Origin of the sequence: Lentzea sp. NPDC006480 (genome assembly GCF_040611995.1) — a bacterium.
Classification (GTDB): Bacteria; Actinomycetota; Actinomycetes; order Mycobacteriales; family Pseudonocardiaceae; genus Lentzea.
In genome coordinates this window covers 1-56,239 of sequence record NZ_JBEXPJ010000023.1, presented here as the reverse complement: position 1 = coordinate 56,239, position 56,239 = coordinate 1, and the positions used below count along the sequence as shown (strand labels likewise).

Genomic DNA, 56,239 nt, shown 5'->3' with positions numbered 1-56,239 from the left:
CAGAGTCCCGCCCAGGCAACGGGCCGTGCTCGTGCTGAGGTTCCTGGAGGGCCTCGACGTAACGGCCACGGCCGAAGTGCTGAAGTGCTCGGAAGGAACTGTGAAGAGTCAGACCGCACGCGGGCTGACCGCGCTGCGGGAAGCTCTTGGCGACGCCATCGACGATTTGCGACCGGCGTCGTGAACGTCGTGACCAGCGAGAGGAGGACGTAGATGGACGAGCAGAAGCTCGCGGACCTGTTCCGCGACGCCGCGCACGACGCACCACCGGCGTCCTTCGACGCGGGCGACGTCCGAACGGCTTCGCGACGCGCCACCCTCCGCAGGCGCAACTCCATCGCCGTCGGCACTACGCTGGTCGTGGTGCTCGGCTTCGGCGGTGTGATGGCGGGTGCCGGCTGGTTCGGCACGACCAACACCTCCGACAACGCGGGTTCGGGTCAGCAGGACGCACCACCGCAGACCGAGCTGAAGGCCCCGCAGCAGCAACAGGCTCAACCGAACTTCCCTGGCGACGTGTCCACGCAGGGGGACATGTCCACGCCGGGAAGCACCGGCCCCTCGGCCGGTGAACGCGCAGTGCAGGGCTGCGTGGAGGTGGACCGAGAGCTCGCCGACGCCCTCGCCGGAGAGCTTTCGGTCTCACCGGACTTCGCGATGCCCCCCACCGTGACCTGCTCGCCCGACTCCCGCTCGGCCTCGTTCAAGATCGACGGACTGACGGTCACCGCGATCGTCACGCCGCAGGCGTTCGAACCTCCGGACGGTGCGCTGACGGAGAAGAAGAGGACCGCGAGCGGGCACGACCTCTACGTGTTCACCCAGGGCGACGGCCAGTTCAAGGGCAAGGCCAAGCCCATCGCGGACGCACTGGCCCCCAGGTTCTGATCGGCGGCCAAGTACTCTGGCGCGACTATGACGGCAGCAACCCCCAAGGGTGAGCGCAGGCGGCAGGCGCTGGTCGAGGCCGCGTCCGAACTGCTCGTGGAGGGCGGGTTCGACGCGGTCAGGCACCGAGCGGTCGCCGAACGCGCAGGTCTGCCGCTCGCCTCGACCACGTACTACTTCGACTCGCTCGACGAGCTGATCACCGCCGCGGTGGAGTTCCACGGCCGCACGGAGCTGGCGAGGTGCCGGGAGCGGCTCACCGCGCTCTCCGCCGAGCTGTCCGACGACGCCGTGCTGATCGAGCTCATCCTCGACCTGCTGGTCGGCGAGGCCGTCACCGACACCGAGACGATGCTGCTGCGCTACGAACGCCTGGTCGCGACCGGCCGCCGCCCGTACCTGCGGCCGTTGATGCGCGTGCTGTCCACCGAGCTGCACGCGCTGATCGCCGACATCTTCGCCCGCTCCGGCCGGGACATCGCGCCGGACCGGGTCGAGGAGCTGATCGCGCTGGTCGACGGATCGGTGGTCAACTCGTTCATCGAGCTCAAGTCGGATCCTCGCGGTGTGGCGGCCAGGATGCTCCGAACGGCCCTTTCGCGTCACGAGTGATGCAACCTCGCGTTCCTCTGACGCGTTCCCCTGTTTGAGGACGCGAGAGGGGATCGCATGCGCAAGGCCGATGAGCAGGGCTTTCGCGAGTTCGCGGCGGCCAATGCCGCGTCTTTGCGACGCACTGCCTATCTGTTCTGCGGTGACTGGCACACGGCAGAAGACCTGATGCAGTCCAGCCTGATGAAGATGTACACGGCCTGGAAGCGCATCAAGGATCTCGACAACCTGATCGCTTACGCCCGCAAGGTGCTGCTGCGCACCTGGCTGGACGAGAAGCGCAGGCCGTGGCGCAGAGCCGAGCAGCGGGACGGGGAGCTGCCGGACGCCGCCGACGCCACCTCCGATCCCGACACGACCAGCGCGAAGCTGTGGGCGCGTGAGCTGGTGCACACCGCGTTGCTGCAGGTGCCGCCAAGACAACGGGCGGTGCTGGTGCTGCGTTATTTCGAAGACCTGTCGGTCGCCGAGGTGGCGGTGGCCATGGGTTGCACCGAGGGAACGGTCAAAAGCCAGACGGCGCGCGGCCTCGCGACGTTGCGCGCCATCGTGGAGAAGCTCGACAGCAGTTCGGGGAGGGTCGCGTCGTGAGTGAGCAGGAGATCCGCGAGGGAATGCTGCTGGCCGTCTGGGACGAGCCGCCGCTCGACTTCGACCCGGACACGCTGATCAGGCGGGTCGAGCAGAAAAAAAGTCGCCGCCGAGCGCTGGTGGGTGTGGGAGTGGCTACGGCGATGATCGCCGTGGCGTCGCTGGCGCTGCCGGGACTGCTGCCGCGCGACCGGGACAGCCAGCTCGGCGCCGACGGCCAGACGAGCTCGTCGGCACCCCCGACCGAGGCGTACGACAAGAAGCTCCAGCGGATCGGCGACACGCTGGTGGAGAAGCTCGCGCTGACCATGCCGAACGTCAAGGAGACCTACTCGGACTTCCGCACCGGTGGGTTCAACTACCCCATGCCGGGCATGACATCAGTGCCTATGTCGAGTCAGGTGAGGAAGCCGAGCGATCCCCAGTTCACCGGCTACGTGTTCCTGACCGACGAGATCGGCCCGACCTCGTTGCGCGTGGAAGGCGCCAAGGTCGAGTTCTCCACGAAGAACTTCTGCGTGGGTTCGGTCTCGTGCCACGAGATCCAGCAGAAGGACGGGTCGGTCGTCACCGAGGCCGAGTTCACCGACGGGACTCCGGAGATCACGCGTGCCGAGGCGGTGCGCAGCTTCCCGAGCGGGTTCCGCGTGCGGATCGCGAGCTACAGCTACAACCCGGCGTCCGGTCTGGGATCGCGGCAGACCGTGCCGGCGCGCGTGGGAGTGCTCACAACGCTGGTCACGGACCCGCAGGTGGACTGGGAGTGAGTGCGGCTTGCACTAATCTGGCGAGGTGACCAAGCCGCGCATCGCCAACGTCCTCGCAGGTCGCTACGCCTCCACGTCGCTCGCGACGCTCTGGTCGGCCGAGCACAAGATCGTGCTGGAGCGCCAGCTGTGGCTCGCCGTGTTGCGTGCCCAGGCGGCCGCTGGCATCGACGTGCCGACGGGTGCGATCGCCGACTACGAGCGCGTGCTGGAGCAGGTTGACCTGGAGTCGATCGCGGCGCGTGAGCGGGTCACCCGGCACGACGTGAAGGCGCGCATCGAGGAGTTCAACGCGCTGGCGGGCCACGAGCAGGTCCACAAGGGCATGACCTCGCGCGACCTGACCGAGAACGTCGAACAGCTGCAGGTGCTGCGGTCGTTGGAGCTGATCCGGTCCAAGGTCGCGGCGGTGCTCGGACGCCTCGCGCGGCTCGCTGCTGAGCACTCCGACCTGGTGATGGCCGGTCGTTCGCACAACGTGGCGGCGCAGGCCACGACGCTGGGCAAGCGGTTCGCGACCGGGGCGGATGAGCTGCTGGTCGCGTTCTCGCGGCTGGACGAGCTGATCTCGCGGTACCCGTTGCGCGGCATCAAGGGCCCGGTCGGCACCGCCCAGGACATGCTCGACCTGCTCGGCACGCCGGAGAAGCTGGACGAGCTGGAGCGCACGGTCGCCGGCCACCTGGGTTTCGAGCGCGTGCTGACGTCGGTCGGCCAGGTTTACCCGCGCTCGCTCGACTTCGACGTGGTGTCCACGCTGGTGCAGCTCGCGGCGGCGCCGTCGTCGGTGGCGAAGACCATTCGTTTGATGGCCGGCCACGAGCTGGTGACCGAGGGCTTCAGGCCCGGTCAGGTCGGCTCGTCCGCCATGCCGCACAAGATGAACACGCGGTCGTGCGAGCGCGTGAACGGCTTCGCGGTGATCTTGCGCGGCTACCTTTCGATGGTCGGCGAGCTCGCCGGCGACCAGTGGAACGAGGGCGACGTGTCGTGCTCGGTGGTCCGCCGGGTCGCGCTGCCGGACGCGTTCTTCGCGTTCGACGGGCTGCTGGAGACCTTCCTGACGGTGCTGGACGAGTTCGGTGCGTATCCGGCCGTGGTCGCGCGGGAGCTGGACCGGTACCTGCCGTTCCTCGGCACGACGAAGGTGCTGATGGCGGCCGTGCGCGCGGGGGTCGGCCGCGAGACCGCGCACCAGGCCATCAAGGAGAACGCGGTGGCCGTCGCGCTGGCGATGCGCGAGCAGGGTCTGGCGGAGAACGACCTGCTCGACCGCCTGGCCGCGGATGAGCGCCTGCCGCTCGACCGGGCCGCGCTGGACGCGCTGCTGGCCGACCGCCTGTCGTTCACGGGCGTGGCGTCGGCGCAGGTCGCGTCGGTCGTGGAGCAGGTCGCCGCGGTGGTCGACAAGTACCCGGCCTACGAGCCGGAGCCGATTCTGTGATCGTTTCCGATCTGGTCGTCTACCCGATCAAGGGCTGCGGCGGGTACTCCGTCGCGGCTTCTCCGGTCGAACTCACGGGGTTGCGCGGCGACCGGATGATGATGCTGGTCGACGACGACGGAGTGTTCCTGTCGCAGCGCAAGGTGCCCGCGATGGCCGCGCTGCGTCCGCACCTTTCGGGCTCCGCGTTGTTCCACGGCGGTCAGTCGTTCCCGGTTGTCGTTGACGGGCCTCGGGTTCCGGTCGTCGTGCACAAGTGGCAGGGCACCGGAATCGACCAGGGGGACGCGGCCGCCGAGTCGTTCTCGGACGCGCTCGGCATGTCCGTGCGGCTCGTGCGAACGCCGCCTGACCTGCGCCGGGAGTCGGGCGGGCAGAACGCGGGCCTGGTCGGGTACGCGGACGCGCACGCATTGCTGATGATCTCGCTGTCCTCTTTGGACGGCCTGAACGAGCGGATCCTGGAACGCGGCGCCGAACCGGTGCCGATGAACCGCTTCCGCCCCAACGTCGTCGTGTCCGGCTGGCCGGAGCCGCACACCGAGGACCGGGTGCGGCGAGCGGTGATCGGTGACGTGGAACTGGCCTACGCCAAGGACTGCGTGCGGTGTGCCGTGCCGATGGTCGACCAGGAGACCGGTCTGAAGGACGGCCCGGAGCCGACCCGAACGCTGGCCACCTACCGGCGTGACCCGGACGGCGGCGTGATCTTCGGGATGAAGGCGGCCGTGGTCGCCACCGGTACCTTGGCGGTCGGCGACAAGATCGACGTGCTGGAGTGGGCTCCGGTCTAGGCCTTCTGCCAGCGCAGGCGGTCGCCGCGCTGACTGTCCTTCTTGCACACCAGCGGTTCACCGAGCAGCCCGATGCCGCTCGCGCCCTCGGGATCGCACCGCGCACCCTCGTTGACCAGCAAACCCTGCTGCGGGGGCGTGCTCGGCGTCGTGGTCTGCGGGGGCGGCGGCGGTGCCTGCACGGGTGGCGGCTTCGGCTGCGCGGTCGTCGTGGTGGTCGTCGTCGGGGTCGTGGTGTTGACCGTGATGTCGACGACGTCCGGTGTCGGCACGATGCTGACCGACTGGGTCGGAGTGGTCGGCTGCGGGCTCGACGCCGGGGAGGAGAGCGGGCTGGAGTCGATGCTCCACCCGGCCACGCCCAGCACGATGAGCAGTCCCAGGCTCGCCAAAGCCGGAATCCACAGCGCCTTACGGGTGAGCACGGGTGCACCTTAAGCGTCAGAGAGCTTGATCTGTAGGGGTGCAGGGGTGTACGTCGGTTTCCGGAACACGGGCACGTAGGCTGACCAGCGTGCCTACGCTCGCTGACTACCAGCACGTCGCCCGCGGCAAGGTTCGCGAACTCTACGACGTCGACGACGAGCTGCTGTTGTTCGTCGCGTCGGACCGGATCTCCGCTTACGACCACGTCCTGAGCACCGAGATCCCGGACAAGGGCCGCGTGCTGACGGCGATGAGCGTGTTCTGGTTCGAGCGGCTTGCCCCGAATCACCTGGTCGCCTGCGACGACCCGCGCATTCCGGCCGAGGTCCGCGGCCGCGCGCTGCTGGTGCGCAAGCTGCGGATGGTCGACGTCGAGTGCGTGGCGCGCGGCTACCTGACCGGCTCGGGCATGGCCGACTACACGGCGACCGGTGCGGTGTGCGGGATCGAGCTGCCGGCCGGCCTGGTCGAGGCGTCCGAGCTGACGCCGCCGATCTTCACGCCCGCGTCGAAGGCCGAGATCGGGGCGCACGACGAGAACGTGTCGTTCGAGGTCATCGCGGAGAAGCACGGCGTCGAGCTGGCGTCGAAGCTGCGCGACCGGACGATCGAGCTGTACAGCGAGGCGCGCGCGTACGCGTTGACGCGCGGCCTGATCCTCGCGGACACGAAGTTCGAGTTCGGGCTGGACGCGTCCGGCGAGCTGATCCTGGCCGACGAGGTGTTCACGCCGGACTCGTCGCGGTACTGGCCGGCCGAGGGCTACGAGCCGGGTCGTGTGCAGCCGTCGTTCGACAAGCAGTACGTCCGCGACTGGCTGACGTCCGACGCGTCCGGCTGGGACCGCAAGTCGGACGTACCGCCGCCTCCGCTGCCCGCGGACGTCGTGGAAGCCACCCGAAACAGGTACATCGAGGCGTACGAGCGGCTTACTGGCCGGTCTTTCGCTGACTGGCTCGCGTGAGTTAGCTCTGGTTTCACGCGGATGTCACCACGGCATGGCGCACTCAGAGCGTGCATTCACAGCTCGTGGTCTCACTGTCCGGCATCGGTCCGCAGACACTCGACCGATGCGCTGATCTCGCCGCGGCTCTCGACCCGCGGAAGGTGCCGTTGTCGCTGCTCGTGATCCCTCGCGAGCTCGGCAAGGCGCAGGAATGGGTGCGGCAGCGCGCCGCGCTCGGCGATGACGTCGTGCTGCACGGTCTCGGCCAGCGGCGGCTCCCTGCCTACGAGGCGGGGTTGTTGTTGACGGGTGCCCGCGTGCAGATGGAAGCCATCGGCCTGAACACCGCCACGTTCGCCCCACGGCGTTGCGTCGCCTCGCCCGGCATGTTGATCGCGCTGGCCAAGCACAAGTTCAACCGCTGCGCCGACGCCCACGCCGTGCGCGACGTCGGCACAGGCCTCGCCACGCTGGGCCGGCTGCACGCGCTGACCGAGCGCAGCAGCTTCGGCGAGCTGCGGTCGCTCGCGCTGGTCTACGCGGCGGCCCGGTCCGCGCGCCGCGGTGGCCTGACCAGGATCACCGTCGACGCCCGCGACCTGGACCGGCCGGGTGCGCGGCAGGCCGTGCTCGACGCCGTGGACATCGCACTCGCCCACGACGCCGCGCCGACGACCTACGTCAAACTGCCGTCTCCTCGCCAGGCGTCAGCGGCCTGACCTCCGTGCCCTCCGGCTTCAACATGTCGAAGATCGCGTAGGCGTTCTGCGGCATCGACAGCAGCTTCTCGTGGATGGGCACGGCGACGCGCGGCTTGACCGCGCGCATGAAGTCGACGGCCTCGCCGAGCCGCAGCCACGGCGCTCCGGCGGGCAGGCCGAGCACGTCGACGTCCTCGTCCGGCACGAACAGCGAGTCGCCGGGGTGGTAGAACGCGCCGTCGCCGACCACGTACGCGGTGTTCGGCACGATCGGGATGTCCTGGTGGATCATCGCGTGCTGGCCGCCGGCGACCTTCACGGTGGTGTCGCCGACCTTGATGACGTCGCCCGGCCGGGCGACCGTCGGATTCTCGACGCTCGGTGCCGATCCCTCGTCCACGATGAGCTGCGCCTGCGGGTTCTTGGCCAGCAGCGCGGGCAGCCTCTCGGCGTCCAGGTGGTCGTAGTGCTGGTGCGTGATGAGCACTGCGTCCAGGTCCTGCACGTCCTCGAACCCCGCGGAGAACGTGCCGGGGTCGATCAGGATGCGCGTCGACCCGGTGTCCAGAAGCACGCAGGCGTGGCCGAAATGGACAACTCGCACGGATTCCTCCATTACCGACTTTTGGCGGGCTGACACGGTCAGGTGACGTCGGAAGTATCAAAAGGCATGAGGAAAACCCTGCAACTCCTCACGGCACTGGCGCTCGCCCTGCCGATGACGTCCTTCGTCCCTGCTACCACCACCTCTACTCCTGCTCAGGCTGCCTCGCAGCAGTCGCAGGAGATCGGAACTGAGGAATCGATCTCAGTCCGCGTGGGTGGTGCCGATCGTTCTGCTGTGATCGACAGGCCGGGTTCCGGTTATGTGAAGATCCATTTCACCGACCTCCGGATCCTGCCCGGCGACGTGCTCACGGTGTCGAACCCTGACGGCACCGAGAAGTACACCTACAACCGGGATCTTCGATCTTCGTTGACGGCGACCCCGGATGCGACTGGTTTCTGGGCCATGTCGATCACCGGTTCATCAGCCGTGGTGTCGGTGAAGAACCCGCTGTCGCGCGTGCGGATCGACAAGATCACGCGCGGCTACACCGAGGCCGAGATGTCCTCGCAGCCGTCCGTGCAGAGCATCTGCGGCACGAACGACTACAAGGACGCGGTCTGCTACCAGTCGAGCAACCCGACCGAGTGGGGCAAGACCGCGTCCGTCGCGAAGCTGCTGAAGAACGGCAGCTCGCTGTGCACGGCGTGGCGGGTCGGCCCGAAGAACAACCTGCTCACCAACAACCACTGCTTCACCAGCACCAGCGGCATCGAGGTCTGGTTCAACTACCAGTGCCCGACCTGCGGCGGCACCGCTTCGGCCGCAGTCACCAAGGTGATGGCGGACCGCGTGCTGAAGACCGACTCCGGCCTCGACTACACCCTCTTCAACGTGAAGAACTTCGAGACCATCAGCTCGTTCGGCTATCTCGAGCTGGACGCGCGCGTTCCGGACGTAGGTGAGGAGATGTACGTCATCGGTCACCCGGCCGGGAAGCTCAAGAAGTTGTCGTTGCGCGACACCAACAACGGCTCCGGCTACTGCATCGTGCGAGCGGTGCGCGTGAACGGCAACGTCTCGCAGTCCGACATCAGCTACATGTGCGACACCGAAGGCGGTTCGTCCGGTTCGCCGGTGCTGTCGAGGCGCACGCACAAGGTGATCGGGCTCCACCACTTCGGCGGCTGCCCGAACCAGGGCGTGCGCATCGACCTCGTCGCCGCGCAGATCAACCCGCTGCTGTAAGGATTTCCTGCTCTTCCTCCGCGGTGAGCCCGGCCTTGCGGGGCCGGTCCAGCCCGAGGCCGCGCTCGTACTCCAGCGAGTCGAGCGCGGTCTCGGCGAGCGGCCTCGTCTTGAGCCCGTTGGCGAACGCGTTGCTGACATCGCGGCCGACCATCTTGGCCCACTCCTGCGGCAGCCACAGCGGCAACGACCGCGGCCCGGCCCACGGGTTGATCTCCAGCTGCTCCAGGACCTTCTCGGACACGCTGGCGATCTGCGTGCCCGGTGCCGCCGTGGCGCCCGCGATCTCCCCGATCGCCATCTGGAACGGCATGACCGGCCCGGTCGAGTCGTACGTGCCGGTGACCCTCTCTTCAGCCGCGAACACGATCCACTGCGCCAGATCTCGCACGTCGATGTGCTGGAACCCGAGATCAGGACTGTCCGGCACGACGACCCGACCACCCTTGCTGAAGCGCGCGGGCCAGTACCCGAACCTGTCGCTCGGGTCGTCCGGCCCGGTGATCAGCCCGGCCCGGACGATGAACTCGCGCCCGGCGACGGCTTCTCTCACCGCGATCTCGCTGGCGACCTTCACGCTGCCGTACCGCTCCGACGTGAACTCCTGAGTCGGGTCGTCCTCCAACGGCGGCAGCAGCTCGTCGCTGCCGGTGCCGTGGTCCGCGTAGACCGAGATGCTGGACACGAACGTCCAGTGCGGCGTCGTCGCGCCGAACGCCTCCAGCGCATCCCGCACCCAGTTCACCGAGTACTTGGACACGTCGATGACCGAGTCGAACTGCTCGCCCACCAACTGGTCGAACGCTCCGGGCTTGTTCCTGTCGATCGAGACGAGACGCGCGCCGTCGGGGACCTCACCCGAGGAACCACGAGCGCCGCACAGCACCTCGTGGCCCCGGCGCACCGCCTCCGCCGTGATGGCCTTGCTGAGGAACACGGTTCCGCCGAGCACCAGGATCTTCATGATCTCCAGCATCCGTCCGATCCGGCTCGGGTGCCACCGGTCTCGCTTTCGGCGAAATAGCTTGCTGGAATGGGTCCGATACCCAGTCGTTCGGACCCGACCGGCTGGACCTCGTGCCTGCTGGCAGCTGTGATCGAGCCCCGCGGCTGAGCAACGCGGCGAACCTGCGATGCCCGAAACCGGATGCTGTCGGCTTCACCGCGACACATGCTCAGCGGCACATCCTCACCGGCTCACCATCGAGTGAAGATGTGCCGCCCACCACGTGTCGAGTTGATGAACCCCCAGGTCAGGTAGGGTCTGCGAGTACCGCCAGCCCCTCAAACCCGGGAGCAGTCTGTCGTGGCCCGAGTCGTCGTCGACGTCATGCCGAAGCCCGAAATTCTCGACCCGCAAGGCCAGGCGGTGGCGAACGCGCTGCCGCGTCTTGGCTTCGACGGCATCACCGCCGTCCGTCAGGGCAAGCACTTCGAGCTGGAGGTCGCCGACGACGTCGACGACGCCACGCTCGCCAAGATCGCAGAGACCTTCCTCGCCAACCCCGTGATCGAGGACTGGACCGTGCGCAGGGTCGAGGCATGAGGGTCGGTGTCATCACCTTCCCCGGCACGCTCGACGACGTCGACGCACTCCGCGCCGTCAGGTACGCGGACGGGGAGGCTGTGCCGCTCTGGCACGGCGACCACGACCTCAAGGGTGTCGACGCCGTCATCGTTCCCGGTGGGTTCTCGTACGGCGACTACCTGCGTTGTGGTGCCATCGCCCGGTTCGCGCCGGTGATGCAGGAAGTGATCGAGGCCGCGCACAAGGGGATGCCGGTGCTGGGCATCTGCAACGGCTTCCAGATCCTCGCCGAGGCCCACCTGCTGCCGGGCGCGCTCGTCCGCAACCACAAGCTGCACTTCGTGTGCCGCGACCAGTGGCTGAGCGTCGAGAACAACAGCACGCCGTGGACCACCAGGTACGACCTGAAAGCGGAGATCCTCGTGCCGCTGAAGTCCGGCGAGGGCGGCTACCAGGCCGACGAAGACACCCTCAAAGAGTTGGAAGACAACAACAGGATCGTCTTCCGGTACGTCGGCGAGAACCCGAACGGCAGCCGCAACAACATCGCGGGCATCACCAACGCCAGGGGCAACGTCGTCGGCCTCATGCCGCACCCCGAGCACGCCATCGACGCGCTCACCGGCCCGACCGACGACGGCCTGGGGATGTTCTTGAGCCTTCTCGACGCTGTGCAGGTGAACGCATGATCGACACCGTCAAGAACGCGGAAGCCACGCCCGACCAGGAGCAGCCCTACAAGGAGCTGGGCCTGAAGGACGACGAGTACGCGCGCATCAAGGAGATCCTCCAAAGGCGCCCCACCGACGCCGAGCTCGCCATGTACTCGGTCATGTGGAGCGAGCACTGCTCCTACAAGTCGTCCAAGGTGCACCTCAAGTACTTCGGCGAGACCACGACCGAAGAGATGAAGTCGAAGATGCTCGCGGGCATCGGCGAGAACGCCGGCGTCGTCGACATCGGTGACGGCTGGGCGGTCACGTTCAAGGCCGAGAGCCACAACCACCCGTCGTACGTCGAGCCCTACCAGGGTGCCGCGACGGGCGTGGGCGGGATCGTCAGGGACATCCTCGCCATGGGTGCCCGTCCGCTCGCGGTCATGGACCCGCTGCGGTTCGGCAAGCCCGACGCCGAGGACACCAAGCGCGTCCTGCCCGGCATCGTCGCGGGTGTCGGCGGCTACGGGAACTGCCTCGGCCTGCCGAACATCGGCGGCGAGGTCGTGTTCGACGAGTCGTACCAGGGCAACCCGCTGGTCAACGCCCTGTGCGTCGGTGCGATGCGAGTGGAGGACCTGCACCTCGCGCACGCGAGCGGCACCGGCAACAAGGTCATCCTGTACGGCGCGCGCACGGGCCTCGACGGCATCGGCGGCGTCTCCGTCCTGGCCAGCGAGACGTTCGACGACAGCGCCGGCAAGCGCAAGAAGCTGCCGAGCGTCCAGGTCGGCGACCCGTTCACGGAGAAGGTCCTGATCGAGTGCTCGCTGGAGCTCTTCGAGAAGGGCATCGTCGTCGGCATCCAGGACCTCGGCGGCGCGGGCCTGTCCTGCGCCACGAGCGAGCTGGCGTCCGCGGGCGACGGCGGCATGCACGTCCGGCTCGACCGGGTCCCGCTCAGGGCGAAGAACATGACCCCGGCCGAGATCCTCTCCAGCGAGTCCCAGGAACGCATGTGCGCGGTCGTCGAGCCGCAGAACGTCGACGCGTTCATGGAGGTCTGCCAGAAGTGGGACGTCATCGCCACCGAGATCGGTGAGGTGACCGACGGCGACCGCCTGGTGATCACGTACCACGACGAGGTCGTCGTCGACGTGCCGCCGCGCACCGTCGCCCATGAGGGCCCGGTCTACCACCGGCCGATCCAGCGCCCGGCGGACCAGGACGAGCTGCAGGCGAACACGCCGGACAGCCTCGAGCGGCCCGAGAACCTGCTGGAACTGATCAAGACCATGGCGGCCAGCCCCAACCTGGCCTCCAAGAGGTGGGTCACCCAGCAGTACGACCGGTACGTCCGCGGCGGCACGGTCCTCGCGCAGCCGAGCGACGGCGGCATGATCCGGATCGACGAGGAGACCGGCCGCGGGGTCGCTCTCTCGACGGACTGCAACGGCCGCTACACCAAGCTCGACCCGTACGAGGGCGCGAAGCTGGCGCTCGCCGAGGCCTACCGCAACGTCGCGGCCACCGGTGCCACGCCGGTAGCAGTCACCAACTGCCTCAACTTCGGCTCGCCGGAGGATCCAGGCGTGATGTGGCAGTTCGAGCAGGCCGTGAAGGGCCTCGCGGACGGCTGCGCGGAGCTCGGCATTCCGGTGACCGGCGGCAACGTCAGCTTCTACAACCAGACCGGCACCACGGCGATCCTGCCGACGCCGGTCGTGGGTGTGCTGGGCGTGATCGACGACGTGCGCCGCCGCATCCCCACCGGGATCGGCGCGGAGGCCGGCGAGACGCTGCTGCTGCTCGGCGAGACGAAGAACGAGTTCGGCGGCTCCGAGTGGGCCCACCACGTGCACGGCCACCTCGGCGGGTTGCCGCCGAAGGTCGACCTGCAGCGCGAGAAGCTGCTCGGCCAGGTCCTCGTCGCGGGTTCCCGGGACGGCATGGTCTCCGCCGCGCACGACCTCTCCGAGGGCGGCCTGGCGCAGACGCTGGTCGAGACTTGCCTGATCGGCGAGGTGGGCGCGCGGGTGTTCCTGCAGGGCGACCTGTTCACCGAGCTGTTCAGCGAGTCCGCCGGCCGTGTGCTGGTCGCGGTTCCCCGCACGGAGGAGCAGCGCTTCACGGACATGTGCACCGCGCGCCGTCTGCCGTGGCGCAAGGTCGGTGTCGTCGACCCGGAGTCGAAGGCGCTGGAGATCCAGGGACTCGGCGAACTTCCGCTCGACGAGCTCCGCGAGGCCTGGGAGGGCACCCTCCCGGCCCTGTTCGACTAGTTGTCCTGCAGTACGCGGGGAGCTTTCGTACTGCAGGAGAGTACGAAGGGGCCCCGCGTACGGTCAGCTGGCGGCGATGCGCTGCAGCTGTTCGAACTTGCCGTTGAAGAGGTTCTGGTCGCCTGGGAAGAGGCCCGCGGCCTGCCACTGCCAGATCGTGTGGAAGTCGAAGCCGAGCGGCAACGGCCCCAGCGTCGAGTTGTAGTGCGCGACCCACAACGGGTTGTTGTCGCCGAACTTCACCGAGCCACCGACGCACTTGTTCCACCAGCTCGTGGACGTGTAGATCGCCGGATATCGCTTGGTGCGCGCGAAAACCGCGTCGCTGAACGACTTCACCCACGCCGTCATCGCGGCCTGGTCCATGTCGTAGCAGGTGTCGCCGTACGGGTTGTACTCCATGTCCAGCGCCGGTGGCAGCGTGCGGCCGTCAGGCGACCAGCCACCGCCGTTCTCGACGAAGAACTTCGCCTGCGCCGCGCCGTCGGCCCGGTCCGGCAGCGCGAAGTGGTACGCGCCGCGGATCATGCCGGCGGCCAAGGAACCGTCGTACTGCTGGGTGAACTTCGGGTTCCGGTAATGGGTGCCCTCGGTCGCCTTGACGTAGGCGAACCGGGCTCCTTTGTCCCAGGAGGACTTCCAGTCGACGTCGCCCTGGTGGCTGCTGACGTCCATGCCGGGCACTTTGCCGTCTGTCGGTGGGTCCTCCGCTGTTCGGAGGTCACCTGTGCCCTCGTGCTTGAGGATCTGGGAACCCGCCGTGTGGTCCGCGGAGCCCTCTGGCAAGGGCGCCGCGGACGCGGGTGCCGGCGTCATACCGGCGACGATCGCCACGATGCTGATCAAGGTCCGCATGGACTAGATCGTGCGACCATTTGTCCTAATTTGCCACTGGGGTCACCCGTCCAGGCGGGTCAGCTCGTCCTCGGTCAACTCCAGGTGGGTGGCCTGGGCCGAATCGCGGATGCTCGCCGGTCGAGAAGCACCCGGAATGGGGACTACCACTTCGGACTTCGCCAGCATCCACGCGAGGCACACCTGGTGCGCGCTCACGCCGTGCGCGTCGCCGACCTCCTTGAACGGACCGCTCAACGCACCCGCCTTGCTGATGCCGCCGAACGGGCTCCACGGCAGGAACGCGATGCCGAGCTTGTCGCACAGCTCAAGCTCCGGCTCGCTCGACCGGAACGACGGCGAGAACTGGTTCTGCACCGCCGTCAGCCGCCCGTCCAGGATCTCGTTGGCCTGCACGATCTCGTCCGGATTGAAGTTGGAGACACCGGCGTAGCGGATCTTGCCGTTGTCCAGCAGCTCCTTCAGCGTGCCGACCGACTCGGCGATCGGCGTCTTCGGGTCCGGCCGGTGGAACTGGTACAGGAAGATCTGGTCGACACCCAGCCGCCGCAACGACCCGTCGACGGCTTTGCGCAGGTACTCAGGACGCCCGTCGAGCGCCCAGCCGCCGCCGGCAACGCGCGTGTGACCGCCCTTGGTGGCGACGAACACCTCTTCGGACCTGCCGCGCAACGCCTCGGCGATCAGCTCCTCGTTGTGCCCGAAGTCGCTGTCGTCGAGCGAGTAGGCGTCGGCGGTGTCGATGAAGGTCACGCCCGCGTCGAGCGCGGCGTGAATGGTCTCGATGGCCTGCGCACGGTCCGGCCTGCCCTGGATGGAGATGGGCATGCCGCCCAGACCGATCGCGCTGACATCGACTTCTCCGATACGACGCTTCTGCATGACCTCCACTCTGAACCACCTCGATTAAGCTGTCCAACGCAAAGAAGTGATCTCATTGAGCACTGCGGGTGATGAATCGTGGAACTCAGACAGCTGGAGTACTTCGTCGCGGTCGCCGACGAATGTCATTTCACGAGGGCCGCGCGCCGGATGCACGTCTCCCAGTCAGGGCTCTCGGCGTCGATCCGGGCACTGGAGGTCGAGCTCGGCGCGCCGCTGTTCCTGCGCACCACCCGCCAGGTCGAGCTGACGCAGGCCGGACGAGCCCTGCTGCCCGAGGCGCGCAGGGCGCTGACCAGCATCGATTCCGCCAGGGACGCGGTCGCCGCCGTGCAGGGGTTGCTGCGCGGCACGTTGTCCGTCGGCAGCCTGCAGTGCCTGCACGTGGTGCACCTGCCCGCCGTGCTGGCGCGGTTCCACGAGATCCACCCCGGCGTGGAGATCAGGATGCGCCAGTCCGGCAACGCCGAGCTGGTCGAGGAGGTCCGCGCGGGCCGGCTCGACCTCGCGTTCGTCACTCGGCAGCCGAAGATGGCCGACGACGTGCGAGTGTCCACTTTGGCCACGGAACCGCTGGTGCTCGCGTGCGCGCCCATGAGTCCGTTCGCCACGAGAGAATCCGTTGACCTGAAAGAACTCGCGGGCCTGCCGTTCGTCGACTTCAACCCCGACTGGGGAACGCGCGACGAGGTCGACCGCACGCTCGCCGCGGCCGGCGTCGAGCGACATGTCGCCGTCGAGGTCAACGACGTCCACTCACTGCTGGACTTCGTCGGCTTCGGCCTCGGGGTCGCGCTAGTCCCGCAGTCCTTCGTCGTCAAGACGAACAGCGCGTGCTTCATCGGCCTGCGCGGGGACCTTCCCGTTGCCGAGACCGTCGTGGTCACGGGCAGCACCGTCAGCGCCGCCGCGAGCGTCCTGCTCGACATGGTCGCCGAGGCCAAGTCCGGTCGCCTCCGTGCTGCCGGTTAGGTGCCAGCCGGTCGCGGGCTCGCGGAACTCGGTGCCCTCCAGCACCTTCATCTCGCCGCGCTGCTCGGGCGCCTTCGGTGACGGGTGGAAGAACCTGCCCAACTGGGCGGTCCCGAAGTCCCCGCTCAGCTCCACCTCGTGAGCGAAAGTGACCTCCTGGAACGAGATCCCGCCCTCGAACCTGCCGTTCTCCATCTGCAGCCTGCCGTGGAACGTGCCGCCGGAGAACAAGGTGACGCTCTGCACGTGGACGTTGCGCAGGTTCGTGATGCCGTAGAACTGGGCTCGGCGGGCGACGAACCTGTTGACGTGCCTGCCGTCCAGGGAGAAGTACTCGAGCGTCGCCCCGGTCAGATCCAGGTTCAGGTGGTAGTGCTTGCGCGTTTTCCGCCACGACAGCGTGTCCTTGATCAGCCGCTGCGCGGTCAGCCGCACCTGGTGCTCCAGACGGACTGCCTGAGGCACATCGCCGAAGTCCTGGTCGGGGTCGGCCGGCTCGGCCAGGTGAGAGGGGTGCTCGAAAGGGCGGCGCAGGTACGCGCACAGCACGTCGATCACGGTCTGCCGGTAGCGCGGGGTGGAGTTCGCCAGCGCCGCCAGCGCGTGCATCGCACCCACCCGCACCTGGTCCGCCTCGTTGCCGAGCAGCTCTACCGAGCGCGCGAACCGTTCGTCCGCGGTCTTCTCGCTTTCCAGGAAGTGCTTCCTGTCGTTGAGCCACAACGCGTAGAGCGCGACGATCGCGCCGCCCGCCACGCCCGCGGTCTTCACGATCTCCACCGGCGGCGCCTTGAACCACCAGAGCAGGACCGAGGTCCCGGCGGTGACGAGGGCGGCCATCACCACGGCGAGCAGCCACTTCACGTCAGTTCCTCCACGCTTCCGGAAGATCGGCTTCCACCGCGAACGTACAGCCGTCGGCCTTCACGTCCGCCCACTCCGAGTCGGCGAACTTGGTCTCCCCGCCGAACTTCGTGTTCGTGAACACGGCGAGACCGCGCGACTTGAACCGGCTGAACCACGCCTTGCCGCGAATCTCCGTGTGGTGCACCTGGAACCGGCCGTTCGCCACGGCCTCGGTGACGTAGAAGTGGCCGTGGATCAGCATGTGGTGGAACGAGTTGGAGTCCTCGAAGTGGGCGACCCGCATGTAGAGGTCGCCGACCTGCCGGTACGAGAGATCCATGAACTCCAGGTGCGCCTTGGTCAGGTTGAGGTCGTACTGCGGGGCGTTCTCCTCGTCCAGACGTGGCAGCAGGGCCTCGATCAGCCGTTGCGAGGTGAGCCGGACCTCCAGCTCGATCTCCTCGGGGTCGTTGCTCGTCTTCTCGTACGGGCGGCGCAGGTACGCGCAGAGGATGTCGAGCACCGTCTGCGTGTAGTCGGTCCTGGACTTCGCCAGGCCGGCGAGCGCGTGCATCGCGCCCACGCGAACCTGGGCCGCGTCGTGCCCCAGCAGCTCCACAGCGCGTGCGAACCGTTCGTCGGCCACTCTGGACCTGTCGTGCTCGATGCGCTGGCTCTCGAGCTCCTGGCGAGCCTCCTCGACCTTGCGGCGCCGGTCGTTCAGCCACAACGCGTAGAGCGCCACGATCGCACCGCCCGCGAGCCCGCCCGTCTTGATGGCCTCGTGCTTGGGCGCGCCGGGATCGATGAGCAGCAACACGCCGCCGACCAGCACGAACGCGCAGACCGAGGCAAGAATGGTCGGAAGGAGCAAACTTTTCGCGCGGCGGTGCTTGCGCGCACCGTCGACCGGCAGGAACCTCACGAGATCGGCATTCTGCCAACCAGGTGGTGTACCAGGATGGCGTATTGGCCGATGATGGGCTGAACGGGTTCCGAAGCGAACGGGGTGGGCGAGTGGAGCGGCCGAACTGGGCGCCTGGGGACATCGACCTGGAACGGCCGAGCGTCGCGCGCGTGTACGACTACTGGCTGGGCGGCGCGCACAACTTCGCCGCGGACCGGGCCGTCGCGCAGAAGACCCTCGAGTACCTGCCGGAGCTGCGCAACATCGTGCTGAACCACCGCGCGTTCCTGCGCCGGGCGGTCCGCTACCTGCTCGGCAGGGGTGTGCGGCAGTTCCTCGACCTCGGTTCCGGCATCCCGACCGTCGGCAACGTGCACGAGATCGCCCAGGCCGTCGACCCGGACTCGCGGATCGTCTACGTCGACATGGACCCGGTCGCGGTCGCGCACAGCCGGTCCCTGCTCAGCGGCAACGACCGGGTGAGCGTGCTGCAGGCCGACGTGCGGGACCCGGAGTCGGTGCTCACCTCGGCCGAGGTCACCGGGCAGCTGGACCTCGACGAGCCGGTCGGCGTTCTGATGATCGCGCTGCTGCATTTCGTGTCGGACGACGACAACCCGATGAGAATCGTCGGCGGCTACCGCGACGGTCTCGCTCCCGGCAGCTTCCTCGCCGTGTCCCACGCGGGCTACGAGGCCGAGGAGGAGACCGGCTCGTACCGCGCGGCACGGGCCAACTACGACCGCAACGTCACCCCGATGACGTATCGCAACAAAGTCGAGTTCACCAAGCTCTTCGACGGGTTCGCGCTGGTCGAGCCCGGTGTCGCGCGACTGCCCGCGTGGCACCCGGAGTCGCCGGACGACCTGGACGAGGCGGGCTCGCCGTTTCCGGGCTTCGGCGCGGTGGGCCGGAAGGAGTAAAGGTGACTCCGCACGGCGACCGCCCGTATGCTGCGCGTTCGTGGCGTTAGGGCCGAACAGATGACCGAACGGGTAGACCAGCGTTTGCGCGAGGACCGCTCTCCTTTGGACCCGGCCGTTCTGGCCGGTGCCGAGTCGTTCGCGCGCAGCTGGGCCACGGCGGTGATCGGCTCCAGCTACGTGCCGATGACCCGGGCCGAGGTCGCGCAGCACCTCCAGGACCTCACCGAGATGCTGGTCGAGGCGCTGTTCGCGAGTCCGTTCCGCACCTCGACCGGCTACGAGATCGGTTCGAAGCTGGTCGACGCGCACTTCACCGGCACGGACACGCTGGGCCGCACCGTCCAGCTGCTCGGCGACGACCTGCTGGCCGAGCTGGGATTCCCCGGTGACGAGCGACTGCAGTCCCGTCTCGCGGCCCTGCAGGGCGCGCTGGCCGCCGGGTACGCCCGAGCGCTGCGCGAACGCACGCTCGCCGAGCAGGAGGCGATCAGGGCGGCCGTCCTGGACGCCCGTGACCAGGCCGAAGCGATGCTGCGCGCGTCCGAGGCCCGGTTCCGCGCGATGTTCACCGAGGCCGCGATCGGCATCGGCATCGCGGACATCGAGGGCCGGATACTGGACGTCAACCAGGCTCTTCAGGACATGCTCGGGTTCAGCGTCGAGGAGATGCGCCAGTACAACGTGCGCGACCTCATGCACCCCGAGGACGCGGGCAGCGTGTGGCGGCTCTACGACCAGCTCATCGCGGGCGAGTGCGACCACTACCGCGCCGAGAAGCGCTTCCACCGGGCCGACGGCGAGCAGGTGTGGACGCACCTGACGTTGTCACTGGTCCGCGACGACCACGGCGAGCCGCAGTACCAGGTCGCGATGATCGAGGACGTCACCGATCGCCACCTGCTGCAGAACCGCCTGCGCTACCAGGCGCTGCACGACCCGCTGACCGGCCTGCCGAACCGCGCGTTGTTCCTCGAACGGCTCGGCCGCGTGTTCAACAACCGGGCCAAGCACGTCCGGGCCGGTCTTTGTTACCTGGACCTGGACGGCTTCAAGGTCATCAACGACTCGCTGGGCCACGACATAGGAGATCAGCTCCTGGTCGAGGTCGGCCGGCGGCTCGACCACTCGGTGTCGGGCGAGGGCAAGCTGGTCGCGCGCATGGGCGGCGACGAGTTCGTGATCCTGGTCGAGGCTTCGACTGGCGAGCAGGACATCGTCGACGTGGCGGACCGGGTGCTGACCGAGCTGGAAGCACCGATCCGCATCGCGGGCCACGAGCTGTCGGTCTCGGCGTCCATCGGCATCGTCGAACGGCAGCTGTCCGGCACGACGTCCGCGGACCTGATGCGCGACGCGGACATCACGCTGTACTGGGCCAAAGCCGACGGCAAGGCGCGCTGGGCGTTGTACGACCCGGAGCGCAACGCCCGCGAGGTCGCCCGGTTCACGCTGTCGGCCACGATGCCGCGCGCGTTGGAACGCGGCGAGTTCTACGTCGAGTACCAGCCGCTGGTGCGGCTGGAGGACTCCACGCTCACCGGGGTCGAGGCCCTGGTGCGCTGGCAGCACCCGGAGTTCGGGCGGCTCGCGCCGGACCGGTTCATCGAGCTGGCCGAGGAGACCGGCCTCATCGTCCCGTTAGGACGGTGGGTGCTGCGCAAGGCCTGCGAGGAAGCCCGGCGCTGGCTGGTCGAGTTCGGCGACGCGGCTCCGTTCGTGTCGGTGAACCTGGCCGTGCGCCAGTCCCGCGACCCGGAGCTGGTCCGCGACGTGAAGCGCATCCTCGACGAGTGCGCGCTGCCGCCACACCACCTGCAGCTGGAGCTGACCGAGTCGGCGATCATGGGCACCGCCGACGAGCCGCTGGAAGCGCTGCGGGCGTTGTGCGACATGGGTGTGCGCATCGCGATCGACGACTTCGGCACCGGCTACTCGAACCTCGCGTACCTGAAGCATCTGCCCGTGCACGAGCTGAAGATCGCCGGCTCGTTCATGGAGGGGCTGCGGGCCGAGCACGAGGAAGACCCGGTCGACTCGCAGATCGTGGCCACGCTGGTGCAGCTCGCGCACGCTCTCTCGTTGGGCGTCACGGCCGAGGGTGTGGAGACGCCGGCGCAGGCCGCGCGACTGCTGCGCCTGGGCTGCGACACGGGTCAAGGGTGGTTCTTCGCTCGTCCCGGCCCACCCGAGAACATCGACAGCCTGTTGCGGGGAGATCTGTAGCCCGGAGAACATCCGACGGCCTCTCCGCGTGGTGATCTCCTTCTCGGGGAACACCGGGTGGCATGAAGTCACTGGCCCTGGTCGTGCTCCTGCTCGTGATGATGACCCCGGTCGTCCGCGCCGCCGCTGACGTCGTTCCACTTCCGGCCGACAAGCAGGGCTTCGGGACCGCGCGGTCCGCGGCCAGCCCGGTCTGGTTCACGCTCGGCCACCAGGGCCTGTCCGAGATCTTCTTCCCGGACCTCAGCACGCCCGCAACTCGCGAAACCCGTCTGCTGGTCGACGGAAAGCCGGGCCAGGCCTACACCGAACCCGCCGACGACCGATCGCTGACGTTCCGGCAACGACTGCGCGGCGACGGCTGGCAGGCCGAGATCACCTACGTCACCGACCCGCAGCGCGCCGCCGTGCTCGCGGACGTGGCACTCACCGCACGGCGTCCGGTCCGGATCACGGTCGACCACGTGCCGATGAAGGGCACCAACAACGTCGTCAGCACGTTGCCCACCGAGCCGGTGAGGCACGCGCGCGGCACCTTCGCGGTCGGGTTCGGCGACGGCGTTGCCCAGGCCGCGCTGGATCGTGGGTTCGCCACAGCCGCCAGGGAGTACGCGCGGGGCTGGCACGCGTACCTCGACGGGCTGCGCAGGCCGAAGTCAGCGGACCCGAAGCTCTACGACATGTCGGTGATGGTCCTGGCCGCCAGCGAGGACAAGCGCAACCCCGGCGCGTTGATCGCGTCACCGAGCTTCCCCTGGGCGTTCGGGTTCGACCGCGAGCTCGCGCCGGAGCTCGGCCCGTACGCGCTGGTGTGGCCGCGCGACCTCTACCACGTGGCGACGGCCATGATCGCGGCCGGAGATACCGGCATCGCCAACCGCGCCTTGGACTTCATGCTCGGCAAGCAGCAGGAACCGGACGGCCACCTGCCGCAGAACACCCGTGTCGACGGCACACCGGTGTGGAAGAGCGTCCAGCTCGACGAGACCGCGGCACCGCTGCTGCTGGCCTGGCACCTGAACCGAACCGACAAGTCCACAGTGGACTCGCTGCGGAAGGCCGCCGACTACCTGCTGAGCTACCCGAACGCGCCGTTCAGCGAGCAGGAGCGGTGGGAGAACCAGAGCGGCTACTCGCCGGCCACGATCGCCTCGGTCGTCGCCGGGCTGGTGTGCTTCGCGGACCTGTTGCAGCGCAACGGTGAGAATGCGGACAAGTACCTCAAGGCCGCCGACGAGTGGCAGAGCAAGGTGGAGGGCTGGACCGCGACCAGCACCGGCCCGTACGAGCCCAAGCCGTACTACCTGCGGCTCACCAAGGACGGAAACCCGAACGCAGCGACGAAGTACAACCTCGGCGACAACAACCCGACCGACATCGACCAGCGCGCGGTCGTCGACCCGAGCTTCCTGGAGCTGGTCCGGCTCGGCGTCAAACGGGCCGACGACCCGGTCATCCGCAACACCGTCGCCGTGGTCGACCAGCAGCTGAGGGAACAGGGCTACTGGCACCGGTTCACGCAGGACGGCTACGGCGAGACCGCGGACGGCAGGCCGTGGAACATCAACTGGCCGACGCCGACCCGGACGTACGGGCGGCTCTGGCCGTTGCTCACCGGCGAACGCGGCGAGTACGAGCTTCTGACGGGCCAGAAGACCAGTGCGGCCAAGCGTTTGCGAGAAATCGCGGCGACGGCCAACAGCGGCCGGATGCTGCCGGAACAGGTGTGGGGTGGCCGAGGCACCACCTCGGCCACCCCACTCGCCTGGACGCACGCGCAGTACGTGCGGCTGGCGTGGTCGCTGGACGCGGGCCGTCCCGTGGAACGACCCGACGTCGTCGCGAACCGGTACTAGCTGGAGGACTTCTTCGACACGTTGTGGCCGGAGATCTCGACGACCGGCTGGGCACCGCCCAGGTCGGACGCGCGGTACTCGGCCCTGATCGTCTGGGTCTCACCGGGGAACAACGTGATGTAGTTGTCCGTCCAGTCGACCGGCAGCACCTCGGCGCCACCCGTGCCCTTGCGCAGCGACGCCCGCAGGAAGAACGCCACGGAAGTACCGGTGTTCTTGATGGTCACGTGCGTGGCCTGCCTGCCGTCCGTGCCCGGCGTGGTCGCGGTGGACACCGAGACCTGACCGGCCTTCAGCGAGCTCAGCGACTTCAGGTCCGTGTAGGCGGACTGCGGCGTGTAGTACCAGTCGCCGCCGCCGTAGTTGAGCGTGTCCGCCTTGGTGGACAGCCAGTACACGTTGCGGTCGATCTCCTTGCCGCTGGAGTCCTTGAGCACCAGCCGCACGAAGTACGCGGTGGACAGGCCAGAGGGCTGCGGCACGTTGCCGACCCGCACGGAACCGTTGGCCTTGGCCGGAACCGGGCGCGTCTCGTTCGCCTTCTGCGTGCCGTCGGAGTTGAAGACGGTCACCTGGAGGCTGAGGCCGTCCTGCGCCTGCAGACCCATGTTCACGACGGCGAGCGACTTGTCGTCGTAGGAGTACTGCGCGTGCAGGGCCTTGTTGGCCGTCTTGGCACCGAAGTACGACCCCGCGGTGGCGAGGTTGTAGTTGTACAGGTGCCAGTACAGCTTGGGCCACGGGTCGTTCTGCATCCAGTAGATGACGCCCTGCGCCTGGTTCGCGCCGGTGTCGGAGAAGTCGCGGCCGAACGCCTCGAACTGCGCGCGGTTCGTCTCGTACTGCTGCAGCTGGGCCTTCTTCACGAAGTCGTTGACGTCAGCAGGCTTGCCGTAGCGGTTGTCCAGTGCGGTGCCCCAGAAGCCGAGCTTGCTGAAGGTGCCGGACGGGGACAGGTGGTACTGCGAGGCGTTGTAGTCGGTCAGCTTGTTGATCTCGGAGGAGCTGAGGAACTTCTTCAGCTCGTCCATCTCCGGGATCGCCGGGCCGGGGCCGATCTCCGACGCGAAGCCCGCTGAACCGCCCTTCTGGTTGTTGTACCAATAAACCGGCGGCTCCCACCAGTACGGGCCGTCCATCTTCATGCCCGAGTCACCGAGCTGCGGTGAGCTGCGGCGCGCGGCCGCGGTGACGATCGGGGTCTGCCAGTCGGCGCGCTTCAGGGCGTCCAGGTAGATCTTCTCGACCGCGGCCACCGGGGCCTCGTCCGAGCCGATCAGGAACGTGAAGACGCTGGGGTGGTTGCGAATCCGCTTGGCCTCGCCCTCGGCGGACGCGCCCGCGACCTTCTTGTCCTCCGCGGAGTAGCTGCCGGTGCTCTGCCACTTCGAGCAGCACTCCCAGCCGGTCATGATCAGGATGCCCATGCGGTCGGCCATGTCGTATATCTCGTCGTTCTCGGGCTTGCCCTCGAGACGGATCGTGTTGAGGCCCATGGACTTCGTCAGCGTCATCTCGTCGGCGATCTTCTGCACGTTGGTGCGCAGGAAGAGGTCCGACGCCCAGCCGCCACCGCGGATCAGGATCGGCTTGCCGTTGATCTGGTACTGGATGTTGCCGCTGATCATCTTCGAGGTGACCTCGCGGATGCCGAACGTCGTCTTCTGCTCGTCCGACTTCGCGCTCGCCACGGTCGCGGTCGCCGTCGCGTCGTACAGCGGCTGCGCGCCCATCTGGAACGGCCACCAGACCTGCGGGTTGCTGACGTTCAGCGTGAACGTGACGGTCTTGGTCTCGTTCGCGGCCAGGCTCACGTTCTGGCTGTAGTTCTGGCCCGCGGCACTGCCGGCGACGGTCGTGGTGACCGCGCTGCCGGTGTTGTTGCGCGCGTCGACCTTCACGGTGACCGTGGCGCTGTTCAGGTTCGGCAGCGGCAGATCGGTCGTGACGTGCAGGCCGCGCAACGAGACAGGACCGCTCGCGGCCAGGTCGACGTCGCGGAAGATGCCCTGGTTGCGGTCGGGCGGAAGCTGGGACCAGTCGATGAAGTGGATCACCAGGTCCTTGGCCGGGTCGGACGGCGAGGCCTTGATGGCCAGCGCGTTGTCGCCCTTCTTGAGCAGGCTGGTGACGTTGAACTCGAAGGTCGGGTACGCGCCGATCACGGTATCGGTGCCCGCGACCTTCTTGCCGTTCAGCCAGATCTCACCGCGGGAGATGATGCCGCCGTTGAGCTTGAGGAACGTGTTGACGCCCGGCTGCGGGTCGGCCTGGAAGGTCTTGCGGTACCACCACGGGACCTGGAAGTCCGCGCGGTTCGCCTTCTTCAGGTTGTCCGAGTAGTTGACGTCGCCGTACTTGTTGTTCGCGATCAGTCCGGCCATGACGGTGGACCGCGCGGGCACGGTGAGCCATCCGGAGTCCGAATAGGTCGGCGCGGAGATGACGTCACCGGCCTGGGTGGCGGTCTTACTGGTCTGCATCCGCCAGTCGGGGACGGTGGAGACGGATCCGGGGCTGGCGGCCGCCTTGAGCGCCGCTCCCGTGCCGGGCACGGGGCCCGCGTTGGCAGATGTAGCTGGCACGAACAGGGCCAGACCCACCGCCGCCACGACCAGTGTCGGTAGTGGTCGGTTGCGCAGCATGTCGCTCCTCGACGCATCGGGGCGGCGGCGCTTCGGGGTATCGTAAAGAAGGTTTCCTTTTTGTGAGGTCACCGGCAATGCGCCTTATGGGTGACGCGCACCACATCAATCGCAACACTCCGTGCGCGACGATCCGATACTTTGACCCGCATGCGTCGACTTGTCGTCCCGTTCGTGCTGGCAGCGGTCCTGACCGGGTGTTCTACGACCGAACCGGGGACGCCCTCCGCGGGCAACCCGACCAGTGGGACCCCGACGACCGGAACTTCTGCCGGGACTGCCCCCGTGGACAGGCCCAAGGCCGTCGACATGTTGACCCTCGACCCGTGCTCGCTGATCACGCCGGAGGCCAAGGCCAAGCTCGGCATCCGCACCGTTGGATCGGTCGCCGCGGACCCGGAGTACGGGGAGGGCGGCAAGGCGTGCGGGGCCAGCTACGAGGACCGCAAGGTCACCTACAGCATCGACACCATCGTCAACGGTGGCGTCGAAAGGTTGAAGAGCACCGAGGGCAAGGTGAAGGAGCTCACCGAGCTCAAGGTCGCCGGTTACCCCGCCTACCTCACCAAGGGGCCGTCGCAGGCGACCGGATCACCGCAGTGCGAGATCTACCTCGACTCGCACGACCAGCAGCTGCTGCGGGTTTCGGTGATCGGTGGACTGGGTAGTGACGCGACGCTGGACCTCGCGTGCGAGAGGGCCAAGGCGCTGGCTGAGGCCGTGGGACCCGTGCTCGCCACGAAGTGAGTAGAAGTACTCGGCTTATACCGGGAACCAGTCCCTCGCGTCATGCATCAGAGCTAGAGTCGTCCCAAATGCACACGCGGCCCATCACTGGGGGGCCGTACTGAGGAGGGTGTGCCGTGTATCTCGCGGATGGTGGTGGCGGTGGCGTGCCCACGCCCACGGAGTTCGGTCAGCGCAAGCTGAAGGTGGACCCGTCTGCCATTCCAGAGGCTCGCAAGGCTTTCGAGCACGCGCTCGACGAGTTCGACAGCAAGATCGAGGTCGCCCTGGCGCAGCTTTCTACGAAGCCGTGGGCGCACGACCCGATCAGCAGTGAGACCTCGAAGGCCTTCAACGAGCAGACCACCAACAAGGCCCTGACCGCGCTCCAGATCTACAAGAAGCAGCTCGTCGGCGTGATCGACCAGCTCAAGATGATCGAGGAGCAGTACCGCAAGGTTGAGGGCGACAACACGGCCATGTGGGGCAAGCACAACCGGGATCTGGGCTGAGAGGGGGACTGACCGATGACTGACCACCGTTTTCAGGGGTACGACCACCCCGAGCTGTACAAGATGATCAACTCTGGTCCCGGCGTCTCCGCCTCCATCCCGGTGGAGCAGGGCTGGAAGTCGATCAAGGAGACGCTCGCCAAGATCGACGGCGACCTCCACACCGCACTGTCCAAGATGGGCGCGGGCTGGGAGTCCGACGCCGCCGACGCCGCGGGTGCGGCGCTGTCGCCGCTGGCGCAGTGGGCCGGGTTCGCCGAACAGGGCTCCGGCACGATGGAGAGCTCCGCGCGCTTGCAGGGCGAGTTCATCGCCGACGCGCGCAAGAAGATGCCAGAGGTCGTCCCGGTCACCACTGAGAAGCCCGGCATGTTGGACATGGCCGTGGGCGCGCTGACCGGTCCGGTCGGCATGGCGCACGTCGTGGGCCAGCAGATGGACCACGAGAAGCAGGAAGCCGCCGCGGACAACGCCGCCGCCCAGGCCGTCAAGGTCATGGAGGACTACCAGTCGGACAGCCGCTGGAACTCCTCGACGCTCGGTGAGTTCCCGGAGCCGCCGCAGGTCGTGATCGACACGCCGCCGCCCGCCGGGTCCGGCACGGAGAACACGCGCGTCGGCTACACGTCCACGGGCACGAACGGGCCGTCGGGCCACAACACGGGCACGACCTCGCCGTCGTGGGTGACGCCGCCGTCGACCCAGCACGTGCAGCCTGCCTGGACGCCTCCGCCGCCCACCGACACCACGCACACGTCGTGGGCGCTGCCCCCGTCGACGCCGACTCCCACTCCTCCGCCGACGAACTTCCCGACGCCGACGCCCGAACCGCGTCCGACGCCGACCCCGACGCCTCCGCCGGTGTTCACCCGGCCGACCACGAGCGGCACCAGTGGTGTCCGCGGTGGCTCCAGCGGTGTCCGCGGTGGCGGCTCCGGTGGCGTTCGCGGTGGTCAGCTCGGGTCCGGCAAGGCGTTCGGCCCGATGTCCGGCTCGCTCGGCTCGTCGTCGAGCCAGGCCTCGATGAAGCCCGGCGCCATGGGCATGGGCTCCGGTCCCGAAGGCATGCGCGCTGGCGCCATCGGCTCCGGTGCAGGTGCCGGCAAGGGCGGTGCCGCGGGTTCGGGCGCTGGTGGCGCGCACGGCCAGAAGGGCGAGGGCGAGGACGACCTCGAGCACAAGGTGGCCGACTACCTGGTCGAGACCGACGACGTGTTCGGTGACGATCGCATGGTGGCGCCTCCGGTCATCGGAGGCTTCTCGGAGTGAGCCTGTTCGGCGCACCGGCGGAGAGGGAGCCGATCACTCTCTCCGCCGAGGAGTTCGACGTGCTGTGGGAACGGATGAACGTCGGCCCGATGCCGCTGGTTCTGAAAGTTCCCACGCCCGGTAAGACGCGGGACGAGCGCATCCAGCTCGAAAACCGCGTCTACCAGCAGTTGGACCACCGGCGCCTGGGCAACTCGCGCGGTCTTTCGTCCGAACTGGACGGCTTGCTGCGCATGTTCGTCAAGCCCGAGCGGGAGGCGGACGGCCGCCTCTGGCTCGGCCACAGCCTGCGCGTCCTGGCCGTCGCGAACGGCGACTGGGGCGCGCTCGCGACGTTGCGCGACGACCAGCTGACGTTCCAGCCGTGGGCGGGCTCCGGGCTCGCCTCGGCGGTGCTGTCCGTGCTGCCCGCGCACCCCGCCGGAACAGGCCTTTCGGTGACGCTGCCCAGTGCCGACATCGAGAAGGCGATCTCCCAGACCGACGGCTCGCCGAAGTCGATGGAGGCCGCGTTCCGGGGTGTCGGCCTGCGCGAGGCGGACGCGAAGGCGCTGGTGCAGATGTTCACCGGCATCGTGCACACCGGGAACTTCGGGGCAGCGGCACGGGACAAGTACGGGAAGCGGTGCAGGCCCGAGCGCGTGATCGCGTTCTTCGACACCGAAGAGGGTCGCTACCTGCAGCAACGCCGTTCGTCGAACGGTCAGCCGCCGTGGAGCACGTTCACGCCGACCGATGCCCGTCGGATGATGCACCAAGTGGACGAGCTGATCTCCGAAGCGGTTCGTTCCGCAGGCGGCTGATCTCTGGTTTGATCTGACCACCGCCGCCGTGGCCAAGACCCCTTGGAGACGGCGAAATGAGCATCGACAGACGGCAATTCCTGCTGGCTACAGGGGCTGCCTTGGTCGGCACGTCAGCGCTGACGGGGACGGGGACGGCGTTCGCCGGGTCCTCCGAGTCCTCCGCTTCGCTGTGGCAGGAGTTCGTGACGAACCCCTACAACCACCCGCAGATCCCGAACATCGCCTACGCCGGCTACCGGACAGGTGAGCGGCCTGCGCGTCGCCCGGTGCTGGCGAACGTGCTGTTCTTCGGGGCTCGCCGCGACGGTTCGGCGGATGCCGCGCCCGCGATCAACAAAGCCATCGAGTTCGTCGGCCGGTTGGGTGGCGGCACCGTCCACGTGCCGCCGGGCCGCTACCGGATCGACGACATCATCCGCATCGGCTACGACAACGTGGTGCTGCGCGGTGCGGGCAGCGACAGGACCACCTTCTACGCGACCCGGTCGCTGGAGGAGATCGTCGGCATCAACCGCAGCCGCTACGGCTCGGAGAACTCGGCGTGGAGCTGGTCGGGCGGGCACGTGTGGGTGTGCCACCGCGACCGCTACCAGCCGCTGGTCGACGCCATCAAAGCCAAGAAATGGCCCTTCGAGGGCTGGACGGGCAACGAGCTGGAGCTCGGTTCGACGCTGACCGGCGTCACCGGCTCCGCGGCGCGTGGTTCGTTCGTCGTGACTGTCGAGAACGGACGGTCACTGCGGGCGGGGCAGCGCGTGTTGCTGCGGTTGGACGACGACGGCTATTCGCTGCCGAAGCACATGTGCGGCGATGTCGAGGGCACGAAGACTTACAAGTGGGACGACAAGGACAAGCTCCTGTCGTACTTCCCGTTCCTGTGGCCGGTGCGCGTGGAGTGGGTGCGCGGCAACAGGGTCAAGCTCGCGCAGCCGTTGCCGGTGGAGATCCGCCCGGAGTGGAAGGCGCGCCTGACCACGATGGCTCCGGTCATCACGGGTGCCGGCGTCGAGGGCATCAAGATCGAGATGTTCAAGGTGCCGACGCCGAAGCACTTGCAGGACAAGGGGTACAACGGTCTCGTGTTCCAGTGCGCGTGGGACTGCTGGGCCGACGACGTGCACGTGCAGGACGTCGACAACGGGTTCTTGCTGGTGTCCTCCAAGGGAATCTCGCTGCTGAACACGCGGGTTTCCGGCCGTGGTCACCACCACGCGTACGCGACGCGCGAGCAGTCGCACGACAACCTGACTGACGGGTTCGTGATCGAGGCGCCGTCCGAGCCGTCGCAGGCGGGCGCGGGCAACCACGGGCTGAACGTCGAAGGCCTGTCGTGCGGCAACGTCTGGACGCGCGGCAAGATGGACTACGACGTGTTCGACACGCACCGCGGTCTGCCGTTCGGCAACGTCCGCACCGAGATCACGATCAACAACGTCGGTGCGCACGGCGGCAGTGCCAACGCGGGTCCGTTGTACGGCGCGCGTTTCGCGCACTGGAACGTGACGGTGACGAACCAGCGGGCCGGCAACGTGCGGATCGACCAGGTCGCGCCGTGCAGTGCGACCGTGGCGATCTCCGAGGTCCGCGACTTCGGCCAGATCGACAAACCGGACTTCAGCGGTGCGTTGAACTCGCGGCTGGAGCTCTACGGCAGCACGGACGTGACGCCTCGCAACCTCTACGACGCACAACGGAAGTTGCGCCGGAGCTAGCCGCGCATCGCGATCGGCAGCGAGCGCGCCACGTCGGCGAGATCGGTGGGGAGCACGAAGCTCTCCACCGATCTGCTGATCCGCCGCGTCCAGCCTCGTCCGGTGAGTTCGAGCCGGTACGACAGCACGATGCCCGGTAGCTCGCTCGGGATCGAGTCTGCGAGCAGCAGGTGCTGGCCGTAGCTGCGTCCTGCCTCGCTGAGCGTTTGCAGGGTCTTGAGGAACTCCGGGTCGGCCTCGACCAGGTCGCGCACGCCGTTCACGCAGACAAGCAGCTCCGGCAGTGGTTCCGCACGCCGTGCCGCGCGGTGGTCCCAGGTGGTCCGGAAGCCGTTGTCCGCCAACGTCCTGGCGCGTCGGTCCAGGTCCTCCAGCAGATCTCCGTGCCACACGTGCGGTGCTTCGTCGAGGCCAGTGGAGCCACCGACGAACGTGACGCGCAGGTCGTCCGGTGAGTGGCGCAGCAGCTGGCCGAGAATCAGCGCGTTGAGGGCCTCCGCGCGTCGTTCGGCTGGTGCGACGACCTCGCCGTGCGGGCCCATCCCGTCCTGGAGATGGGTGGACTTGAGGTCGACCTCCACCGGCTGCCCGTGCTCGTCCGCACCCACCGCAGCCCGGTACTGCAGGGCGACGGGGCGCGGTCGCCACGCGTGTTTTGGCAGGTCGTGCAGGGTGAAGAAGTCCGGCGTCGGTTCGGTCTGGTGCATGAGCAGCGGCAACGACACCGCGAGCTCTTCGAGGTTCACGGGCGCGGTGCAGTCGTCGATCTGCAGGTCTGTTGTCGCGTGTGGACGGTCGAGCAGCAGCTGGATCCCCGACTTGCCGACTTCCTTGGCGACGATCGCGAGGTCCGTGGCGAACGACGGATCTGCCGCGACGATGTCCTCGAACCCGCTGATGCACACCAGAAGCTGCGGCAGCACCTGGTCGAAGCCGCGGTGGTGGAAGATCGTCCAGGTGTTGCCGACGACGTCGAGCCTGCGCTGGGACTCGGCCAGCAGCACGTCCGCGAGCTGCGCGGGATTCCTCGTCGCGTTGCGGTGATGGCCCTGCACGTGCGGCGCCTGGTCCAGTCCGGCGAAGGCATCCGTGTCGTGCGCGTCGATGAGGATCGTCTGGAACAGCCTGGGCGAGTGCGTGGTCATGAGCCCCAGCACCAGACTCCGGAACGCGTCCGGCGAGGTGACGCTGAGGTGCGATCCCGTGCGCCACTTGCCGTCGACGAACCGGGTGAGCTCGACGACCACCGGTTCGCCCGCGCTGTCGACGCCGATCGGAACCTTCCACCACCGGCCCTTCCACGCGAGCGTCTTGCTGAACTCGTGGATGCCGTGCAGCGCGAGGAAGTCCAGCACGTCGACCCGCAGGCGAACGTTGTCCGGAAGATCGCCGAGCACGCGTGCGGTGATGACCACGTCGACCTCGTGCGCCGTCGTGGTGATCCACCGGACGGTGTCGGCGAGCCCGGGATCGCTTTCCACGCACAGCTTCCAGTCGTCGATCAGCAGCGTCGCACCGGGTTCGCCGCCGCGTTCGAACCAGGTCAGCAGGTTCTGGCGACGGCGTTCGTCGGCGGGGTCGAAACTGACGGCGGCCTGCGACTCACCGCGCCCGATCCGGTAAACCCCTTGTCCCGCAGGGGTTCGCGGCCCGACGAGGTGCGCAGGCCCGACCAGGGCGAGATGCGTCACGGCACCGCGATCTGCGACTGGACCGGACCTGGGAGGGTGAGGGCGAAGCCGGGCCGGTCCGGCACCAGAGCGGCCTGACGCGCGTCGAGCAGCGACGTGGCCGGGTCGTCGAGCCGGAACTCGATCGCGAAACCCAGGTTCTTCATGATGAAGGCCGGCACCTCGGCCCACGTGCGGGCGGTGACCACGACGTGGCGTGCCGGGTCCAGCGGTTCGCCGGGGCCGTCCAGCAGCTGGTAGTTCGGCAGCTCGTCACCGAGAACCGTCGCCAGCGTGCGCAGAGCGGTGCTCTTGCCCGTGCCCGGCTTGCCGACGATGGCGCCGTAGCGGGCCTCCGAGGTGAAGATCGGGGTGAAGACGGCCCGGCGTTGCTCGAACGGCACGTCCACGATGCCCATGGCGCCGGGAGGGAGCATGTCCAGCGTCAGCTCGACCGGACTCTGGTGCAGCGGCGGCAGGACGATCGTGTGGGCGGGCGGACCGGAGTCTGCCAGCGCCTGCGGCAGCGTCTCCGCCCACTCCTCGAGGTCGTACGGCGGCGTCGCGGACGGCCACTCCGGGATCCTGGCACGCAGCTGTTCGGGGAACGCCTCCCCGGAGTACAGCAGGTAGATGCCCATGACCCGGCCGGCGCTGGTCAGTGCGTCCAGGGTGTCCTTGAACCGGGGGTTCCGCCCGATCAGCACCTCGGCGCTGTCCACGCAGACGAGTAGAGCCGGCAGCGGGTCGAGGCGGGGGTTCTCGTCGCGCTTGTCGCGGTAGTCGTTGTAGTTGCGGCACCCGTCGGCCTTGTGCACCAGCTCCTGCCGCCGGCTGAGCTCGCCGTCGAGGCCGATCCGGAACCGCTCGAGGATCTCGTCGGAGTCGTCGCCGGTGAGGCTGAAAGCCATGTGCGGCGCGGAGTCAAGGCCGTCGAAGACACCGGTGTTCAACATGTCGAAGCAGCCGATGTTCAGGTCTCTCGACGAGTGCGTGGCCATGAGCCCGAGCAGTGCGGCGAGCAGCTTCTGCTCCCGTTGCGCCGCGGTGCCGAGGTAGGTGCCCGAATACCCGTCCGCGCCAACGGCGATGTGCAGGTAGACCGGCCACCCGCGCTCATCGGAACCAACGGCGGTCTTGAGGTCGCGCCGCTGCTGCTTGTTGCTCAGATCGGTCTCGATCTCGTGCAGCGCCAGGAAGTCCGCCGCCTCGCCGTCCAGATGGCGCCGCAGCCGTCCGGGCACGTCCGACCACTTCCGCGCGGTGACCACGACCTGCACACCCCGCGCGGGTCCGAACGCCGCGATCCACTCGATGACCTGGTCGAGCTCCCGATCGTGCTCGGCGCACAACGCCCAGTCGTCCACCAGCAACACCGCACCGGACGGCGCCCCGCGCTCGAACCAGTCCAGCAGACTCCGGCACCCCATCTGGTCCGACGGGTCGAAGGTCGCCGACACGGGCAACGGGTCCGCCCCGCGCCCGATCCGGTAGACGGCTATGTCCGGCGCCGCCGCGAGAGCCGCCGTCAGCCGTTCCCTCGTCGCCTGCCCGGAACCGACGACGGCGAAGTTCCTGATCACGGTCCAGATATACCAACAGCCCCGGGACCACCGCTGCCGCTTCGCTAATGTGGGCGACGTGCCAGCCAAGCCCGTCGACCCCACCGAGATGCGCGCCGCCGTGCAGGCCGTGCTCCCGTGGCTGCGAGGCGAGGCCGACCAGCCAGAACGCCCCGTGCTGGCCGCTGCCGTCCGCCTGAGCCTGCGCACCCTGGAGCAGATCGCGCCCGGCCGCAGCGTCGAGGTCCGCGTGCCACCGTTCGCCGCCGTCCAGTGCGTCGAGGGCCCGCGGCACACCCGAGGCACGCCCCCGAACGTGATCGAGACCGACCCGCGCACCTGGCTGGAACTGGCTGTCGGCTCGCTGGCGTGGACCGAGGCCCTCGACGGCGCTCGGGTCACCGCCTCAGGGACCCGAGCCGACCTCTCCCACCTGCTGCCCGTGGTCCGTTTCTAGAACCACGAACCGATCGTGTTGTCGTAAACCGACTTCGCACCGTCCGAGATGGCGCCGCCGACGTCCTTCACGACCTCGACCCCGCCCTCGACCACGGCCTTGCCGCCCTCGTAGACGTCCCGCCCGAGCTCACCGGCGTTGCCCAGCGTGTCAGCGACGACATCAACGGCATCGCTGCCCAGCTCGCCCACCGTGCCGACCGCGTGACGTCCCGCGTCGCCCCAGTTGCCGTGCGAGATGTCGTCGACGACCTGACCACCACCGCGCCAGACGTCCTCGCTCATGTCGACGACTTCCTTGCCGGTGTTGACACCCCAGTCGATGACCGGCCCGACTCCGGGAATGTTCGAACCAGGCACCTCGACCGGCGTCGGTGAGTCCTGCCACCGCTGCTCGGTTACGTCACCGCCGTGTCCGGTAGCGATCTTCGTCAGGTTGCCCAACGACTCGGAACCCTTGTCGTAGTACGACGAGTGCGCTTCCCCGACCCAGGTCTGGCCGGAGGTGCCGAACTGCTTGGCGCCGAACGACGAGTCGTACGGGCCGGTCGACGACCCGTCCTTGGTGAACCAGTCGCCACTCGTGCCCTGGATGACCGGGTCGTGCTCGGTGCCGCCGACGTACACGTGCCCGGCACCCGGTCCGAGCTGGTTCACGTTGGACGCACCGACACCTGGCGATCCGACGAACGCGATGTCGTCCGCCTTGAGCCCGTTGTCCATCGCGGAGTAACCGACGACGGTGCTGCCGTAGCTGTGCCCGATCACCGTGACGTGCGCGCCGGGGTTGACCGCGCGGTAGTTCGCGACGTCCTGCGCGAGGAGCTTGCCACCCTCGATCGCCTGCGCCGGGTCGTTGACCTGTCCGAGCGCGGCGGCAGGCGCGTCGTACCCGAGCCACTGGATCGCGGCTCCGTCCGGTCCCATCGCGTTGCTGAGGTTCGCGGCCTGCGACATGCTGAAGCCGCCTTCGAGGTTCGAAGTCGTGCCAGGCACGCAGACAGCCAGGTTCTTGGCGGTGTCCGGGTTGCCGAACGCCACCGCCATCGTGCCTTCCTTGAGGCCGGGGCCGTCCGGGCTGTAGGCGAGGATGTAAGGCGTCTTCCCGTTGTCCTTGCCCAGCTCGATGGCCTTGCTCATCGAGCCCTTCGCGGCTTCCGCGTTGTGGGCACGACGTGCGGCTTCGTCGTACTGGGACATCAGCTGCGACCCCTGCGGGTCGTTGCGCAGCGCTCGCTGGCCCTCCGACGAGTTCGGATCGACGCCCAGTTCACGAGCACGGTCCGCCAACTGCTGCTGCAGGGCGGACTTCTGGCTGTTGAACCGGCCGATGTCATCAGTGATGCGTGCGCGGTTCGCCTTGTCGAGCACCTCGGCGGGCAAGCCGGGAAGCTGGCCGAGTTCCTGGAACTTGGTGTCCAGCAAAGCCTTCTGCTGATCCGCACTGAGCGACTTCCACCAAGCCGCAACCGCCTTCGGGTCGGTACCCGGCGGAGGCACAGGAGGAAGCGCGGCACCACCGGCGCGTTGTGCGGCACGGTCCCAGCCGCAGTCCGTGCGTGCGGATTCCTCGAAGCCCGGCGGGATCTTGGTGAGAGCACCGGCATAGGACCGGAGCACGTTGTCGTAGCCCGACTTCACCTTGTTCAGGGAGTCGTTGACCTGGTTGGCGAGCGTCCGAGTCTGCTCCTCGTCGAGACCCGGCGGACGGCTGCGCCAAACGTTGATCGCCTGGTCCGCGGCGCCGCGCATCTGGCCATAAGCCCGAGACGCGGCCTGGACGATGTCCACGCCTGCGCCAAGTCGCTCCGCGGCCGCTTTCGCGGCCTTTGCGGACAACTCAGCGCGTGTGGAGAACTTGGTGGAGGCTGCGCCCACCCAGTTGCTCATCGCGGTCTTGCCACCCTCTGCCACCGAGTCGCCGGCGCGGCCGACGGCACTGATGGCACCGGTGATTGGGTCTGCGGCGGCGGCGATCCGGCTGACGTCACCAGATGCGAGCTTCCCGTAGAAACTCTCCGGATCCGTGTAGCTCACTTGCCGCCCCCGAGTCCCTGAACGAGCTTCATCAGCGCCGAGGCGTGGTCGTCGTCCGTGCGCTGATAGGCATCGGCGTTTGAGATCAGGCCCTCGGCCGCGTCGGTGATCCAGGCGGAACCGCGCTGGAGGTCCTGCGAGTGCGTTCCGACGAACTTGGACAGGGCGTCGGCGAACTCCGCCGCCGCGTCGACCTCTCCCAGCGCGCTGGCATCGAGTTTGAGCATCGAGATCATCTCGGCCGCCTCGCGCACCGCGTCGGAGCCGTTGCCGAACTCCTTGGACGCGTTGCGCAGCAGCTCTGGCTCAACGCCGAACATCGCACACCCCCTGTTGGTCCTCGATCACTGCGACGCACGCACATCATCGCCGGTTCCCCCGTCGCGGGTGGACCGTTTCGGGCACGATGACCCCCATGGTGCAGACGGGGTGGACGGCTCAGCGGTGGACCGCTGTGTTCATCGAGCAGGCGGAGATGTTCCGCAAGGCAGTGGCTGACGCGGATCCGGCGGCCGAGGTGCCGACGCGTCCGGGGTGGACCGTGCAGGACCTCGTCGTGCACCTGGCGCGCTTCCTGGAGACCTCGACCGCCTACCTGCGCACCGGCAGCCGCAACCCGATGAAGCCGCCGGCACCGAGGGGTGGGCTGTCGCCGCTCGAATACCTCGACCTGCAGCTCGCTGAGGCCGTAGAGGTCCTCGCCGCCGTGCCCGGCAATCGACCCGTGTGGACGTTCTCGCCGGCCGCCCCCGATCTGGCCCAGGTGTGGCATCGCCGGATCGCTCACGAGACGGTGCTGCGCCGGTTCGACGCGCAGACTGTCGTCCGTCAGGTCGTCGCCACAGACACCGACCTCTGCGTCGACGGCATCGACGAGGTGCTGACGACGATCGTTGCGGCCAAGCTCGACGGAGACTCGCCCAGCGAAGTGACCGGTACGGCTGTGGTGCGGCCGACCGACGTGCCCGAGTCCTGGCTGGTCTCGCTCACAGCGGGTGAGGTGCCCCAGACCCGCGCCGCCGCACCCGGCGAGCAGGGCGACGCGCAGGTGACCGGTGACGCCGAACTCGTCTACTTCTGGTTGTGGAACCGCATGAACCTCAAGGAGATGACCGGCGACCGGCGCGTGCTGGACGTCCTGCAGGTCGGACGGGGGCACTGATGCGCAAGCTCGCTGCCGTTGTGGTCGGCTGTCTTGTGCTGACGGGGTGCGCGGCCTCCTGGCAGGGAGACGAGGTCCGCTACCGGATCAAGGCCGTCGACAACTCCACTCCGACCGAGTACTTCGAACTGGAACTGGCAGGTGGTGCGCCGAAGGGCGCGTTGGACGCGGCTGATCTGGCACGTGAGTTCGTGCAACCGAGCGACGTCAGCGGCGGTGCCGCTGTCGGTGACGAGGTGCTCTGCCTGGTCGAGCAGAAGAAGGGCAGCGCGATCGGGGACTCGCATGTCGTGACCTCGGTGAAGAGCTGCAAGAAGGCCTGATGCGCAGGATCGTCGTGGTGCTCGCGGGATGTCTCGTGCTGAGCGGCTGCGGCGCCGATCAGTGGAAGCAGCGGGACGTCCGGTTCAAGGTCGACAAGATCTACGAGGTGCCGTCCGGCTACGACCGCGAGGACGCCCAGCTGCGGCTCGTGCTCGTCGGCGAGGTGCCGGACGACGCCCTGGATCCCGACACCGTGAGTCCTCAGGTGGTCAAGCGCCGCGAGATCAAGGGCGAGGTGCGGGTCGGCGACGAGGTGACCTGCGAGGCCGAACAGGACACCGACGGCTACTTCGAGACCAACGTGACCACAACCGACCTGTCGTTCTGCGAGAAGGCCTGATGCGCAAGATCGTTCTCATCGCGACGGCCTGTCTCGCGCTCGCCGGATGTGCCGGTACCTGGGAGGCCGAGGTCCGGTTCAAGGTGACCGAGCTCGACGAGTACCAGATGTGCTCGTCGTGCGCGCCCGAGCCGCGGGTCGAGATGGAGCTCATCGGTCGGCTGCCGGGTGGGGACAGCCGCGTGCGTCAGGACTACTCGAAGGACTCGGTGCATCCCGGCGAAATCGACGGCGAGGTGAAGGTCGGCGACGAGGTGGTCTGCCTCGCGAAGCAGCGCACGATCGGGGCATTGCAGACCAACTCGATCCAAACCGAGCTCTTTCAGTGCCGGAAGGCATGAGTTTCGTCACCTCACCAGGGGTTCGAGGGGGGTGGTTGGCCCCTTGCTCCACTTACACTCGGGTAGCAGCCAGCCCCGTCGTGAGGGAGCCAACTCGGTGGTCGCCGACCATTCCCAGCCCGAACAAGATCCTCGTGAAGAGTGTGGCGTCTTCGGCGTCTGGGCTCCTGGCGAAGACGTCTCGAAGATGACCTACTACGGGCTCTACGCCCTGCAGCACCGCGGCCAGGAGGCAGCGGGCATCTCGGTCGGTGACGGGTCGCAGGTCGTCGTCTTCAAGGACCTCGGGCTCGTCAGCCAGGTCTTCGACGAGCAGGTCCTGCAGAGCCTCAAGGGCCACGTGGCCGTCGGGCACTGCCGTTACTCCACCACCGGGTCCACGACCTGGGAGAACGCGCAGCCGACGTTCCGCACCACGGCCGCTGGAAGTGGCCTGAGCCTCGGGCACAACGGCAATCTGGTGAACACCGCCGAGTTGCTGGAGAAGGTCAAGGAACTCGGCATCTCCAGCCGCAACGGCGCCACGACCGACTCGGACATCCTCACCGCGCTGCTCGCTCACGCGGCGGCCGACAAGGGCATCGAGCAGGCCGCGCTGGAGCTGCTCCCCACGGTCAAGGGCGCCTACTGCCTGACCTTCAGCGACGAGAGCACGCTGTACGCGGCGCGTGACCCGCACGGTGTCCGTCCGCTCGTGCTCGGCCGGCTGGAGCGCGGCTGGGTCGTGGCGAGCGAGACCGCGGCGCTGGACATCGTCGGCGCGAGCTTCGTGCGCGAGGTCGAGCCGGGCGAGCTCATCGCGATCGACGGCGACGGGCTGCGAAGCACCAGGTTCGCGACGCCCGAGCCCAAGGGCTGCGTCTTCGAGTACGTCTACCTGGCGCGGCCGGACACGACGATCTCCGGGCGCAGCGTGCACGCCACGCGCGTCGAGATCGGTCGCCGGCTCGCCAAGGAGCACCCGGTCGAGGCCGACCTGGTGATCCCGGTGCCCGAGTCCGGCACGCCCGCCGCGATCGGGTACGCGCAGGCCAGCGGCATCCCGTACGGGTCCGGCCTGGTCAAGAACGCTTACGTCGGCCGCACGTTCATCCAGCCGTCGCAGACCATCCGCCAGCTGGGCATCCGGCTGAAGCTGAACCCGCTGCGCGACGTCATCCGCGGCAAGCGGCTGGTCGTGGTGGACGACTCGATCGTGCGCGGCAACACCCAGCGCGCGCTCGTCCGCATGCTGCGCGAGGCCGGTGCGCTCGAGGTGCACGTCCGGATCGCGTCGCCGCCCGTCAAGTGGCCGTGCTTCTACGGCATCGACTTCGCGTCGCGCGCCGAGCTCATCGCGAACGGCTTGGACGACGACGGCATCCGCCGCTCGGTCGGTGCCGACTCGCTCGGGTACGTGTCGCTGGAGCAGCTGGTCGCGGCGACCGAGCAGCCCAAGACGCGGCTGTGCTCGGCCTGCTTCGACGGCGAGTACCCGATCGAGCTCCCGCCGGACGCGCTCATCGGCAAGCACCTGCTCGAAGGGCTCAAGGGCGTGTCGGGCTCGGCCGCTCCCGTTCTGGCCAACGGCTATGGTGCCGAAGACGCCCTGCGTCGTCCCTGAGCACCCAAGATCCAAGTGGAAGAAGTTGACGTGACCGACAGCGCCAAGGCCACCTACGCCGCCGCCGGAGTCAGTATCACCGCAGGTGACGAGGCGGTGGAGAAGCTCAAGCCGTGGGCGGCCAAGGCGCATCGGCCCGAGGTTCTCGGTGGCATCGGCGGGTTCGCCGGGCTGTTCCAGCTCAAGCTCGACCGCTGGAAGGAGCCGATCCTCGCGTCCTCCACGGACGGCGTCGGCACGAAGATCGCGATCGCGCAGGCGCTCGACAAGCACGACACCGTCGGCATCGACCTGGTCGCCATGATCGTGGACGACCTGGTCGTCTGCGGTGCCGAGCCGCTGTTCGTGCAGGACTACATCGCGGTCGGCAAGGTCGTCCCGGACAAGATCGCGGCGCTGGTCAAGGGCATCGCCGAGGGCTGTGTCCAGGCCGGCTGCGCGCTGCTCGGCGGCGAGACGGCCGAGCACCCCGGCCTGATGGGCGACGACGACTACGACATCTCCGGCACCGGCGTCGGCGTGGTCGAGCAGTCCAAGCTCCTCGGCCCGGACCGCGTGCGCGACGGCGACGTCGTGATCGCGATGGGCTCGTCCGGCCTGCACTCGAACGGCTACTCGCTCGCCAGGCACGTGCTGCTGGAGATCGCGCGCATGCCGCTCGAGGGTCACGTCGAGGAGTTCGGCCGCACCCTCGGCGAGGAGATGCTGGAGCCGACCAAGATCTACGCCAAGGACTGCCTGGCACTGATCGCCGAGACAGAGGTCCGCGGGTTCTCGCACGTCACCGGTGGCGGCCTGGCCGCGAACCTGGCCCGCGTGCTGCCAGAGGGCCTGCACGCCACGCTCGACCGCGGCACCTGGTCGCCGCCCGCCGTGTTCCAGCTGATCGCCCAGCGCGGCCGGGTGGAGCGCGAGGAGATGGAGAAGGCGTTCAACATGGGCGTCGGCATGGTCGCCGTGGTCGCGCCCGAGGACGTCGACCGCGCCCTGGCCGTGCTCACCGCGCGCCACGTCCCGTCGTGGGTGCTCGGCGAGATCAGCAAGTCCGAGGTCGGCGGCGCCGCACTCGTCGGAGACCACCCCAGGTTCTGAGACAACCGGTTTCTGAGGCAACCCCCTACGGTCGTCGTTGCGTACTAAGCGGCGACCGAGGAGGGGGCACTTGGACCGCGACCGCGAGTTCGGGGAGTTCGTCGACGCACGCGCTCTCGTCATGCGCCGCACGGCCTACTTGCTGTGCGGCGACTGGCACCGCGCCGAGGACATCGTCCAGAACGCGTTGATCAAGCTCTACGTGGCCTGGTCCCGTGTGCGCAGGGACAGCGTCGACGCCTACGCGCGCAAGGTGCTGGTGCGCACCGCCATCGACGAGGGCCGGCGCGGCTGGTTCCAGCGCGAACGCACCGTCGACGTCCTGCCAGAGCCGGCGGTGACCGACGACTCCGCGGACTTCGACCTGCGGCTGGCCCTGGACGCGCTACCGCCGGGCCAGCGTGCCGTCGTCGTGCTGCGGTACTGGGAGGACCTGAGCATCACCGAGACCGCCCGCATCCTCGGCAGGACGGAGGGCACGGTGAAGAGTCAGGCGGCCAAGGGGCTCGCCGCGTTGCGCGAACTGCTGGAGGACGAGCCGACGCTGCGGATCTACCGCTCCGAGGTCATCCGCAAGGGCAAGACCAAGCTCGTCCGCAGGCGCACGGCGATCGCGGGTGCGCTGGCCATGGTCATGATCGTCGGCTTGGGCACGACCGGATACGTGCTGCAGTCGTCGATGACCATGAAGGATTCGGGAGGGACGTCTGCGGCGTCCGGGAACGTCGACCGCAACGCCCAGCTCACGGCCCTGTTGCAGGCCGGCTACCGGCTTCCGTCCGGCATCACCGCGGAGGACGTCCCGGAGATCAACGCCCGCGCCTTCACGTTCTTCGCCGTCGACAGCTACCGGAGGGCCGTGGCGAGGCTGCGGGACACCGAGGGCGTCGGCGCCGTGTCGATCACGCTCGACCGCCCGCCGACGCCCAGCCTCGGCACGTGTGAGGGCTACGTCGAGTGCCAGATCGTGGAACGCAACGGCATCTCGGTCCACGTCTCGCAGATGCAGGTGCCCGGCACGCCGTCCAGGAAGGTCCTGCGTGCCGTCGCCGTCCACTCCGACGGCACGCGCGTCGAGGTCACCAGCGACAACGTCGGCCGCTTCACCGACACCGTGCGTCGCGAGGCCGACTTGGCGGGCGAACCGCAGCGGTCCGCGCCCCTGCTCGACCGCGAGGAGCTGATAAAGATCGCGACACTGCCGGGGTTGACCTTCTAACCTTGAGGCATGAACGACGTGACCGTGACTAGGACGCTGGTGATACCGGCGTCCGAGTTGCGCGAACGTTTTTCCAGGTCAGGTGGGCCGGGCGGGCAGGGAGTGAACACCGCGGACAGCCGCGTGGAGCTCTCGTTCGACCTGGCTGCCTCGCCGTCGGTCCCCGAGCACCTCAAGCGCCGGATGCTCGACCGCCTGCAGGGCAGGCTGGTCGACGGCGTGCTCACGATCGCCGCGTCCGAGCACCGCGCGCAGCTGCAGAACCGCGCCGCCGCACGGGAACGGCTCGCCGCGATTCTGCGCAGTGCCGCCGCGCCACCGCCTCCGATGCGCAGGCCGACCAAGCCCACGAAGGGCTCGCAGGAACGCCGCATCGCGGGCAAGAAGCGCCGTGCGGAAACGAAGCGCGGCCGCGGTCGTTCAGGCTCCTGGGACTAGCGCGTAGATCCGTTCCGGCCGGCCGGTTCCGCCGTACCGCAACCGAACCTCAGCACGACCCGTCGACACGAAGTGCTCCAGGTACCGGCGTGCGCTGACGCGAGCAACGCCGGTCGACGAGGCGCATTCCGACGCTGAAAGCCCTTCCGAATGCGACCTGAGCGCGTTCTCCACGAGCCGCGCGGTCTCCGGCGTCAACCCCTTGGGCAGCAACGGTTTCGAGGTAGGCCGAGCACCGAACACCTGGTCCACGTCGGCTTGCCCGGCCGAGTCCAGCCGGTGCAGCTTGTCCCGCAACGACGCGTAGTGCGCGAGCTGGTCGCGCAGCGCCGAGTAGTCGAACGGCTTGATCAGGTAGTGCAGCACACCACCGCGCATCGCACTGCGCACGGTCTCGACGTCGGTCGCCGCCGTGATCACGATGACGTCCACGTCCTCGTTGGCGCGCAACGACTTCAGCACTTCGAGTCCGCTGACGTCCGGCAGGTAGACGTCGAGCAGCACCAGGTCCGGTTTGAGAGAAGCCACCAGCCGCAACGCATCCGCGCCGTTGTGCGCGACCCCGGCCACCTCGAACCCCTCGGTGCGCGCGACATAGCCGCTGTGCACCTTGGCCACCATGAAGTCGTCGTCGACGACGAGCACCCGGATCACCAGGGCAGCCTTGCCGTGAAGACCGAGCCGGTGACGCTCACCGAACCTCCGCGCCGCAGGCACGCCCGCCTGATCAGCGCGAGCCCGATACCGCGTTCACCGTGCGATGCCGCCTTGGTCGTGAACCCGTGCCGGAACACCTCTTCGGCCAGTTCCGGTGCCACCCCGGGACCTGAGTCGCGCACCACGACCTGGACCTCGTCGTCCAACTGCATCACACCCACCTCGATCCACTTCCCAGCTCCGTTCGTGCTCAGCGAGCTCAGTGCATCCAACGCGTTGTCGACGAGATTTCCCAGCACCATCACCAAATCCGCCGACAAAGCTTCGTCGACGCGTCCCAATACGCTGTCCGGGCCCATCCGCAGCGCGGTGCCGCGTTCGGACGCGAGCGACGCCTTGGCGATCAGCAGCGCGGCCACGGCGGGGTCGCCGATCGACGAGCTGACCTCGGCCCGCCACTGGTCCTGCGCCGAGCTGATCTGGTGCACGTAGTTGGTGACTTCGTCGTACTCCTTCAACGAGATCAGCCCGGCGATGGTGTGCAGCCGGTTAGCGAACTCGTGCGCCTGAGCCCGAAGCGTGTCCGTAGCGTGCTGCGATGCGTCGAGTTCGTGTTGCAGCGCAAGGAGTTCCGTGCGGTCTCGCAACGTCACGACGGCGCCGGCACCCTCGATCGGCATGCGGTTCACCGTGAGCACGGCGCCCTGCCGCAGCACCAGCTGGTCGACACCGGTCGCGCGGCCGGTCAGCACGTCGCGCAGCCGGTCGTTGAGCTCCAACTCCTCGACGGACCGGCCGACCGCGTCCTCCGGCAACGCCAGCAGGTCGCTCGCGTGGTCGTTGACCAGCGTGATCCGGTTCTGCCCGTCGAGGCCGACGACGCCTTCCCTGATGCCGTGCAGCAATGCCTCGCGGTTCTCCACGAGCGCGGTGATCTCGTGCGGCTCCAGGCCGAGCGTCTGGTTCTTCACCCGGCGGGCCAGCAACAACGACCCGGTGACGCCGATGACCAGCGCGATCGCCAGGTACCGCAGCACGTCGACCGGCTGGTTCAGCGCCCCGGCGAACAGGCCAGGCTCGATCGCACCGGCGATCACCATGCCGTTGACCTTGCGGGTCTGCTCGTCGAACACCGGCACGTGCGCCTCGATCGAGTCGTCGACCGTGCCGACCCAGGCCTTGCCGTCGAGCGCCGTCGTCGGAGTGTCCAGTTTGGACCCGATCTGGGCCGGGTCCGGGGACGCGATCACGATCCGCCGGGCGTCGACGATCAGCACGTAGGAGGCGCCGGAGAGGCTTCGCGCGGTCTCGGCGGGCGCGGCCAGGATCCGCCAGTTGCCCATCGACGTCTGGACGACGTTCGTGGCTGCCACGTTCTCCGCCACGGACAGCATCCGGCGCTCCTCGTTGGAGCGAAAGTTGCTGCCCAACTGGACGACCGTCAGCGCGCCGACCGCGCACAGTAGCAACGTGACGACTACGAGTTGCCACACTAGGAGCTGGCTGGCCAGGGAACGGCGGCGACGCATGAGACCTCCCGTGACCAGAAAGACCGAAAGAAACCTTAGAAGCGCAAGAGCGACATCAAGGTTTACACCAGAGCAACATGTCGAACCACGCGGATGAGAGGCGGGGATCACAGTGTCGGTGAAGGTGTGGGTGGCGGTGGCGACGGCGTTGCTCGCCGTCCTCCTGGTGCCACCGCTGCTGACGCCGGGTGCGGACAGCGGCGAGACCAGCCAGGTGCGGGCGTTGCGCGTGCTGGTGCCGAACCAGCCCGGCGGCGGTTACGACATCACGGCCCGCACCGCGGCGAAGGCCATGGAGGACGCTGACCTGCTGCGCAACGCCGAGGTGTTCAACCTCCCCGGCGCTGGTGGCACGGTCGGCCTCGGCCGGACGGTCGGCGAGCGCGGCAACGGCAAGCTGATCATGTCGATGGGCCTCGGTGTCGTTGGCGCGGTGTACACGAACAAGTCGCCGAACTCGCTGCTCGACACCACCCCGATCGCGAAGCTGATCGAGGAACCGGGCATCGTCGTGGTCGCGAAGGACTCGCCGTACACGTCGTTGCAGCAGCTCGTGGACGCGTGGAAGGCCAACCCCGGCAGCGTGACGGTCGGCGGTGGTTCGGCTCCGGGCGGACCTGACCACCTGGCGCCGATGCTGATGGCCAAGGGTGTCGGGCTGGCGCCCAAGAGCGTCAACTACATCCCGTTCGACGGCGGCGGTGAGCTGCTGGCTTCCGTGCTCGGCGGCAAGGTCGCGTTCGGCGTCTCCGGCGTCGGCGAGTACCGCGACCAGATCCAGGCCGGCACGTTGCGGGTGCTCGCCGTGACGAGCTCGAAGCGCATCAGCGGCATCGACGCGCCGACGCTCAAGGAGTCCGGTGTGGACGTCGAGTTCACCAACTGGCGCGGCATCGTGGCTCCTCCCGGCATCACGCAGACCGACCGCGACAAGCTGGTCGACCTGCTGCAGCGGATGCAGAGGACACCGCAGTGGGCAGAGGCGTTGCAGCGCAACGGCTGGACCGACGCCTTCGCACCGGGAGACCAGTTCAAGACGTTCCTGGAAAGCGAGAACAAGCGGGTGGCAACGGTGCTGAAGGACTTGGGGCTGGCATGACGACCGAGACTCCGGCGCAGCCGAAATCCTGGCTGCGCGAACGTTCTGAGCTGGGCATCTGCGCCCTCCTGGTCGTGCTCGGCGTGCTGGTGCTGACCGACGCGCTGCGCATCCCCACCGACTTCGCCCAGCGCGGTCCGGTCGGCCCGAAGGCGGTGCCGATCCTGGTCGGCTCGCTGCTGCTGGTCGTCGCGGTGCTGCTGGCGCGGGACGTGCTGCGCGGCGGCCGTGGTGAAGCGGAGGGTGGTGAGGACGTCGACCTGACCGAACCCGCCGACTGGCGCACGGTCCTGCTGCTGTGCGGTGCCTTCCTCGCCAACGCCGCGCTGATCGGCCTGGTCGGTTTCCCGATCTCCGGCGCGATCCTGTTCTGGGGCGCGGCCTACGCGCTCGGCAGCCGCGCCTACGTCCGGGACCCGCTGATCGCGGCCGGACTCTCGATCCTCACGTTCGTGGTGTTCAACAACCTGCTCGGCGTCCCTCTCCCCGGTGGCCCGTTGATGGAGGTGTTCTAGGTGGAACAACTGCTCGACGGCTTCGCGACCGCGCTGACGCCGACACACCTGCTGTTCGCGGCGATCGGCGTGCTGCTCGGCACCGCGATCGGCGTCCTGCCGGGCATCGGCCCGGCCATGGCGGTCGCGCTGCTGCTGCCCGTCACCTACGGCATGGAACCGACCGGCGCGTTCATCATGTTCGCGGGCATCTACTACGGCGGCATGTTCGGTGGCTCCACGACCTCGATCCTGCTGAACACACCAGGCGAGAGCGCGGCGGTCGTCACGGCGTTCGAAGGCAATCCCATGGCCCGCAAGGGACGTGGTGCGCAAGCGCTTGCCGCGGCTGCCATCGGCCACTTCACCGGCGGCATCATCGGCACGATCCTGATCGTGCTGCTGGCCCCGTTCGTGGCCAAGCACGCGGTCGACATCGGTGCGCCGGACCTCTTCGCGATCATGGTGCTGGCCTTCATCGCGGTGACCTCGGTGCTCGGGGCGTCCCGGATCCGCGGCGTGGCGTCGTTGTTGATCGGCCTGACTTTGGGTCTGGTCGGCCTCGACGAGATGACCGGCCAGCAGCGCCTCACGTTCGGTTCGCTGCACCTGGCCGACGGCATCGACGTGATCGTCGTGGCGGTGGCGTTGTTCGCGGTCGGCGAGGCGCTGTGGGTGGCGGCTCACCTGCGCCGCAAGCCGTTCACACCGATCCCCGTCGGCCGTCCGTGGCTGTCTCGGTCGGATCTGAAGCGCACCTGGAAGCCGTGGTTGCGCGGCCCGGTGATCGGCTTCCCGTTCGGTGCGATTCCCGCCGGTGGCGCGGAGATCCCGACCTTCCTGTCGTACGTGACGGAGAAGCGGCTCTCCAAGCACAAGGACGAGTTCGGTCACGGCGCAATCGAGGGTGTCGCGGGCCCGGAGTCGACGGCCTCCGCTTCCGCCGCGGGCACTCTGGTCACGATGCTGACCCTGGGCCTGCCGACGACGGCCACCGCGGCCGTGATGCTCGCGGCGTTCCAGACCTACGGCATCCAGCCCGGCCCGTTGCTGTTCCAGCGCGAAGCCGGCCTGGTGTGGGCGTTGATCGCGTCGCTGTTCATCGGCCTGACGCTGTTGCTCGTGCTGAACCTGCCCCTCGCACCGTTGTGGGCGAAGCTGTTGCGGATCCCGCGGCCGTACCTGTACGCGGGCATCCTGTTCTTCGCCTCGGTCGGCGCCTACGCGGTGAACGCGGACATCTTCGACCTGCTGCTGATGTTCGTGATCGGCCTGCTGGGCTTCGGCATGCGCCGCTACGGCCTGCCGGTGCTGCCCGCGATCATCGGCGTGATCCTCGGCCCGGCCGCGGAACAGCAGATGCGCCGCTCGCTGCAGCTCTCCGACGGCTCGCTGACCGGCCTGGTCAACAGCCCGATGGCGATCATCGTCTACGTGGTCGTCCTGGTGATCGTGTTCTTCCCGCTGATCAAGAAGTTCCTGCCGAAGCCGACGCCTCCTGCGGCTCCTGTGCAGGAGCGCGAGAAGGTTGATGCCTGATCGCGCACGACAAAGCCCCCGCTCTCCCGGCGGGGGCTTTGTCGTCTGCTCAGCCGTGGGTGGGGAAACCCAGGTTCACGCCGTGCTGCTGCGGCCACCGCGCCGTGATCGCCTTCGCGCGCGTGTAGAACTTCACGCCCTCAGCGCCGTGCACGTGCGTGTCGCCGAACAGCGAGTCCTTCCAGCCGCCGAACGAGTAGTAGGCCATCGGCACGGGGATCGGCACGTTGATGCCGACCATGCCCACGTGCACGCGACGCTGGTACTCACGCGCGGCCAGGCCGTCGCCGGTGTAGATGGCCGTGCCGTTGCCGTACTGGTTGGCGTTCACCAGTTCCACGGCGTCCTCGAACGTGTCGGCGCGCACGACGGACAGCACCGGGCCGAAGATCTCGTCGGTGTAGATCGTCATGTCGCGCGTGACGTGGTCGAAGAGCGTGGGCGCGAGCCAGAAACCGTCCGCGTGGCCCTCGGGTGCGTAACCACGGCCGTCGACGACCAGTGACGCGCCGGCCGCCTCGCCCGCGTCCACATAGGACTTGACCTTGTCGCGGTGCACGCCGGTCACGAGCGGACCCATCTGAGCCGAAGGGTCCGTGCCGGGCAACACCGACGGGTGCAGGTCACGCGTCCGCGAGGCGATCTTCGAAACGAGCTCGTCCCCGGTCTCGCCCACGGCCACGACCACCGAGATGGCCATGCAGCGCTCACCGGCAGAGCCGTAACCTGCGGAGACAGCGGCATCAGCGGCCACGTCGAGATCGGCGTCCGGCAGCACGACCATGTGGTTCTTCGCGCCGCCCAACGCCTGCACGCGCTTCCCCGCCGCCGTTCCACGCGAGTAGACGTGGCGAGCGATCGGAGTCGAGCCGACGAAGGAAGCAGCGGACACGTCCGGGTGGTCGAGCAGGGCGTTGACCGCGAAGGCGTCGCCCTGCAGCACGTTCAGCACGCCGTCGGGCAGCCCGGCCTCCTGGAACAGCTCCGCCAGGCGCACGGACGCGGACGGGTCGCGCTCGGAAGGCTTCAGGACGAAGGTGTTCCCGCAAGCGATGGCGATGGGGAACATCCACATCGGCACCATCACGGGGAAGTTGAACGGCGTGATGCCCGCGACCACGCCCAGCGGCTGGCGGAACGAGTACGCGTCGACACCGCGCGAGACCTGCTCGGAGTGCTCGCCCTTCAGCAGCTGCGGGATGCCGCACGCGAACTCGACGACCTCCAGGCCGCGCTGCACCTCGCCGGCGGCGTCCGACAACACCTTGCCGTGCTCGGACGTGATGATCGCGGCCAGCTCGTCGCGGTGAGTGTGCAGCAGATGGCGGTAGGCGAACAGGATCCGCGACCGCGTCGACAGCGACGACTCGGACCAGGACTGCGCGGCCTTCAACGAGGAGGACACCGCGAGGTCGACGTCGGCCTGCTCGGCCAGCACGACCTGAGCGGCGACCTCACCGGTGGCCGGGTTGAAGACGTCGGACGTGCGGGACGACACCCCCGTGGTGCGGGCGCCGTCGATCCAGTGGGGGATGGTGCTCAACGCTGTCCTCCTGGGGGAGCTGTCGTGCTGCGGACTACGAGAGAGGGATTGAGGAGATGGCGCACGGGTTCGGTGCGCTCGTCACGAACTCGCTGCAGGAGAGCGAGAGCCGCCAACCGGCCGAACTCGGCACGGGGCTGGTCGATCGTGGTCAGCGAAACGTGGCGCAGAGCCGCCAACGAGGTGTTGTCATACCCGACAACGGAAACGTCGTGCGGCACGCGCAGCCCGGCGTCTTCCAGAGCTGAAATGGCACCAACGGCGTTGAAGTCGTTGCAGGACAGGATGGCCGTGGGCAATGAATCGGAGTCGATCAGCGAACGGATCGCCCGAGCCCCGGCAACATCGGTGTACTCGGACGAGACGATCTGCGGCGCCAGCCCGTGCGCCTCCATGGCGGTGACGTAACCCCGCCGACGAGGCCCGGCCTGAGTGCCTTCACCACCGTCCAAATGGGCAATGCGCTTGTGTCCCAACGACACCAGGTGATCGATCGCGAGTCGCGCACCCTGCTCGCCGTCGTCGTTCACGGTATCCACAGTGGACACCCGAGACGACCGCGCGACCAGCACCACGGGAAGTTGTTCAGCGGCCTTGCCGATCGCGGTGGCAGGGACGACGGGTGACAGGAGGATGAGTCCGGCCGGGCGGAACGACAGCAGCGACTCCACCGCGCGGCGCTCACGGGCGGGCGAGCGGCCGCCGGTGTTGATGATGATGTCGAACCCCTGCTCGCGCGCCACCTCGTCGATGCCGTCCACGACCTCGGCGAAGAACGCGTTGTGCAGGTCGGACACCATCACGCCGAGCACGGTCGACGTGCGCGAGGCCAGCGACCGGGCCATGGCGTGCGGCGAGTACCCCAGCTCCTCCGCGGCCTTCAGCACCGCACTGCGTCGCGCCTCGCTCACCTTGGGTGAGTTGCGCATGACCAGTGACACCAGTGCGCGGGAAACCCCCGCCCGCAGAGCGACGTCTTCCATCGTCGGCCTGACCATCTGAAGTCACCTCCCCTCTTGACACCCTGTGGCCGAAGTTACAGCATTAGAGCGCTCCAACCAATAGAGCGCTCTAACACATCACAGCCGATGAACAGGGGAAACCTGCGATGCGGATCGGAGTAGCGGGTGTCGGCAGGATCGGCACCATGCACGCCACCAACCTCGCCGCACTGGATCGAGTCGACGAGGTGCTTCTCTTCGACCCGGTGCCCGGTCGTGCCGCGCAGGCGTCGGCTGAGATCGAGGGGACAACCGCTGTCGACGACCTGATCGGGCTCCTGGACAACGTCGACGGGGTCCTGCTCGCCACGCCGACGAACACCCACCCGGACATGCTGCGCTCGGCGATCAGCCGTGGTGTCCCGACCCTGTGCGAGAAGCCGATCGCGAGCGACGTCGAGGAGATGTCCGCGCTGATCGAGGACGTCGAGAAGTCCGGCGTCGAGGTGCTCGTGGGCTTCCAGCGCCGGTTCGACCCGGCGATCTACGAGCTCCACCGCCGCATCCGCGCGGGCGAGGTCGGCGACATCTACCTGGTCAGGGCGGTCGGCAACGACGCGAACCCGCCGGACTTCTCGTATCTGCCCGCGTCCGGCGGCATCTTCCGCGACCTGCTGATCCACGACCTGGACTGCGTGCCGTGGCTGGTCGGCGAGCCCGTCGTCGAGGTCTACGCGAGTGGGTCCGTCCTGGTGCACCAAGCGTTTGCGGACGCCGACGACGTGGACAACGCCGTGGTGATGCTGAAGTTCGCGGGCGGCGCGCACGCCACGCTGGCCGGCGGCAGGCACGACCCGGTCGGTTACGACCACCGCATCGAGGTGCTCGGCAGCAAGGACTCACTCGTCGCGGGCGTCGACCCGCGCACGCCGTTGAACTCGCTGGAGCCCGGCGGTCACGTGGCCGGACCGGACGCCTACCCGGGCTTCCCGGAGCGTTTCCACCGCGCGTACGTCAACGAGATGAACCTGTTCACGCAGGTCATCAAGGGCGAGGTCGCGAACCCGTCACCGGCGCGGGAGAGTTTGATCAGCCTGCGCCTGGCCGAAGCGTGTGAGCAGTCGCGCCGCACCGGCGCACCGGTGCGGATCGAGGGGAACTAGGCATGGCGAAGATCGCTGGGGCACCGATCTCCTGGGGCGTGTGCGAGGTCCCGGGCTGGGGCAACGTGCTCCCGTCCGACACGGTCCTCGCCGAGATGCACCAGCTCGGCCTCACCGCCACCGAACTCGGCCCGCCCGACTACCTCCCGGCCGACCCAGACGCGCTCAAGACCCTGCTGAGCAGCCACGAGCTCACGCTCGTCGGTGGCTTCCTCGCCGTCACGCTGCACACCGACGTCCAGTCCACTCTGGACGAAGCCGACCGCGTGGCGGGCATTCTCGAAGCGGGTGGCGCGGAAGTTCTCGTGCTCGCCGCCGCGACGGGCCTCGACGGCTACGACGAGACGCCCAAGCTGACCGACGACGAGTGGAACACCCTCGTCGACACCTGCGCGAAGATCCGTGAGATCGCCGCCGGGCACGGGCTCGCGACCGTGCTGCACCCGCACGTGGGCACCCACGTCGAGCGGGAGGCGGAGGTCGACAGGTTCCTCGCGGACTCCGATCTCCAGCTCTGCCTGGACACCGGCCACCTCCTCATCGGTGGCACGGACCCGGTCGAGCTGGCGCGCCGCTACCCGGACCGCATCGGTCACGTGCACCTCAAGGACGTGCGTGACGAGATCGCGGCGAAGGTGCGCAGCGGCGAGCTCAGTTACACCGATGCCGTGGAACAGGGCATCTACGTGCCGCTCGGGGACGGCGACGTGGACGTGGAAGCGCTGGTGAAGCTCGTTCAAGAGGCGGGCTACACCGGTTGGTTCGTGCTCGAGCAGGACACCCAGCTCAAGGACGGAAGTCCAGTGGACAAGCCACTGAAGGACACCGGGCGCAGCCTCGCGCACCTCAGCAAGATCCTCTGAAGGGACTGGAGACGATGAAGTCTCGCTTGGTCATCCGTGCGGGCGTTGCTCTCGCCGGTGTTGCTCTACTCGCCGCTTGTAGCGGTCCCACGGGCACCAATACCCAGAACACGCAGAACAACAGCTCGTCCGGAAGCTCGGGTGACCTCAAGGTCGCCGTCATCACGCACGGCACCGCGGGCGACGCGTTCTGGAGCGTCGTGAAGGTCGGCGCGGAGGACGCGGGCAAGCAGCTCGGTGTCGGCGTCACCTACAACTCCGACGGCGACCCCGGCGCCCAGGCCAAGCTGATCGACAACGCCGTGTCGCAGAAGGTCGGCGGCATCGTGGTGTCGATGGCGAACCCGGACGCGCTGAAGACGTCCATCGAGAACGCGGTGAAGGCCGGCATCCCGGTCATCACGATCAACTCCGGCAGCGCGAAGAGCGCGGAGTTCGGTGCCATGGCGCACGTCGGCCAGGAGGAGTCGATCGCCGGTGAAGAGGCCGGCAAGAAGCTCAAGGCCGCGGGCAAGACCAAGCTGCTGTGCGTGATCCACGAGGCCGGCAACACGGGCCTCAACCAGCGCTGCGACGGTGCCCGCACCGGCTTCGGCGGCGCGGTGGAGAACCTCCAGGTCGACATCTCCAACCCGACCGACGTCGAGGCCCGCATCAAGGCCAAGCTGCAGTCCGACACCGCGGTCGACGGCGTGCTGGCGCTCAACCCGCAGGTCGCCGTCAACGCGGCATCGGCCATCAAGGGCGCGAGCTCCAAGGCCCAGGTCGCGACGTTCGACCTGAACGCGGACGTGGTCGCCTCGATCAAGGCCGGTGACGTGCTGTTCGCCGTCGACCAGCAGCAGTACGAGCAGGGCTACCTGCCGATCGTGATGCTGAAGCTCTTCAAGGAGAACGCGAACACGCTCGGTGGTGGCAAGCCCGTCCTCACCGGTCCCGGCTTCGTCGACAAGTCCAATGTGGACAAGGTCGCGGAGTACGCCAAGAACGGCAAGAGGTAAGGAGGAGGCGGGGAGATGACCGTGACGGCCCAAGCTCCACCGGCTACCGACGAACGGCTGAGCAAGCCCAGGGCGATGGATCAGCTGATCAAGCGTCCTGAGATCGGTGCCATGCTCGGCGCACTGCTCGTGTTCCTGTTCTTCTCCGTGGTCACCGAGCAGTTCCTGAGCGTGGGTGGTGCGGCCACCTGGCTGGACGACGCCTCGATGCTCGGCATCATGGCGGTGGCCGTGGCGCTGCTCATGATCGGCGGCGAGTTCGACCTGTCCGCTGGCGTCATGACGGCGTCCACCGCGCTCGTCACGGCTCTCCTCGCCACCCAGCTGGGACTCAACGTCTGGCTGTCGTTGCTGGTGTCGCTCGCCTTCGCGTTGTCGGTGGGCGCGTTGAACGGCTGGCTCGTGATGCGCACGGGCCTGCCGAGCTTCATCGTGACGCTGGGCAGTTTCCTCGCGTTGCAGGGCCTCAACCTCGGCATCACCCGCCTCGTCACCGGCAGCGTGCAGGTGTCGGGCATGCGGGCGACCGACGGCTACGAGTCGGCCGGCTTCCTGTTCGCGTCGACGTTCCAGGTCGGTGGCCAGAGCTTCTACGTGTCGATCATCTGGTGGGTGCTGTTCACGGTCATCGCGTCGACGGTGCTGATGCGCACCAAGTTCGGCAACTGGATCTTCGCGATCGGCGGCGCCGCACAGAGTTCCCGTGCGGTCGGTGTGCCGGTCGTGCGGTCGAAGATCCTGCTGTTCATGACCACCGCGTTCGCCGCGTGGCTGGTCGGCTCGATCAACATCCTGCGGTACGCGAGCGTGCAGGCGAACCAGGGCATCGGCCTGGAGTTCCAGTACATCATCGCGGCGGTGATCGGCGGCTGCCTGCTGACCGGTGGCTTCGGGTCCGCGGTGGGCGCCGCGATCGGCGCGCTGATCTTCGGCATGGCGCGGCAGGGCATCGTCTACGCCGGCTGGAACAGCGACTGGTTCCAGCTGTTCCTCGGCGTGATGCTGCTGGCGGCCGTGCTGGTGAACAACATGCTTCGCCGCCGGGCGGAAAGGGTGAAGCGATGACCGCACTCATCGAGACCGAGAACATCGGCAAGACCTACGGCAGCGTCATCGCACTCAGCGATGTGTCCACTGTGGTCAACGCCGGTGAGGTCACCTGCGTGCTCGGCGACAACGGCGCGGGCAAGTCGACGCTGATCAAGATCCTGGCCGGTGTGCACCAGCACGACCAGGGCTCGTTCAAGGTCGAGGGCAACGAGATCAAGTTCTCGTCGCCGCGCGAGGCCCTGGACCACGGCATCGCGACCGTGTACCAGGACCTCGCGGTCGTGCCGCTGATGTCGGTCTGGCGCAACTTCTTCCTGGGTTCGGAGCCCACGACGAAGTTCGGTTTCCTGGACCGCAAGAAGGGCCGGGAAGTCACCAAGAAGGCGTTGTCCGACATGGGCATCGACCTGCGGGACGTGGAACAGCCGGTCGGCACGCTGTCCGGTGGTGAACGGCAGTGCGTCGCCATCGCCCGCGCGGTGCACTTCGGTGCCAAGGTGCTGATCCTGGACGAACCGACCGCGGCGCTCGGCGTGAAGCAGGCCGGTGTGGTGCTGAAGTACGTGGCGCAGGCGCGTGATCGCGGCCTCGGCGTCGTGCTGATCACGCACAACCCGCACCACGCTTTTCCGGTCGCCAACCGGTTTCTGCTGCTCAAGCGCGGCCGTGCGCTCGGCAGCTACGAGAAGAACGAGATCGACATCAACGAGCTGACGCGGCAGATGGCCGGTGGTGCCGAGCTGGAAGCGCTGGAGCACGAGCTGCGAGGTGTCGAGGCGTGACGTCGCTGGAAGTGCTGACCGTCGGCCGGGTCGGGGTCGACCTCTACCCGGAGCAGTCCGGGGTGCCGTTGGCCGAGGTCAGCACGTTCGCCAAGTCGCTCGGCGGGACCGCGACCAACGTCGCGGTCGCCGCCGCACGGCTCGGCCGTCGTGCCGGGGTGTTGACGAAGGTCGGGCCGGACGGGTTCGGAACCTACGTGCGGCAGGCACTTGAGGGCTTCGGGGTGTCGTCGGAGCACGTCGGCACCTCGCCGGATCTGCTGACACCGGTGGTGTTCTGCGAACTCAACCCGCCCGCGGATCCGCCGCTGTTGTTCTACCGGCTGCCGATCGCGCCGGATCTCACGCTGAGCGAGGACGACGTGCCGTGGGAGCTCGTGCGCGAAGTCCCGCTGTTGTGGGTCACCGGCACGGGTGTTTCCGCTGAGCCCGCACGTGGTTCGCAGCGGATGATGCTGGCGAACCGGGCCCGGCACGGGCACACGGTGCTGGACCTGGACTACCGGCCGATGTTCTGGCCGGACGTCAAGACCGCGCGCGAAGAGATCAGCTGGATGCTCGACCACGTCACGGTGGCCGTGGGCAACCGGACCGAATGCGAGATCGCGGTCGGCACGTCGGACCCCGACGAGGCTGCCGACCGGCTGCTGGCGCGCGGAATCTCGTTGGCGCTGGTCAAGAAGGGCGCCGAGGGCGTGCTGGTGGCGACGCCGGAAGGCCGGTGGACGGTCGAGCCGACACCGGTCGAGGTCGTGTGCGGGCTCGGT

General features: G+C 68.1%; 55 protein-coding genes and 1 pseudogene (1 of these 56 cut by a window edge). 40 read left to right on the top strand and 16 right to left on the bottom strand.

Annotation, left to right across the window (positions count from 1 at the left end; genetic code table 11):
• The 7 genes in view from ABZX92_RS12360 to ABZX92_RS12330 are tightly spaced (at most 57 nt apart) and all read left to right on the top strand, a layout consistent with a single transcriptional unit that may run on beyond the window.
• Positions 1-184 carry the final stretch of a SigE family RNA polymerase sigma factor gene (locus ABZX92_RS12360; protein ID WP_355557220.1) on the top strand. Its footprint begins 335 nt before the window's first position, so only the last 184 of its 519 coding nucleotides appear in the window; the start codon falls outside the window, past its left edge; it ends in the stop codon at positions 182-184.
• A 29-nt stretch (positions 185-213) separates the two neighbouring features.
• Positions 214-888, top strand: a complete 675-nt coding sequence (locus ABZX92_RS12355; protein WP_355557218.1) for a hypothetical protein — start codon at positions 214-216, stop codon at positions 886-888.
• Between the two features lie 27 nt (positions 889-915).
• Complete coding sequence (locus ABZX92_RS12350; protein WP_355557215.1) at positions 916-1,500, top strand: TetR family transcriptional regulator; 585 nt, start codon at positions 916-918, stop codon at positions 1,498-1,500.
• Positions 1,501-1,557: 57 nt separating this feature from the next.
• Entirely contained in the window at positions 1,558-2,091 is a 534-nt protein-coding gene (locus tag ABZX92_RS12345) for a SigE family RNA polymerase sigma factor (RefSeq protein WP_355557212.1), read from the top strand.
• Complete coding sequence (locus tag ABZX92_RS12340) at positions 2,088-2,858, top strand: hypothetical protein (protein WP_355557210.1); 771 nt, start codon at positions 2,088-2,090, stop codon at positions 2,856-2,858. Before ABZX92_RS12345 ends, ABZX92_RS12340 begins: the two co-directional genes overlap by 4 nt.
• 25 nt (positions 2,859-2,883) lie before the next feature.
• Complete coding sequence (purB, locus tag ABZX92_RS12335) at positions 2,884-4,302, top strand: adenylosuccinate lyase (RefSeq protein ID WP_355557208.1); 1,419 nt, start codon at positions 2,884-2,886, stop codon at positions 4,300-4,302.
• Positions 4,299-5,096: an MOSC N-terminal beta barrel domain-containing protein gene (locus ABZX92_RS12330; RefSeq protein ID WP_355557205.1), complete on the top strand. Its 798-nt coding sequence runs from the start codon at positions 4,299-4,301 to the stop codon at positions 5,094-5,096. The genes purB and ABZX92_RS12330 overlap by 4 nt, the downstream gene beginning before the upstream one ends.
• Here the strand turns inward: ABZX92_RS12330 and ABZX92_RS12325 are convergent.
• Complete coding sequence (locus tag ABZX92_RS12325) at positions 5,093-5,521, bottom strand: hypothetical protein (RefSeq protein WP_355557203.1); 429 nt, start codon at positions 5,519-5,521, stop codon at positions 5,093-5,095. The two genes, ABZX92_RS12330 and ABZX92_RS12325, sit on opposite strands and share 4 nt — an antisense overlap.
• A gap of 89 nt (positions 5,522-5,610) precedes the next feature.
• Here ABZX92_RS12325 and ABZX92_RS12320 point away from each other — a divergent pair, with 89 nt between their 5' ends.
• Positions 5,611-6,486 carry a phosphoribosylaminoimidazolesuccinocarboxamide synthase gene (locus tag ABZX92_RS12320; protein WP_355557200.1) on the top strand — a complete coding sequence of 292 codons (876 nt, stop codon included), beginning with the start codon at positions 5,611-5,613 and terminating at the stop codon, positions 6,484-6,486.
• Positions 6,487-6,536: 50 nt separating this feature from the next.
• Positions 6,537-7,187: a DUF2334 domain-containing protein gene (locus ABZX92_RS12315; protein WP_355557197.1), complete on the top strand. Its 651-nt coding sequence runs from the start codon at positions 6,537-6,539 to the stop codon at positions 7,185-7,187.
• Here the strand turns inward: ABZX92_RS12315 and ABZX92_RS12310 are convergent.
• On the bottom strand, positions 7,150-7,773 hold the full coding sequence (locus ABZX92_RS12310) for an MBL fold metallo-hydrolase (RefSeq protein WP_355557195.1): 624 nt from the start codon (positions 7,771-7,773) through the stop codon (positions 7,150-7,152). The two genes, ABZX92_RS12315 and ABZX92_RS12310, sit on opposite strands and share 38 nt — an antisense overlap.
• Before the next feature lie 66 nt (positions 7,774-7,839).
• Here ABZX92_RS12310 and ABZX92_RS12305 point away from each other — a divergent pair, with 66 nt between their 5' ends.
• Positions 7,840-8,964: a serine protease gene (locus ABZX92_RS12305; protein ID WP_355557193.1), complete on the top strand. Its 1,125-nt coding sequence runs from the start codon at positions 7,840-7,842 to the stop codon at positions 8,962-8,964.
• On the opposite strand, the gene ABZX92_RS12300 is transcribed toward ABZX92_RS12305, so the two are convergent.
• Complete coding sequence (locus ABZX92_RS12300; protein ID WP_355557192.1) at positions 8,948-9,928, bottom strand: NAD-dependent epimerase/dehydratase family protein; 981 nt, start codon at positions 9,926-9,928, stop codon at positions 8,948-8,950. The two genes, ABZX92_RS12305 and ABZX92_RS12300, sit on opposite strands and share 17 nt — an antisense overlap.
• Positions 9,929-10,270: 342 nt before the next feature.
• Here ABZX92_RS12300 and purS point away from each other — a divergent pair, with 342 nt between their 5' ends.
• From purS to purL, 3 genes are read left to right on the top strand one after another with little or no spacing between them, the layout of a single operon-like run.
• Positions 10,271-10,510, top strand: coding sequence for a phosphoribosylformylglycinamidine synthase subunit PurS (gene purS / locus ABZX92_RS12295; protein WP_030465889.1), 240 nt, complete (start codon positions 10,271-10,273; stop codon positions 10,508-10,510).
• Complete coding sequence (gene purQ, locus ABZX92_RS12290) at positions 10,507-11,181, top strand: phosphoribosylformylglycinamidine synthase subunit PurQ (protein WP_355557190.1); 675 nt, start codon at positions 10,507-10,509, stop codon at positions 11,179-11,181. Before purS ends, purQ begins: the two co-directional genes overlap by 4 nt.
• Positions 11,178-13,430, top strand: coding sequence for a phosphoribosylformylglycinamidine synthase subunit PurL (purL, locus tag ABZX92_RS12285; RefSeq protein WP_355557188.1), 2,253 nt, complete (start codon positions 11,178-11,180; stop codon positions 13,428-13,430). The genes purQ and purL overlap by 4 nt, the downstream gene beginning before the upstream one ends.
• Positions 13,431-13,493: 63 nt before the next feature.
• On the opposite strand, the gene ABZX92_RS12280 is transcribed toward purL, so the two are convergent.
• Together ABZX92_RS12280 and ABZX92_RS12275 are read right to left on the bottom strand one after the other, a co-directional pair.
• Positions 13,494-14,285: a lysozyme gene (locus tag ABZX92_RS12280; protein ID WP_355557187.1), complete on the bottom strand. Its 792-nt coding sequence runs from the start codon at positions 14,283-14,285 to the stop codon at positions 13,494-13,496.
• Between the two features lie 42 nt (positions 14,286-14,327).
• Complete coding sequence (locus ABZX92_RS12275) at positions 14,328-15,167, bottom strand: aldo/keto reductase (RefSeq protein ID WP_355557185.1); 840 nt, start codon at positions 15,165-15,167, stop codon at positions 14,328-14,330.
• Between the two features lie 78 nt (positions 15,168-15,245).
• Here ABZX92_RS12275 and ABZX92_RS12270 point away from each other — a divergent pair.
• Positions 15,246-16,049: pseudogene (locus ABZX92_RS12270) on the top strand (LysR family transcriptional regulator); the annotation flags it as partial.
• Here the strand turns inward: ABZX92_RS12270 and ABZX92_RS12265 are convergent.
• Positions 15,963-17,003 carry a hypothetical protein gene (locus tag ABZX92_RS12265; protein ID WP_355557182.1) on the bottom strand — a complete coding sequence of 347 codons (1,041 nt, stop codon included), beginning with the start codon at positions 17,001-17,003 and terminating at the stop codon, positions 15,963-15,965. The pseudogene ABZX92_RS12270 and the gene ABZX92_RS12265 sit on opposite strands and share 87 nt — an antisense overlap.
• Before the next feature lies 1 nt (position 17,004).
• On the bottom strand, positions 17,005-17,910 hold the full coding sequence (locus ABZX92_RS12260; RefSeq protein WP_355557180.1) for a pentapeptide repeat-containing protein: 906 nt from the start codon (positions 17,908-17,910) through the stop codon (positions 17,005-17,007).
• A 92-nt stretch (positions 17,911-18,002) separates the two neighbouring features.
• Here ABZX92_RS12260 and ABZX92_RS12255 point away from each other — a divergent pair, with 92 nt between their 5' ends.
• The 3 genes from ABZX92_RS12255 to ABZX92_RS12245 all read left to right on the top strand — a co-directional run bounded on the left by ABZX92_RS12255 (position 18,003) and on the right by ABZX92_RS12245 (position 22,897).
• Positions 18,003-18,815 (top strand): SAM-dependent methyltransferase, encoded by an 813-nt coding sequence (locus ABZX92_RS12255; protein ID WP_355557177.1) that lies wholly within the window; start codon positions 18,003-18,005, stop codon positions 18,813-18,815.
• Positions 18,816-18,875: 60 nt separating this feature from the next.
• Complete coding sequence (locus ABZX92_RS12250; RefSeq protein WP_355557175.1) at positions 18,876-21,041, top strand: EAL domain-containing protein; 2,166 nt, start codon at positions 18,876-18,878, stop codon at positions 21,039-21,041.
• A 62-nt stretch (positions 21,042-21,103) separates the two neighbouring features.
• The gene (locus ABZX92_RS12245) at positions 21,104-22,897 is read left to right on the top strand and encodes a glycoside hydrolase family 15 protein (protein WP_355557172.1); all 1,794 of its coding nucleotides are present in this window, start codon (positions 21,104-21,106) and stop codon (positions 22,895-22,897) included.
• Here ABZX92_RS12245 and ABZX92_RS12240 read toward each other — a convergent pair.
• Positions 22,894-25,542 (bottom strand): glycoside hydrolase family 2 TIM barrel-domain containing protein, encoded by a 2,649-nt coding sequence (locus ABZX92_RS12240; RefSeq protein WP_355557170.1) that lies wholly within the window; start codon positions 25,540-25,542, stop codon positions 22,894-22,896. The two genes, ABZX92_RS12245 and ABZX92_RS12240, sit on opposite strands and share 4 nt — an antisense overlap.
• Positions 25,543-25,692: 150 nt before the next feature.
• Here ABZX92_RS12240 and ABZX92_RS12235 point away from each other — a divergent pair, with 150 nt between their 5' ends.
• From ABZX92_RS12235 to ABZX92_RS12215, 5 genes are all read left to right on the top strand, one after another.
• Positions 25,693-26,289 carry a DUF3558 domain-containing protein gene (locus ABZX92_RS12235; RefSeq protein WP_355557167.1) on the top strand — a complete coding sequence of 199 codons (597 nt, stop codon included), beginning with the start codon at positions 25,693-25,695 and terminating at the stop codon, positions 26,287-26,289.
• A 116-nt stretch (positions 26,290-26,405) separates the two neighbouring features.
• Positions 26,406-26,780 carry a transcriptional regulator gene (locus ABZX92_RS12230; protein ID WP_355557164.1) on the top strand — a complete coding sequence of 125 codons (375 nt, stop codon included), beginning with the start codon at positions 26,406-26,408 and terminating at the stop codon, positions 26,778-26,780.
• Positions 26,781-26,795: 15 nt separating this feature from the next.
• Positions 26,796-28,049, top strand: coding sequence for a PPE domain-containing protein (locus ABZX92_RS12225; RefSeq protein ID WP_355557161.1), 1,254 nt, complete (start codon positions 26,796-26,798; stop codon positions 28,047-28,049).
• Complete coding sequence (locus tag ABZX92_RS12220; RefSeq protein ID WP_355557158.1) at positions 28,046-28,852, top strand: ESX secretion-associated protein EspG; 807 nt, start codon at positions 28,046-28,048, stop codon at positions 28,850-28,852. The genes ABZX92_RS12225 and ABZX92_RS12220 overlap by 4 nt, the downstream gene beginning before the upstream one ends.
• Before the next feature lie 56 nt (positions 28,853-28,908).
• Positions 28,909-30,567 carry a glycosyl hydrolase family 28-related protein gene (locus tag ABZX92_RS12215; protein WP_355557156.1) on the top strand — a complete coding sequence of 553 codons (1,659 nt, stop codon included), beginning with the start codon at positions 28,909-28,911 and terminating at the stop codon, positions 30,565-30,567.
• Here ABZX92_RS12215 and ABZX92_RS12210 read toward each other — a convergent pair.
• Both ABZX92_RS12210 and ABZX92_RS12205 read right to left on the bottom strand, forming a co-directional pair.
• Complete coding sequence (locus ABZX92_RS12210) at positions 30,564-32,258, bottom strand: hypothetical protein (RefSeq protein ID WP_355557153.1); 1,695 nt, start codon at positions 32,256-32,258, stop codon at positions 30,564-30,566. The genes ABZX92_RS12215 and ABZX92_RS12210 overlap by 4 nt on opposite strands.
• Complete coding sequence (locus ABZX92_RS12205) at positions 32,255-33,820, bottom strand: hypothetical protein (protein ID WP_355557151.1); 1,566 nt, start codon at positions 33,818-33,820, stop codon at positions 32,255-32,257. Before ABZX92_RS12205 ends, ABZX92_RS12210 begins: the two co-directional genes overlap by 4 nt.
• A gap of 58 nt (positions 33,821-33,878) precedes the next feature.
• Here ABZX92_RS12205 and ABZX92_RS12200 point away from each other — a divergent pair, with 58 nt between their 5' ends.
• Complete coding sequence (locus ABZX92_RS12200; RefSeq protein WP_355557148.1) at positions 33,879-34,256, top strand: sterol carrier family protein; 378 nt, start codon at positions 33,879-33,881, stop codon at positions 34,254-34,256.
• Here the strand turns inward: ABZX92_RS12200 and ABZX92_RS12195 are convergent.
• A complete protein-coding gene (locus ABZX92_RS12195) occupies positions 34,253-36,292 on the bottom strand; it encodes an alpha/beta hydrolase (protein ID WP_355557145.1) in 2,040 nt (679 codons plus the stop codon). The two genes, ABZX92_RS12200 and ABZX92_RS12195, sit on opposite strands and share 4 nt — an antisense overlap.
• Positions 36,289-36,612 carry a type VII secretion target gene (locus tag ABZX92_RS12190; protein ID WP_355557142.1) on the bottom strand — a complete coding sequence of 108 codons (324 nt, stop codon included), beginning with the start codon at positions 36,610-36,612 and terminating at the stop codon, positions 36,289-36,291. The genes ABZX92_RS12195 and ABZX92_RS12190 overlap by 4 nt, the downstream gene beginning before the upstream one ends.
• A 95-nt stretch (positions 36,613-36,707) precedes the next feature.
• On the opposite strand from ABZX92_RS12190, the gene ABZX92_RS12185 reads away from it, so the two are divergent.
• The 8 genes from ABZX92_RS12185 to arfB all read left to right on the top strand — a co-directional run bounded on the left by ABZX92_RS12185 (position 36,708) and on the right by arfB (position 42,811).
• On the top strand, positions 36,708-37,454 hold the full coding sequence (locus ABZX92_RS12185) for a maleylpyruvate isomerase N-terminal domain-containing protein (protein ID WP_355557140.1): 747 nt from the start codon (positions 36,708-36,710) through the stop codon (positions 37,452-37,454).
• Entirely contained in the window at positions 37,454-37,777 is a 324-nt protein-coding gene (locus ABZX92_RS12180; protein WP_355557138.1) for a hypothetical protein, read from the top strand. Before ABZX92_RS12185 ends, ABZX92_RS12180 begins: the two co-directional genes overlap by 1 nt.
• Entirely contained in the window at positions 37,777-38,118 is a 342-nt protein-coding gene (locus tag ABZX92_RS12175; RefSeq protein ID WP_355557135.1) for a hypothetical protein, read from the top strand. The genes ABZX92_RS12180 and ABZX92_RS12175 overlap by 1 nt, the downstream gene beginning before the upstream one ends.
• A complete protein-coding gene (locus tag ABZX92_RS12170) occupies positions 38,118-38,459 on the top strand; it encodes a hypothetical protein (RefSeq protein WP_355557133.1) in 342 nt (113 codons plus the stop codon). The genes ABZX92_RS12175 and ABZX92_RS12170 overlap by 1 nt, the downstream gene beginning before the upstream one ends.
• A 97-nt stretch (positions 38,460-38,556) precedes the next feature.
• A complete protein-coding gene (purF, locus tag ABZX92_RS12165) occupies positions 38,557-40,062 on the top strand; it encodes an amidophosphoribosyltransferase (RefSeq protein WP_355557130.1) in 1,506 nt (501 codons plus the stop codon).
• Between the two features lie 30 nt (positions 40,063-40,092).
• Positions 40,093-41,154: a phosphoribosylformylglycinamidine cyclo-ligase gene (purM, locus tag ABZX92_RS12160; RefSeq protein ID WP_355557128.1), complete on the top strand. Its 1,062-nt coding sequence runs from the start codon at positions 40,093-40,095 to the stop codon at positions 41,152-41,154.
• 70 nt (positions 41,155-41,224) lie between these two features.
• Positions 41,225-42,373, top strand: coding sequence for a SigE family RNA polymerase sigma factor (locus tag ABZX92_RS12155; RefSeq protein WP_355557125.1), 1,149 nt, complete (start codon positions 41,225-41,227; stop codon positions 42,371-42,373).
• A 9-nt stretch (positions 42,374-42,382) separates the two neighbouring features.
• The gene (gene arfB / locus ABZX92_RS12150; protein WP_355557122.1) at positions 42,383-42,811 is read left to right on the top strand and encodes an alternative ribosome rescue aminoacyl-tRNA hydrolase ArfB; all 429 of its coding nucleotides are present in this window, start codon (positions 42,383-42,385) and stop codon (positions 42,809-42,811) included.
• Here the strand turns inward: arfB and ABZX92_RS12145 are convergent.
• On the bottom strand, positions 42,794-43,465 hold the full coding sequence (locus ABZX92_RS12145) for a response regulator (RefSeq protein ID WP_355557119.1): 672 nt from the start codon (positions 43,463-43,465) through the stop codon (positions 42,794-42,796). The genes arfB and ABZX92_RS12145 overlap by 18 nt on opposite strands.
• Positions 43,462-44,997 carry a sensor histidine kinase gene (locus ABZX92_RS12140; protein ID WP_355557117.1) on the bottom strand — a complete coding sequence of 512 codons (1,536 nt, stop codon included), beginning with the start codon at positions 44,995-44,997 and terminating at the stop codon, positions 43,462-43,464. The genes ABZX92_RS12145 and ABZX92_RS12140 overlap by 4 nt, the downstream gene beginning before the upstream one ends.
• Positions 44,998-45,127: 130 nt before the next feature.
• Here ABZX92_RS12140 and ABZX92_RS12135 point away from each other — a divergent pair, with 130 nt between their 5' ends.
• The 3 genes from ABZX92_RS12135 to ABZX92_RS12125 are packed head-to-tail and all read left to right on the top strand — an operon-like array spanning position 45,128 to position 48,129.
• Positions 45,128-46,096, top strand: a complete 969-nt coding sequence (locus ABZX92_RS12135; protein ID WP_355557276.1) for a tripartite tricarboxylate transporter substrate binding protein — start codon at positions 45,128-45,130, stop codon at positions 46,094-46,096.
• Positions 46,093-46,611, top strand: a complete 519-nt coding sequence (locus ABZX92_RS12130) for a tripartite tricarboxylate transporter TctB family protein (protein ID WP_355557114.1) — start codon at positions 46,093-46,095, stop codon at positions 46,609-46,611. The genes ABZX92_RS12135 and ABZX92_RS12130 overlap by 4 nt, the downstream gene beginning before the upstream one ends.
• The gene (locus ABZX92_RS12125; RefSeq protein WP_355557111.1) at positions 46,612-48,129 is read left to right on the top strand and encodes a tripartite tricarboxylate transporter permease; all 1,518 of its coding nucleotides are present in this window, start codon (positions 46,612-46,614) and stop codon (positions 48,127-48,129) included.
• 49 nt (positions 48,130-48,178) lie between these two features.
• Here the strand turns inward: ABZX92_RS12125 and ABZX92_RS12120 are convergent, their stop codons facing one another.
• Together ABZX92_RS12120 and ABZX92_RS12115 are read right to left on the bottom strand one after the other, a co-directional pair.
• On the bottom strand, positions 48,179-49,672 hold the full coding sequence (locus tag ABZX92_RS12120; RefSeq protein WP_355557109.1) for a CoA-acylating methylmalonate-semialdehyde dehydrogenase: 1,494 nt from the start codon (positions 49,670-49,672) through the stop codon (positions 48,179-48,181).
• Positions 49,669-50,670, bottom strand: a complete 1,002-nt coding sequence (locus ABZX92_RS12115) for a LacI family DNA-binding transcriptional regulator (protein WP_355557106.1) — start codon at positions 50,668-50,670, stop codon at positions 49,669-49,671. The genes ABZX92_RS12120 and ABZX92_RS12115 overlap by 4 nt, the downstream gene beginning before the upstream one ends.
• A gap of 110 nt (positions 50,671-50,780) precedes the next feature.
• Here ABZX92_RS12115 and ABZX92_RS12110 point away from each other — a divergent pair, with 110 nt between their 5' ends.
• From ABZX92_RS12110 to ABZX92_RS12085, 6 genes are all read left to right on the top strand, one after another.
• Positions 50,781-51,776: a Gfo/Idh/MocA family oxidoreductase gene (locus ABZX92_RS12110; RefSeq protein WP_355557104.1), complete on the top strand. Its 996-nt coding sequence runs from the start codon at positions 50,781-50,783 to the stop codon at positions 51,774-51,776.
• A 2-nt stretch (positions 51,777-51,778) separates the two neighbouring features.
• The gene (locus ABZX92_RS12105) at positions 51,779-52,639 is read left to right on the top strand and encodes a TIM barrel protein (RefSeq protein WP_355557101.1); all 861 of its coding nucleotides are present in this window, start codon (positions 51,779-51,781) and stop codon (positions 52,637-52,639) included.
• 14 nt (positions 52,640-52,653) lie between these two features.
• Positions 52,654-53,640 (top strand): sugar ABC transporter substrate-binding protein, encoded by a 987-nt coding sequence (locus ABZX92_RS12100; protein WP_355557099.1) that lies wholly within the window; start codon positions 52,654-52,656, stop codon positions 53,638-53,640.
• 15 nt (positions 53,641-53,655) lie between these two features.
• The gene (locus ABZX92_RS12095) at positions 53,656-54,705 is read left to right on the top strand and encodes an ABC transporter permease (protein ID WP_355557097.1); all 1,050 of its coding nucleotides are present in this window, start codon (positions 53,656-53,658) and stop codon (positions 54,703-54,705) included.
• On the top strand, positions 54,702-55,472 hold the full coding sequence (locus tag ABZX92_RS12090) for an ATP-binding cassette domain-containing protein (protein WP_355557094.1): 771 nt from the start codon (positions 54,702-54,704) through the stop codon (positions 55,470-55,472). Before ABZX92_RS12095 ends, ABZX92_RS12090 begins: the two co-directional genes overlap by 4 nt.
• Positions 55,469-56,239: PfkB family carbohydrate kinase (locus ABZX92_RS12085; protein WP_355557091.1), on the top strand; the 771-nt coding region annotated here is incomplete at its 3' end. The genes ABZX92_RS12090 and ABZX92_RS12085, both read left to right, overlap by 4 nt.

Coding starts and splice junctions, on each gene's coding strand:
- ABZX92_RS12245 (WP_355557172.1), top strand. CDS start 21,104: ATGAAGTCACTGGCCCTGGTCGTGCTCCTGCTCGTGATGATGACCCCG.
- ABZX92_RS12105 (WP_355557101.1), top strand. CDS start 51,779: ATGGCGAAGATCGCTGGGGCACCGATCTCCTGGGGCGTGTGCGAGGTC.
- ABZX92_RS12305 (WP_355557193.1), top strand. CDS start 7,840: ATGAGGAAAACCCTGCAACTCCTCACGGCACTGGCGCTCGCCCTGCCG.
- ABZX92_RS12345 (WP_355557212.1), top strand. CDS start 1,558: ATGCGCAAGGCCGATGAGCAGGGCTTTCGCGAGTTCGCGGCGGCCAAT.
- ABZX92_RS12240 (WP_355557170.1), bottom strand. CDS start 25,542: ATGCTGCGCAACCGACCACTACCGACACTGGTCGTGGCGGCGGTGGGT.
- ABZX92_RS12110 (WP_355557104.1), top strand. CDS start 50,781: ATGCGGATCGGAGTAGCGGGTGTCGGCAGGATCGGCACCATGCACGCC.
- ABZX92_RS12090 (WP_355557094.1), top strand. CDS start 54,702: ATGACCGCACTCATCGAGACCGAGAACATCGGCAAGACCTACGGCAGC.
- ABZX92_RS12170 (WP_355557133.1), top strand. CDS start 38,118: ATGCGCAAGATCGTTCTCATCGCGACGGCCTGTCTCGCGCTCGCCGGA.
- ABZX92_RS12095 (WP_355557097.1), top strand. CDS start 53,656: ATGACCGTGACGGCCCAAGCTCCACCGGCTACCGACGAACGGCTGAGC.
- ABZX92_RS12355 (WP_355557218.1), top strand. CDS start 214: ATGGACGAGCAGAAGCTCGCGGACCTGTTCCGCGACGCCGCGCACGAC.
- ABZX92_RS12235 (WP_355557167.1), top strand. CDS start 25,693: ATGCGTCGACTTGTCGTCCCGTTCGTGCTGGCAGCGGTCCTGACCGGG.
- ABZX92_RS12215 (WP_355557156.1), top strand. CDS start 28,909: ATGAGCATCGACAGACGGCAATTCCTGCTGGCTACAGGGGCTGCCTTG.
- ABZX92_RS12175 (WP_355557135.1), top strand. CDS start 37,777: ATGCGCAGGATCGTCGTGGTGCTCGCGGGATGTCTCGTGCTGAGCGGC.
- ABZX92_RS12275 (WP_355557185.1), bottom strand. CDS start 15,167: ATGCAGAAGCGTCGTATCGGAGAAGTCGATGTCAGCGCGATCGGTCTG.
- ABZX92_RS12115 (WP_355557106.1), bottom strand. CDS start 50,670: ATGGTCAGGCCGACGATGGAAGACGTCGCTCTGCGGGCGGGGGTTTCC.
- ABZX92_RS12130 (WP_355557114.1), top strand. CDS start 46,093: ATGACGACCGAGACTCCGGCGCAGCCGAAATCCTGGCTGCGCGAACGT.
- ABZX92_RS12185 (WP_355557140.1), top strand. CDS start 36,708: ATGGTGCAGACGGGGTGGACGGCTCAGCGGTGGACCGCTGTGTTCATC.
- ABZX92_RS12350 (WP_355557215.1), top strand. CDS start 916: ATGACGGCAGCAACCCCCAAGGGTGAGCGCAGGCGGCAGGCGCTGGTC.
- ABZX92_RS12100 (WP_355557099.1), top strand. CDS start 52,654: ATGAAGTCTCGCTTGGTCATCCGTGCGGGCGTTGCTCTCGCCGGTGTT.
- ABZX92_RS12300 (WP_355557192.1), bottom strand. CDS start 9,928: ATGAAGATCCTGGTGCTCGGCGGAACCGTGTTCCTCAGCAAGGCCATC.
- purL (WP_355557188.1), top strand. CDS start 11,178: ATGATCGACACCGTCAAGAACGCGGAAGCCACGCCCGACCAGGAGCAG.
- ABZX92_RS12140 (WP_355557117.1), bottom strand. CDS start 44,997: ATGCGTCGCCGCCGTTCCCTGGCCAGCCAGCTCCTAGTGTGGCAACTC.
- arfB (WP_355557122.1), top strand. CDS start 42,383: ATGAACGACGTGACCGTGACTAGGACGCTGGTGATACCGGCGTCCGAG.
- ABZX92_RS12280 (WP_355557187.1), bottom strand. CDS start 14,285: ATGCGGACCTTGATCAGCATCGTGGCGATCGTCGCCGGTATGACGCCG.
- purQ (WP_355557190.1), top strand. CDS start 10,507: ATGAGGGTCGGTGTCATCACCTTCCCCGGCACGCTCGACGACGTCGAC.
- ABZX92_RS12225 (WP_355557161.1), top strand. CDS start 26,796: ATGACTGACCACCGTTTTCAGGGGTACGACCACCCCGAGCTGTACAAG.
- ABZX92_RS12180 (WP_355557138.1), top strand. CDS start 37,454: ATGCGCAAGCTCGCTGCCGTTGTGGTCGGCTGTCTTGTGCTGACGGGG.
- ABZX92_RS12190 (WP_355557142.1), bottom strand. CDS start 36,612: ATGTTCGGCGTTGAGCCAGAGCTGCTGCGCAACGCGTCCAAGGAGTTC.
- ABZX92_RS12250 (WP_355557175.1), top strand. CDS start 18,876: ATGACCGAACGGGTAGACCAGCGTTTGCGCGAGGACCGCTCTCCTTTG.